A 57,671-nucleotide genomic window follows, 5' to 3' on the forward strand; every position below is an offset into this window, starting at 1 on the left:
GGTAATAATGGCGCTCTAATGTATTTTTATATAAATAATCCAAAGACATTAGAAAAATGGTCTCCAAACATAAAAGTATTAAGCTGCTCCCCTTTCTTTAAAAATATACCTACAAATAAAGGTTGGGATGGAAGTACGCGTATAATGATACAAATTGTAAACTTAATAAAGATGTTGAAGTTTGTTCATTTGCGGTTTGAGAAGTAACATATTAATACCTTATATAGTCAACTCCCCCACTTAGTATCTCTTAACGAGCTTAATAGAGTGGGGGCTTTTCTCAGTTCAAAGTTCCTTATAACTACCAACGAATTTGTCATAGAAAGGCTCAGCTAATTTTATTTGTAACATGTTCCGCAAACTTCATCGCTTCTAACTAAAATATCTTTGCATTATGGTACACACACATACACCACTACCCCTTACTTTTTATTGTACAAAAACTAGAAGGCTTCCCTCTCTTTTCATTCCTTACATAAAAATCAGCACTACATATTTCCATTCTAAAGGGATTTTTTGATTATAGGATGTGAAATCAAAAAAGATTAATATATGATAAAATAGATATGAAAACTTTACACTTTACTTTCAACAATAAGGAGGCCTGATCATGAAGGCGAATCTAGGAACAATAAAAGAACACTTAAACAGTGAGGAAGATATTCTTTCTACTCTCTACTGCGTAATACATTTTGGTTATATGAGCAGATCTGGTATTTTAGCTGCTACAAATAAAAAATTATTGTTCTGCTCTGATGCCATGTTTGGAAAAGGGCTAAAATGGGAATTCGAATACACTGAAATAGAAGATTTCAGTCATACGGATGGAGTTGTATTAGAGATGTCTGCGATCCCCTTTATCAAAAAAATAACTATGAACCATGGAGATGATTTTATTGTATTTGACAATTTTTCAAGCCCTCAAAACGTACAATCCTTTTTTGATTTGGTTCAATCCAAACAATAATCCTATCAATGCACATATTCTTATATATATATTATATTCCTTGGCACGGTATAGCTTATAGAAACGTAAAAAGAAGGTTGCATTTGCAACCCTCTTTTTGCATGCCACAGAGTATATTAATATTATTAAATTTTTATAATCGAATAACAGGAATCATTTTACACTACTTTTACAACTTTATTCTTTAAAACAAACTTTGCAAATAAGAAACGCACAAGTGGCCCCATAATAATTAATTGCAACGGATACGCCATCATAAAGTTTTTAATAAAAATTGAGAAATACATTGAAACGAATGAGTCACCATGTAGCCCATTATGTAAATACATCATAGCCATACCGAAAAATGACATAAAGAACACCATTCCAATTACCATTGCTGTCGCCATTGCAATAATAATATTTATTTTCTTCGATTTATCAAACGGTAACATGAATACAATTTTTTTCGCACAAGGTCCAACGATACACATTTCAATTAATAGTGCAATAATGAATCCGATTAATAGTTCTAATGCGATCTCCTTAATATGAATTGGCCCTCCTGATCCATTCATTAGTAAATTGTAAAACGTCATTACGATAACCATCCCAAGGCACATCATCATACCAAATTGGAGGTTTTCCTTTCTTGTTGTTGGCAAAATTCATCATCCTTTCTCTTTGAGTCTTTGTCATTATATCGATATTGGAAACCCCTTCGTAAGTGAACATTTTGTGAACAAATTTAAAACGCTTTCACATTTTCCCTTTACTTTCATCCCAAATTCTCAATTTTACTTATAAAGGTTTTATATATTTCAATGTTGAATTACTACATTGAAACATTACTACTAGGAGGAGAACCATGAATGAACAAGGATTTTTCGTATATCATATCGTAACAAGGAAGAAAATGAAGATCGGACAGATCATTCAATTTAATAAAAATCAAACAAATACCCTATTCCACTTCTTTTTTGAAAGAGAACATTTAAATTCTAGTGGTAAAGATTCTATGCAAATTTTAAAAGAGCATTATACAAATGAAGAATTACATATAAAGAATGAAAATGCTACAGTAGTTATGAATTACATGGATCAAACAATTAGAGCCATTAGAGAAACGATTGTGGAAATGATTAGACTGCAAGAATATCCTAATTATCCGTCAAGATTGTCTTGTTTATATGCTGCTAAAAGCTATGAAGATGCTTTAAAATGGAAAGCATTATTTGATTCTTACAATCGAGAAGTTTTGCAGATTGTTAAACTACGAGTAATCGGAAATTCTTTTGAAGGTGACGGGAATCTTTTACCGAAAGAAGATGCTATTCCTTTTTCTCAAAAAATGGAACAAGCTAGAGAATATTGGAAAGGAAATGTGAATAACGAACTCCCTGAGCTACTCATTAATGGCGAAATTGAAGTAGTCGAGATTATTGATGACTTTTCATAACTTCAAATTTAATTTCAAAAAGAGTATTGCACTTACTCTCAATACTCTTTTTGTGTAATTTAATGCTATTTGATTAGATTTGTATTTTACAGATTATTCATTTCATAACCATTTACAAAAAACGTTATTGTTTCTAATTCATCTTCATTTAATTCTCTATCTATGTCTCGTTTATACGCTTCCTTTATCTTCTCTTCATCGCCTTTATGTATTTCAGTATAAGTTCCTACTGTTTTTAGTAAACGCATTTCTTGTAAAAACTCCTCCCGATTTATAGCTGTCCCATGAGAAAGGATATAGGTTTCAGCATCAAATTTTTCTAATTCATCTATTAATGCAAACGTTCTTTTCGTCGTATAGTTCCACTTTGAAGAAAAGATATCTGCATATATACAGTCTCCTAAAAATAATATCTTTTCTTCTTTCACGTAAATAACAACTGAATCATGTGCATGATCTCCGCCCACATGTTTTAACACACATGTCACCCCACCAAGGTCTAATTCAATTTGATCCTGGAACGTTAAGGTTGGAAGAATAATTTTAATATTTCTCGCTTTTTCTTCAAACTCTTTTTTAATGCAATCCGCACAAAATACAATTTCAGTACCCTCTTTCACGCGTGCATCCAACGCTTCATCTGTCCATTCATAAGATACTATTGACTGCATTTCTTTTTTCGTTTCAGCGTGCGAAATAGTTAATGCATTCTGTAATACAGATAATCCAAAAATATGATCCCAATGCCAATGCGTTAGTGCTACAAAATCAGGATTCGATACATTTTTTTCTTTTAACATTTCTAAAAATAATTGTGCATGTTCCTCTGAATTCCCTCCATCGATCATTAAAGTTTTTTCTTTTCCAACGACCATTCCTAATATAGGTCTATCTGTTTCAGAAACTGGTGTCATATACCAAAATGAGTTTCCTATTTTTTTAATTTGTTGCATTACAAAACCCTCCATTTACTACTACTCTCTTCAATTTCCACCACTTTAAATTTCTGCAATCTAACATAATAACTATTTCACTTTATTCATATACTGTTCTTGTACATGCTGCATTAAATCTCTCATCTTCTTTTCAGCAGGATGTTCTTGATTCTCTGGTACCTCTCTGCCATTTGCTGAAAATTTTTGAGAACATGCTGTACGAGTTACTTCTAAGTTTGCAACTGGAAATTCCCACGAATTTTCGCTTCTACTTCCAGTTGAAGCAAAGTGTATACAGCTCGAATCAATTTTTGTACGCTGACCTTCTTTATTTACTGTGTAATATAAATCGTTTACCGTGCCATATTTCATATTTTTTGTAGATGTCAAAGCAGTCCCGTCGGCTGCAAAAGTGACAATACTAAACTCCTCTTCCTTCGGTAACAACTTAGCACCAGGTACGTTGTACACAACAATCAAATCCCCTTCGTACTCTTCAGGAATTAAGTATATAGTATCTGTAGTTTCTTTACCAAAACTAATACATCCGCTTAATAAAAACATAAATACGATTCCGAAACAAAATATACTTTTCTTTAAAACATAGTAAATTTTTCTATCCATTTAAATATGCATCCCAATCGTAGTCTTCAATTTTATAGAATCTACCTTCATCATTTCTTTCATATGCACATAATGGTGGTTCCTCAAGAAATTTCAAAATAGTATCATCTATATTCAATATGACTCCAATTGAAATAATTTGAAAGTTTTTAGGATCATTCACATAGTCATCACTTTCATAGCCACTTAAAATTGACCAACCAGAGTCGCCTTCTTCTCTCGAATCCTCCTTAAGCATAAAGTTAAATTCTCTTCTTTCAAGTACATCATTACTAACAATTACCTTCGTATCAAAATAAAAATCCCAATCTTTTGAAGATGGGTCGTTATATTCCGTATCACATATATTTTCAATTCCAAATGAAATTTTATCACCTATTTTTAAATCTAAGCGATATGGTTCATTGCTCAGTTCCCCTACAAACTTCTTCTCATTTCTTTCAATGATTTCAACCCACATTCTTTCACCATTAAATCCATCTTCTTCCTCATTTTTAGATACAAAAATTAGCTTTACCAAATCTCCAATCTTTAATTTCTCCAACACTTCTGAGCTAGGAAGATAGAATGTATAGGGCGCTTCTTTATTTATTTCATAAACATTATCTAAGTACCAAGACATCTTTTTCTCTCCTTAAAGGCTTTTTACACTCATACTTTTAAAATAATACTATTTTTTCTTCCGGCAAACTACTACCATAGAATAGCAATCTTCCCCTAACTCATTGCCTTCCCAATCATTATATATATGTAATAATTCAAAACCATTCGCTACTAATAATCTTTCTAACTCCTGCGGGTACGTATAGCGAAGATCTATCGTTGTTTTCAGTTCTTCTACTAGTACATCGTCCTCATAAAACCTTCTTGTTGTTATGTAATGCTGTATTTGCTGAATTGAATCGTATATCATTTCAGTATATAAATCACATTTTCTTCCCTTTTCATCACTAATAGTTGTCCAATATTCTTCTGCAGATGGCTGTATTAATTCTTCTTTTGAAGGGAAACGTGTATCGAATATGAATATACCATTCTCAGCTAATACGTGATGAATAGATGTTAATAACTGATCTTGATCTGTATTCGTAAGGAAATGCTGGAATCCATTCATTTGTATATGTAGTTTTTGTGCCCATGATAGTAAAAACGGAAAATCTGATAAACTTTTATTTTCTATATCATATCGTTTTGGATTTTCATATTCCGATAGACTCCACTTTGTTTGCAAAATTTACTCCCCATTTCATATTTCCACTTAAATTTAATATATAAATTATAACGAATTATTAGTTTTTTCTCTATAATCAAACATAATTACTTGGACTAATCTAACTTTCCTTTTCGTAAGCTAAAAATAAGGTGGAAGAATCGGAGTGTGATAATATGGAACGATTATGGATTCCTATGATAGTTACATTTTTTTCATTTGGTGGCTTATTATTAGGCGGTGCTGTTGGCATTGCTACGCGCCAGCTAATTGAAGAAAAAATGCATCGTTTATATGCATTATGTGGTGGAATTTTGCTTGGTCTTTTATCCCTTGAAATTATTCCTGAAACATTTGCAAGCTATGAAATAATTGGGCCTATACTTGGTATAGCTATTGGTATTTTAGTTATGAGCTTATTAGATAACTATTGTCACCATCCAACCATACATAAAAAAGATCAACAAGCATGGCAAACTTTCCTTTTTCTTTCTTTTGCTATATTTATTCATAATTTGCCGAGTGGCTTTGCTTTAGGTACTGCTTTTATTAATCATGCTGACTCTGCCATACCTTTTTTAATAGCGATCGTCGTTCACCATATTCCTGAAGGCTTAGCATTAATCATCCCCTTTCTCTTTACAAAACATAAATATATTTCATTTTTATTAACAACTTTATTACTTTCTCTTATTCTCGGTACCGGTACGGTTTTTGGTATTTTAATGGAAGGAAAAGCGCTTCATTTACAAGGACTCATTATGGGGAGTGCTATCGGTTCCCTTGGCTATGTTACAATTCATGAAATGCTTTGGAAGGCAAAGAAACAGCTTTCTTTCCTTACATTTTTAATGTGGGCAACTAGTGGATTTTTATTAATAACAGTATTTACACTATTTACTGGCCATCATTAAAGTTAAAAATATAATCATTTGTATATTTTTCCTGTTTCTCCAAAACATAATGTTATCTACCTACTATAAGGAGGAACAATTATGTTTGGGAAAACGGCCGGTGAAGCACTAGTTGATTTGTTAATTGACTGGGGAGTAGAACACATATACGGAATGCCTGGAGATTCTATCAACTCTATTATTGAAGCTTTAAGAAAAAAACAAGATAAAATCAAATTTATTCAAGTTCGCCACGAAGAGGCTGGCGCATTAGCAGCTGCTGCTTATGCGAAATTAACAGGGAAACTTGGTGTTTGTATGGCAATTGCAGGACCTGGAGCTATTCATTTATTAAATGGTTTATATGATGCGAAACTCGATAAGGCTCCTGTGCTAGCAATTTCAGGTCAAGTAGAAACTGATTTACTCGGAACGGATTTTTTCCAAGAAGTAAACTTGGAAAGAATGTTCGATGATGTCGCGGTTTATAATCAGCGCATTATGTCAGCAGAACAACTACCAGCTGTCGTGAATCAAGCAATTCGAATGGCTTATACGAAAAAAGGTGTATCTGTTCTTACGATTCCAGATGATGTTCCAAAATTTGAAGTAAAAAATGGTGCTCGTGTTACAAACACTTCTTTTACTTTACCTGAATTATTTCCGCAAAAAGAAGATTTAGATGCAGCGAAACTCGCAATAAATGAAGCGAAAAAGCCTGTGATTTTAGCTGGAAAAGGTACGAAACATGCGAGAGAATCTTTACTTGCATTGGCAGAACATATTGGTGCTCCAATCGTACTTACATTGCCAGCTAAAGGAATTATTCCTGATGAACACCCTCTTTGTATTGGTGGATTAGGATTAATTGGCACGAAACCTTCTTATGAAGCAATGAAACATGCAGATACTTTAATTATGGTTGGTACTTCCTATCCGTTCACTGGTTTCTTACCTGAAAAAGCAAAAACACTCCATATCGATACCGATCCAGCCCAAATCGGAAAACGGTATGTAACAGATATCGGCTTAGCTGGTGATGCTGATAAAACATTAAAATGGTTACTTGAAAATGTAGAAAAACATGAGGACCATTCCTTCTTAGAGCATCATCAAGAAATGATGAAAAAGTGGGAAGAAAAATTACACAATCAAGAAGACGATTCTTCTACTCCTATTAAGCCACAACGCGTTATGCATGCACTGCAACACGTAGCTCAAGATGACGCAATATTATCAGTCGATGTCGGAAATGTAACAGTATGGACAGCAAGGCACTTCCGTATGACAAATCAACAATTTATCATTTCTAGCTGGCTTGCAACTCTTGGCTGCGGTTTACCTGGTGCACTCGCTGGAAAAATTGCTTTCCCGGATAAACAAGTATTTGCGGTTTGTGGAGACGGTGGTTTTGGAATGACAATGAACGATTTCGTAACAGCTGTTAAATATAAACTACCAATCGTTGTCGTCGTTTTAAACAATAATAAAATCGCCATGATCAAATTCGAACAAGAAGTTATGGGGAATATCGAATTTGGTACAGACTTAACAAACCCTGATTTTGCAAAATACGCAGAGGCGTGCGGAGGTATTGGATACCGCGTTGAAAATTTAGATGAACTACTTCCTGCTTTCGAAAGTGCGGTAAAACAAAGTAGACCATGTATTATCGATGTAGTTGTAGATGCTAATGAAGCACCAATGCCAGCAAAAATCACATTTGGTCAAGCAGCTGGTTATACGAAGCATATGATAAAAGAATTATTTGAAGAAGGTAAGATTGATTTACCTCCACTATAAACAAAAAAGATAGCTGAAAACGATTTGTCTTCAGCTATCTTTTTTATTTTTGTATATCTCTATAGAAAGAAAAATCATTCACAGTAGATTGTACTTGTTTCTCTTCCTTTACTTCTTTATCCTTACTCCTAGGCAGATTATACATAAAATTGCAGCTACTAGTTGTAAACAAGTAATCCCACACCACTTAACCATTCTCATCAACATAACGATTTCCCCTTACCGTTCGATAGAATATTCAGAAACAAAAACTAAATATATCACATCTCTTCAGCTACAGCATGTACTCGCTTTTGCCCACTAGGTAGAATAGCTTGATATAAACATGTAACAAATAATAATAAACCAAATAAAATAATATACAATGTATCTGCACGAATCCATTTTGGGAATAACATTGCTATCGCACCGAGAGATAAAAGCTGGAATCCTGTCGTTAATGGACTAAGTAAGCTTTGTACACGCCCCATGAATGACTCTTCTACAATTTCATACATCCAGCCCATGATTGCAACATTAATAAACGGTAAAAAGAATGTCGCAAAAGCGATACATACGTAAAAAGACCATACGTGGTTTACAAAGTAACACATACCGAAAAAGACCCCTGAGCCCGCCATACCAAATACAATAATAGGTTTGGGTGCATATTTCTTACCTACACTTGTTGCTACTATACTTCCAATTAGTAATGAAATCCCTCCAACTGCACCGCCCACCATCGCTAAACTTTCATAAGTTGCTGGTGCCAATTTGTATTTTAATATGTAAGTAGTAGATACGCTTAAAATACCATTTAATAGTCCAAACACGATAAATCCTAAAAGTAATTTTTTTAAAGTTTCATTTCGATATATATACTTGATCCCTCCTTGAAACTCTGTTATTAACATCTTCAAATTAACTTCTTTCCATTTTGTTCTCCCATTTGGTAAACGAACTTTTTCTGGAATGGAGATCGTTTGAATTAAAATACCACTCATAATAAAAGTGAGCGTATTTACTAAAATGCTCCCGTAAATTCCAAAAGTCCAGTACACCATCGTTGCAATTCCTACACCAAACAAAGCATACAAACTATTTACCATTTGATTCACACCTGCTGCTGCACCGTATTGGTCTGATTCAACTACACCCTGTATCATCGACTGTTCTGATGGAGAGAAAAATTGTATACATGCATTTTCCAAAAATAAAAATATGAAGACAAGTATAATCATCCCGTAATAAAGCGAAATTAGAATTCCAATATTACAGAACGAACAGCATATGTTACTTACCGTACAAATACGCTGTCTATCAAAACGATCCACTACTGTCCCTACTAATAGAAAAAAGATTAATGCAGGTAATGCCATCATAATTTGTGTCATCGTTGCGTAAACTGGTTGTTTTCCATATTGATCTAGCAAATAAAACATTAAAGAAACTCCAGCAATCATAGAACCGAGTCGCTCTAAAATATTCGCTAGAAAAAAACGCGCATACACTTTGTTGCGAAATAACTGTAACATTTCTTTCATACTTCGTATCCTTTCTCTCGACAAAATAGTATTATTTTAGTCATTTCTCAGAAGTTATATTATATTTTCCGACTATTATCCAATCTTTTCCTTCTATATAGAGAACATTATAAAAAGACTCTTGTTTTTTTATAGAAGAGTCTTTTTTATTTAACTTCGCTTTTTTTAATTCTCTATAGTTCGGATACACTTTATTTATTTTACAAATGTATCGGACATCCACTCATAAAACTTTTCCTTCTCTTCAAATTGCGGATAATGCGCGGATTTTTCAAAAGTAATAAATTCTTTTTTCTCTGCTTCAATTGTATTAAAATATGTTTTTGCTGCATGAGATGAAGTGTTATAGTCATATTTCCCCATAAGGAAATAAAACGGTAGCTTCAGTTTCGTCACCTTAGTAGGCAATGGATTCTTTAAATCCTTTTCTAATAAGATTGTTTGAGATTTTGATAATCCAACGTTATAACGAATTACGTCAAACAAGTTATATTCATTACTGAGTAACATTCCGATGTTATCACCATCTGGGTTTTCAATGAGTCTTGATGTTCCACCATATTTCGCAACATAATTTCGCGGAGTGTATGTATCGCCATTTTTAATTTTTTCAGTCAATCCATTAAAATAGGAAACTTCATCTGTATTCCCAGCATTTTGTGCCTGTTCAATTACATAGTTTAAACTATCCATTTCACTTTCTACTGTATCACTCATCTGCCCTATCCCAACATACGCTTCGTATTTTTCAGGTGCTTTATTAGCAGCTTGCATTCCGATATATGTACCGTAAGAATGACCAATTAATATTACCTTTTCTTTTCCCATACGTTTTGAAATATATTCTGTCATAGCTAATAAATCCTCTACAAGAAGATCTGATGTAAGATTTGAATAGTCCTCAAAGAAATGATACGATTTCCCGCTTCCTCTTTGATCATAATTAACTACGGTGAATTTCTCTTCCAATAATTTTTGATACTTTTGAGCATATGGTATTTCTGAAGTACCTGGTCCACCATGTACAAAAATAATTACCGGATTGTTCTTATCTTTGCCGCGTATCATAATTTCATGACCACTTCCATTTATCTCTACTTGCTCTAATGTACTTATACTATTTTCCCTATTTATTTGCGAGGTCCATGTAGGAAATACTAGCGCTACCATTAGTGTTAGTGTAGTTATGACTCCAATAAATGTTATTAATTTTTTTATCTTCTTCATAAGACGCATCCTTTCTTATAAATTTGTAAAAATAACAATTTAATTCTATAAAACTACATTATTAATATCCTATACACTTCTTAACATTCCGCTATATAAACCCTTAATATTTTCTTAATTTTCAATACATTAATCGTAGAAAAACTTGATCACTGGTATTACAAATATAGAAAAAAAGCCCTTGTTTTCAAACAAGGACTCTTTTCATAAACTACTTAGCTACCTCTTCTTTCGGCATTACCATACCTTTATAAAGTTGAACAGTTATCCAGTAATAGATGAAATAAATGACTAAGAAAATCCCAATTGGCACCCACACTTTTACAAACGGGTCAACTAATATGAAGCTAAATAAGTTTAGCCCTACTAACACGTGGGAAATTCCAATAACCGCTGGGAAGATAAATAAATATGAAATTTCTTTATATATACTTTTTGTTAACATACTACGTCTCACACCAATTTTTCGTAACATTTCATAACGTCGTACGTCACGAGAAGCACCTGTTAATATTTTGAACATAAGGGAACTTGCCATCATTGCTAAAAATGCAATTCCGAGGAAAAATCCCATAAACATTGTTCCGCTCATGAAGCTGTTCATAAATTGATAAATTGTCATTTTCGTAAATAAGTCTACTTTTACACCTGTTGCTTTTTCAATTTGTTCTTTTTGTCTCTTATCTATATCAATCAACAACGGTTTATATTTTTTCATATCGTCTACTTTTGCTAATGTTACAGTGTGTTCTGTTCCTTGAATTCCTTTATAATGTGCTTCATCTGCAATTCTTACAGGTTTTCCGTTAAATTGATTATGTGTAATTTGTATTTCTCTTACAATTGCATCTTCCCAATCTCTCGGCATACGAGGAAATTTTGCTAATTCAGGAGACTCTAAAGCAGAATATACTGGTTCAGTTAAAGGTTCAGTCACACGTTTACGAACAGGCTCTTTTAAAGTTTTTGTATCAAAGTGGTCTGAAACAAGTGGTGGTTTCGCAGTTAAATCGTTACGTAAGTAATAAACCGCTTCTCCATCAACTTTATACTTGTACTGGCTTTCTTCAACAATTTCCATTTCTTTTAATGCAGCTGTATCTTGTTCATTTGGATCATGAATTACGACATCATATACACGTGAGAAGTCTGTCATAATACCTACATTTTTTTGGAATGCCATACCTGCAGTCATCGCACCTGCGCCCAATGCAATTAACATTGCTACAGTACCTAGTACTCTCGATAAGCTATTCACTCGGAAACGTAGCTGTGCATATGTAAAACTATTTAAGCCCGTTTCATTTCGTTTTTTATTCCCTTTAATTTTCATCACAAAAAATGGGAGCAATGAACTAAAGATAAAATATGTTCCAAGTGTTGTAACGATTGTTGCTATTATAAAACCGAGTTCAGCAAACGTTTTTATATTTATCATAAAATAGTATCCTGTACTTACTAGTAATACACCAAGTACAGTCATTATAATAATGCGAGTTTTACTTTTCTTCACTTCATCTAGTGTTTCATCTTCACGTATTAATTCTAGTTCTGTTTTTCGTAATAAACGGATACTATTCATTAAACCAGTAATAAAAAATAGTATTACGAAGAAAATAGCTGTAACTAAGATTGCTGGTGTATATACAGATGAATAACTACCTTTTGCTGAAATTTCCATACCATTCATTAAAAAATTTCCTGCTACACTTGCAAGTAACATCCCTACTAAAATTCCTATAATAATACTAACAATACCCATACCGAATGTTTCAATAAATAATAACTGTGCTACTTTTTTCTTTTTCGCTCCGAGCATCATGTACATACCGAGTTCTTTTCTTCTTAATGTGAGTAAGAAAGAATTGGCATATATAATATAAAATACAGTAATGAAAGATAATAGTATGGCACCTACCCAAAATACGAGTCTAATACTACTAATGAGACTATTATCTTTCGTAAATTCACTATTCATCGCCATCGTTTGGAACATGTAAAAAATACTAATGCTAATAACGAGACCGATAAGTAAAACCATATAATCTTTTAACATCTTTTTCATACTATGACGTGATAATTTGAATAACATAGTCTCGCCCCCTACTTAGACTCTGCAGCTGAGCCCATATGAGCAAGCACACCTAATATATCTTGATAGAAATCTTCTCGCGTTCCTTGACGCTTTAACTCTTTATATAGAAGACCATCTTGAATAAATAATATACGCTCACAATAACTTGCACTAAATGCATCGTGTGTTACCATCAAAATACTTACATTGTGATTTTCATGTAAATCTTGCATCGCTTCTAATAAGCTTTTTGCATTTTTACTATCAAGCGCTCCTGTCGGTTCATCTGCTAAAACGATTGCTGGATTATGTACTAAAGCTCGAGCTGCCGCTGTTCTTTGCTTTTGCCCACCAGAAACAGCAGTTGGATATTTTGTTAAAATTTCAGTAATTCCTAATTTCTTCGCCACCTCATTTACCTTTCCAGTAATCTCACTTGAAGGTACACCTTGCAGAGAAAGTGGTAAAGCAATATTTTCATAAATTGATAAGTTTTCTAGTAAGTTAAAATCTTGAAAGATGAACCCTAATTTTTGAGATCGAAAATCTGATAATGCATTCCCCTTCATAGAAGTAATATTTGTACCAGCTATTGTCACACTACCACCTGTCGCTTGATCCAATGTACTAATCACATTCAATAAAGTTGTTTTTCCAGATCCAGAAGGACCCATAATCCCGACAAATTCCCCTTCTTTAATATTTAATGACACACCCCTTAATGCTTTTGACTGATTCTCATTTCTTTTCCCATACGTTTTTTCTACACTTTCTACAGTAACTACATTTGTTGACATCTCTTTCACTCCATCCCTTTTGTATAAATTTAATTTCTCACACATTTCTTATCTTTTTCTCATGTAAATTCTTAATATTTTTTAATTATTCTAACTAAAAAGGTTATACAGATAACATGAACCTATTTCCTACTTCATATTCTCATCTTTCTACAACTCGTTCCTTCGATTTCGCTTACATTTACCTTACATTTTTGTAAGGTAAACAAGAAAACACACCAATTTTTAATGGTGTGTTTTCTTTACACTCAATATCCTCTATTCTTTATTTCCTCTTCAATACTTGAGACAAATACATCTAGCGCAACAACTTCTGACTTCTCTCCTCCATATTTACGTACATTCACAGCTCCGTTCTCCAGTTCCTTATCCCCAATAACAAGTACATAAGGAATTTTTTGCATTTGTGCTTCTCTAATTTTATATCCTAATTTTTCATCTCGTACATCTCGTTCGACACGAACACCAGCTTGTGCTAATTTATCCGCAACCTCATCTGCGTATTGTACATGGACTGCATTCGAAACTGGAATGACCTTCACTTGAACTGGCGCCACCCATGCCGGGAATGCACCTCCAAAGTGCTCAATTAATATTGCTAAGAAACGATCTAAAGATCCTAATACTGCCCTATGAATGACAACTGGTCTTTTCTTTTCATTCTTCTCATCTATATAATTTAAATCAAATTTCTCTGGCATTTGGAAATCAAGCTGGATTGTTCCGCACTGGTGACTTCTATTTAAAGCATCTTTAATATGGAAGTCAATTTTTGGTCCGTAAAATGCACCGTCACCTTCATTTAGTCTATATTTATAATTCAATGAATGTAATACATTTGCTAACGCCGATTCTGCTTGTTCCCACAACTTATCATCGCCCATTGAATCTTCTGGACGTGTAGAAAGCTCTACTTCATACTGGAATCCAAAAGTTTTATATACGTAATCAATTTGCGCCATTACGGATTTAATTTCATCTTCAATTTGTTCTGGAGTTACAAATAAATGAGCATCATCTTGGCAAAAAGTACGAACTCTTAATAGTCCATTTAATGCACCGCTAAATTCATGTCGATGCACTTGACCGAACTCACACATACGGATTGGCAATTCGCGATAAGAGTGTAATTTATTTTTGAACATTAACATATGACCAGGACAGTTCATTGGCTTTAATGCAAAGCTCTTATTATCTACTTCTGAGAAATACATGTTGTCCTTGTAATGTCCCCAGTGTCCTGATTTCTCCCACAACTCTTGGTTCATCATAAACGGAGTACGTACTTCTTGATACTTATACTCTTTTTGAATTTCTCTTAAAAATGCTTCTAACTCATTTCGGATAATTTGACCTTTCGGTAAATAAAACGGCATTCCCGGAGCCTCTTCAGAAAACATAAATAACTCAAGCTCACTACCTAATTTACGATGATTTCTTTTTGCTGCTTCTTCAACGAAATGTAAATACTCTTCTAATTCTTTTTGAGAAGCGAACGCAACACCATATATGCGCTGAAGCACTTGGTTATTACTATCACCTCGCCAATATGCACCGGAAACGTGAGTTAATTGAAATGCTTTCAAATAACCTGTAGATGGTAAATGTGGTCCTCTACATAAATCTACAAATTCACCTTGTTTATATAGTGTTACACTTTTCCCACTAGGAATTGCTTCTAAAAGTTCTAATTTCAAACGGTCATTCATTTCTTGAAACAGTTTAGCTGCTTCTTCTCGAGAAACCTCAACTCGTTCTATCTTTATATTTTCATTTATGATTTTTTTCATTTCTTTTTCGATTTTCCGTAAATCTTCTATGTTTACACTACTTGGAAGATCCATATCATAATAAAATCCATTTTCAATAACAGGCCCTACTCCAAGATTTATATCACCATACAATCTTTTTACAGCTTGCGCTAAAATATGTGCCGCGGAGTGTCTTGCAATTTCTACACCTTCATCTGAATCTATAGTAATGATTTCTACTTCCGCATTTTCTTCAATATTTCGGCGTAAATCATATAACCCATCATTTACTTTCCCCGCAACTGCTTTCTTTTTTAAACTATTGCTAATGGATCCCGCAATTTCTTCTAAAGTAATTCCTTTTACAAATTCTTTCACACTACCATCTGGAAATTTAATTTCAATCATTTGTTCTTTCATTTTTCATCTCTCCATTTCATAATAAAAAGCACACTCATCCCTAAAATAGGGACGAGCGTGCTTATACCCGTGGTTCCACCCAGATTCCCATCATAAAAAACATAATGGCTTCATTTACGGTAACGTCGTTTACACGGCACTAGATACTTCATTTCCCCAGTGCAGCTCTAAGGTGGTAAGTTATTTTTCTGCGTTAGGAAGTTCTCAGCTTTCCTTCCTTCTCTGTATAACCGGGGAAAATAACTCGTGTCCTTTTCTTCGCTTATTATGAAATTGAATGCAAAAAAGCATATTCATCCCTAAAAATTAGGGACGAATATGCTTATATTCGTGGTTCCACCCAGATTCCCATTACAAAAAACATAATGGCTTCTTTTGCGATAACGTCGCTTACACGGCACTAGATACTTCGTTTCCCCAGTGCAGCTCTAAGGTGGTAAGTTATTTTTCTGCGTTAGGAAGTTCTCAGCTTTCCTTCCTTCTCTGTATAACCGGGGAAAATAACTCGTGTCCTTTTCTTTGCTTTTTTTAAATACATCCATTAATTGTTATTTACTATATCTTATTCATTTTATTTTTGCAAGTGTTTGGAAAAGATTTTTTATTTAATAAAAAAAGAAACCAAAAAATGTTTTTGGTTTCTCCTTCTCAATTTTACCAATCTTGTGGTTCGTAATTTAAGTCTGCAAATAGACGTCGTTTCTCTTTCTTCGTTAAATCTCTCCACTGTCCAACAGGTAAATTATTCAATTCGATATTCATAATTCTCGTACGTTTTAACGTGTATACTTGATAACCTAAAGCTTCACACATACGACGAATTTGGCGATTCAACCCTTGTGTTAAAATAATTTTGAACTCATATTTTGATAACTGTGTGATCTCACAAGGAAGTGTTTTTGTACCTAGAATTTTAACACCCGCTGCCATTTTTTCTAAGAAATCAGGTGTAATTGGCTTATCTACTGAAACGATATATTCTTTCTCATGTTTGTTTTCAGCACGTAAAATTTCATTAACGATATCACCATCATTCGTTAACAAAATTAAACCATCTGAGTCTTTATCAAGACGTCCAATATGGCTAATTCGTAAAGGGTGATTCACTAAATCGATAATATTACCTTTTACTGATTTTTCACTTGTACATGTAATACCTACTGGTTTATTTAAAGCGATATATACGTGATCTCGAGCAATACGAAGTTGCTCTCCATTTACGCGTACATCATCACCTGGATTCACTTGGTCACCAATTTTTGCAACCTTACCGTTAATAATTACTCTTCTCTCATTAATTAATTTATCTGCTCCGCGTCGAGACGCTTTTCCAGCTTCACTAATAAATTTATTGATACGCAAATTAGGCACATCCTTTTCTAAAAAAATTTCAAGCTCACACTGCTTCTACCGTACAATACAAAAGGGTAAGCCTCCTATTATAACTTAAATATATTAACATGAAAGGGTATATAACGTCTTCTATTAATTTCTTGTTTATAAGAAATTATCTTTATTATACATTCATTTATGCACTTTTTCTGTGCTTAATATACAAGCCATTCTTCCTTACATATAGCTTGTTTACCTCTTATATCTTCTATATCTTCATGAATATTAGCTAGTTTATACAACTCAGGGAAAATCTCTTCTACATAATTTTGATGCGCCATTCCATCTTTCCAATAAGTTAACACTATGTAATGATTTTCATTTTTTAAAGACTTCCCAACAACGCCAGCTAACATTCCTTTTGCTTTTTCCATCCCTTTATTCCAAATTGTTTCTTGTTTATGTAAAAAATACTTTTCTTTTTCCACTTTAATATCACATATAGCAACTCTTACGAATGATCCCTCTGTAACAACGTCTTTCAGAGGCTTATCAGTTATATCATACAAAGTTTGAAATAATTCAATTTCACATGAAAGAAACGTATCCTCTTGATTACTATTTAAATAAATTGTATCGTGGGCACCATTCATAAATGATTGATATGCACTTTTATCTTCCCATAAAGTAAATACACACGCCTCATCTTCATTCCATCCACCAAATTGCCAATGAAATCCATCTAGATGCTGTATATCACGCCATTTTTCTTGTGCCATTGAAAATAACTCTTTTTTCTCTTCTTCTACTTTACAATAGATTGTTTTTAGTAACATTTTTAATTTCCCCTTTAGCATATAATTTATCTTCTTCTCACAATAATTAGTTCACATAATATTTTTATAATCACCCTCCGTGTATAGAAAAGATATAATTTAAATCATTTCTAACCTATTTTCTCTACTTTAAACAACATTATTGTTATATATTATAATTATAAGTTTTTAAATTTTGGAGGCGTTACATATTGCAAAAATTACTTTTTACTAAATGGACAGTTGTTATTTCTATTCTCATCATTTTCGGTACAATTTTCTACGTTACGAATGGTAAAAATAACACCGAAAAAGCCCTTGTAGAAACAGCGGATACAAAAACTTTCAAAACAAAATTACAGCCTAAAATTAATGAATTGACTACTAATTATAATGATATCATCGAAAAGGATTGGTTGCCTGCCTGGGAAGAGATTAACACGAACGGTGATTCAGTAGACAGAGATAAACTATTAGTTACAATGAATGCTGTTTCCAAACAATATGAAAACATTATGAATGAAATAGACATTTTGAAAATTAAAGAAAATATATCGGAAGTACAAATACAAGAACAACTTCTTTATTTCACAACTGAATTTAAGGCTGCTTCTAAATTTATGAAAAACGCGGCAGATTTAATTATAGATGGAGCCACTAACTCTACTCTAAACAGTGCAACAATTGAAAATACGAAACATGCTTTAGGGCTTGCGGATCAACATATTGTTATTGCTTTATCTACTTTAACTGAAGTTGAAGAGAAATTAGGACTTTCGAAAAAATAGAATTCTTTACTATTTTAAAATAAAAAATGATTGCATTTCACTAATTGTATATCTATAATATTTTTATTGATCTTATACACATTCAATGCGTATAGGTTATTAATTTTATAATTCGGATGAACCATTCAGGAGAAGGTCTATTGATCTACCGACGGGGCAAAAAGTTGTTAACCGACTTTGAAACTCTCAGGTCTTGTTTACAAGTAGAACTGCATGGGGACGAATCTCTGGAGAGACTCCCTCTCGCTTTATATAGCGTAGAGGAAAACGAGCACCGAAGGAGCAAATCCGCTACTATAGCGGATAATCTCTCAGGTAAAAGGACAGAGACAAGCGAAAGAAAATGCCGATTTGTATCGGTTTATTTTTCTATCCCTTGTTTCTCCAGAGACCATTTCATTTACTTGAAGTGGTTTTTATTTTTTCTAAAAAAGGAGAATAAAGATGGAGACAGTAAGTAAAGTATTAGAACAAATCAATCACTATGTGTGGGGATTACCAACGTTGTTGTTACTCGTTGGTACTGGTATCATTCTCACAGTGCGTTTAAAAGGTTTACAGTTTAGTAAACTATTATACGCTCACAAACTAGCTTTTAAAAAATCAGAAGATACATCTTCCTCCGGAGATATTAGCCACTTCCAAGCACTTATGACAGCTATGGCGGCAACGATCGGTATGGGAAATATAGCTGGTGTTGCAACTGCTGTGACGATTGGTGGGCCTGGTGCAATCTTTTGGATGTGGATTACTGCTTTATTCGGTATGGCAACAAAATATGCCGAAGCAATTCTTGCGGTGAAATACCGTGTTAGTAATGAAAATGGTGAATATTCAGGTGGGCCAATGTACTATTTAGAACGTGGTTTAGGTAAGAAATGGCTTGCAGTTTTATTTGCTATATTCGGTACAACTGCTTCTTTCGGTATCGGGAATATGGTGCAATCTAATTCAGTTGCAGAGGCAATGCGAATTAATTTCTCTTTCCCTCCTGCTTTAACTGGTATAGTAATGTCATTTTTAATCGCTATCGTTATTTTAGGCGGTGTAAAAAAAATCGGGAAAGTAACAGGATATGTTGTTCCTATTAAAGCTTTCTTTTATATCATTGCTGGTCTTATCATTATTTTCTATCACTACGATCAAATTCCTGAAGCATTTTCACTTATTTTTTCTGGTGCGTTTAATGGTACTGCAGCTGCTGGTGGTTTTATCGGTGCAACAGTTGCATCAGCTATTCAAATTGGAATGGCGCGCGGCGTATTTGCAAACGAAGCTGGTTTAGGGAGTGCCCCTATTGCCGCGGCGGCTGCAAAAACTGATTCCCCTGCAAAGCAAGCTTTAGTTTCAATGACTGGTACTTTTCTAGATACGTTTATTGTATGTACAATTACAGGACTAGTTTTAATTACTACAGGCGCATGGAAGTCTGGTAAAACTGGGGTTGAAGCTACAACACTTGCGTTCCAATCTGTATTCGGTACTGCTGGTAGTATGATTCTTGGTATCGCCATTATTTTATTCGCCTACTCTACTATTTTAGGCTGGTCGTATTACGGTGAGAAATGTGTAGCTTATTTATTTGGAGAAAATGCCGTTAAATATTATAAAGCAATCTTTATTGTCATGATTGCTATTGGTGCGAATTTAAAATTAGGCATCGTATGGACATTTGCGGATATTGCAAATGGACTTATGGCGATTCCAAACTTAATTGGTCTTATTGGGTTAAGTGGTATTGTTGTTGCTGAAACGAATCGCTTTTTACAAGCAGAGAAATTGAAAGAAAACCATAAAAAACAAGCAAGTTAATCTAAAAAAAGGAATGACTCATACATAATGAGCATTCCTTTTTTCGTTTTCTTACTCAGTAAATATCATTAAAAATATATTTATATAAATCTTTCTCTTTTTTATTCCACTAAAAGTTTTTCACATAAATGTCATAAATCGTATGGTCTAACTATATAGTTGAAAAGGAATGCGACATTAAAGTGTCGCTGAAAAACTCATCCAAGAAAAGGGAGGAAAAATCTTTTGAAAAACAAAATCATTGTTTTCCTATCTGTTTTATCATTTATTATTGGTGGTTTCTTCTTTAACACGAATACTTCAAGTGCTGAAACATCATCTACTGATTACGTTCCTAACCAATTAATCGTTAAGTTCAAACAAAATGCATCTTTAAGTAATGTGCAATCTTTTCATAAATCTGTCGGAGCTAATGTCTTATCTAAAGATGATAAGTTAGGTTTTGAAGTCGTACAATTTTCAAAAGGTACTGTAAAAGAAAAAATAAAAAGTTATAAAAATAATCCAGATGTAGAATATGCGGAGCCTAACTATTACGTTCATGCATTTTGGACTCCGAACGATCCTTATTTTAATAATCAATACGGATTACAAAAAATTCAAGCCCCGCAAGCTTGGGATAGTCAAAGAAGCGATTCTGGTGTAAAAGTGGCTATTATTGATACAGGAGTTCAAGGATCACATCCCGATTTAGCTTCTAAAGTTATTTACGGATATGATTATGTTGATAATGACAATATCTCTGATGATGGCAATGGACACGGTACACACTGTGCAGGAATTACTGGGGCACTTACGAATAATGGCGTCGGAATAGCTGGTGTTGCACCACAAGCATCGATTTATGCTGTTCGTGTATTAGACAGTCAAGGAAGTGGTACTCTTGACGCTGTTGCCCAAGGTATTAGAGAAGCTGCAGATTCAGGTGCAAAAGTAATTAGTTTAAGTTTAGGTGCTCCAAATGGTGGTACTGCATTACAACAAGCTGTACAATATGCTTGGAATAAAGGCTCTGTTATTGTTGCAGCTGCTGGGAATGCTGGAAACACAAAAGCTAATTACCCTGCTTATTACAACGAAGTTATTTCAGTCGCTTCTACAGATCAATCAGATAAAAAATCTTCATTCTCTACTTATGGTAGCTGGGTAGATGTTGCAGCTCCAGGATCAAATATATATTCTACTTATAAAGGAAGCACGTATCAATCATTAAGTGGTACATCTATGGCAACACCTCACGTTGCAGGAGTCGCTGCTCTTTTAGCAAATCAAGGATATAGCAATACACAAATTCGCCAAATTATTGAGTCAACTTCTGATAAAATTAGTGGTACAGGTACGTACTGGAAAAACGGTAGAGTCAATGCATATAAGGCTGTACAATATGCGAAGCAATTACAAGAAAATAAAGCTTCTTAAGAAATAAAGTAAAACTTTAATCAGTTGATCTACTAAAATAGAAGGAGAGACTTCCACAACTAAAGCCTCTCCCTCTCCTTCTTATAAACTATATTACTCTCCCTGCTTTTTAACCATATGTAAATACAGAACAAAATCCATCATTGTCGACGAATGACCAAGTTGACGGATCATCGCTGTTATATTTCCTCTATGATATGTACCATGATTTACAACATGTTGTACTAACTCTAAAATTGAAGTTTCTAATTTTCCTACATATGGATTCTCGATAACAAATACAGCATTCACATCTTGTATTGTACTTAAAAAGTCTTTATATTGATTTGCCATGTTTTCAAACATTTTTTCTAATTCATGTAACGATTTGTTTTCCATTTGTTTTCGTAATTCTTCTCGGCCTTGTATTGCTTCATTCATACTTTTACCATGCAATATGTGTAACCACACTTGATCTGTAATATAAATATGGGCAAACGTATCCTTGATTGATGGAAATGCACTCTGCATCTGTTCAGTAAAAATAGTATCATATTTTGGTAATTCTTTTAGTCGATTGAATAATCGTATATTAGCCCAAGCATGGTAATCCACTTGTTTTAACATGTACTCTTTCAATCGAAATCGCCTCCTTATTGTATGAAACGAATAGTTTGTTTCTTTATTTCTGATTCCCTATCAACTTTTGCAATCCCTTTTTCTTTCATTTCATATTTATTTACCGTTTTATATTTTACATACGTCTGAAATTCCGTTTGAAATGGAAACGGTGTAATCCGAATAGTTTCCTCATCTATCCATTCAGCTTGAATAGGTTTCTCTTCTTTACTATTAAACATTTCTGTTCCTTCAAAACCATCTTTAAACAAATCAATTTCATCTTTCTTTTCTACACCTGGTTTATTCATACAGACATATAAAGAAAGTTCATCGCAAAACTTTAATAATCTATAATGTTTATCGAACATCACAAATTGCTCTTTTGTTAGCGTTGTCAATATTCTTTTTTGTCGTTCCAATTCACCTGCATAAAATGTCATCATCTCTTCATCTTCCTCATTTAATGGAAATGATAAAAAATGCTTACTACAAAGTAATGCTCCGTATGGATTGGAATCTTCAATTTCATTCAAACCAATCGTATAAAAGACAAAGCGTAATGAACTTGGACAATCCATAAATGTATATGGGATATTTTTAGCATCATTCAAAATTGGTACTTTATCAAGTTCTATCCATCCTCTATCATGCTCATATATTGCATCAATTGTCTCTTTTAAATATGTATCATCTTCAAAAAAATCTTCTTTTATATGCTTTGCAATCTCTCCAGCTAAAAAACCATGATCATGTTGACGAATTAATATACTTTCTTTCTCATCCTTTTCACGAAAAATCATCCGTATACTCCCCCTCATCCTCATATTACAGCGTTTTCTATTCATCAATTCTTAATTAATCCCTAATTGTTAGCAGGGATTCAGTTTCTTGCAACGAAATTAACATAACTATATAGCATTCTTTCTAACAATATAAATAGCTTTATCTTTACTATCTATTATACTAAATCATTCATTCCAAAAAATTTTTTTATGAGGTGAAAACATGAACAAAACAGAATTAATTAAAAATGTCGCACAATCAGCTGATATTTCTCAAAAGGATGCTTCTGCAGCTGTACAATCTGTATTTGACACAATTGCTACTGCATTACAGTCTGGCGATAAAGTTCAATTAATCGGCTTTGGAACTTTTGAAGTGCGTGAAAGATCTGCTCGTACAGGACGTAATCCACAAACCGGCGAAGAAATTCAAATCGCTGCTGGTAAAGTTCCTGCATTTAAAGCAGGTAAAGAGTTAAAAGAAGCTGTGAAATAAACAAGAAACCAGCCATTTTATAGGCTGGTTTCTTGTTTTAATTTAGTAATTGCTTTATATTTTCTGCATGATACACCTCGCAAATATAAAATATGCATCTGCAGTTACTTACAATTTGATATTTTCTTGTTGGATACACATGCGCCGAAACAGAGCATCCATCGAACAATTCAATAATATTCCCAGAAGGCTGATATCCTTCATATAATACGTTCCTTCTTACTTCCATCTTCTCTATAAGTTTTTCAACTGGAATGTTTCCACTCTCTAGCTCCCTCTTTATTGTATTTGGTAAAAACGAGGTATCCGCAAAAATGAGATTTTCAGATAATACTTTTCCTTTATAACTAATATTGGATACACGGTAAAGAAATGTTCCGTTTTTATCAAAGAAACTCTTTGCTTCTTTCGGGATATACTGTCTATCCAGCACCTCTTGTTCTAGAACATCAAACTGAACTGTAGCATTCAATAACTTTTCTAAAGCATGAATAGATGATGTATCTCCAGAAAATAAAATATTTTTAATTGCTTGTACATGATAAGTGAATTCATTTGTTCTATTTTCCGCTACTAGCATGAGGAACACCTCTTCTATAAAATATTTTATTAAACTTATTTATAATTTAAAAGCGCTACTGCATCCAGCTGTATGATTTCGGTGACTTCTTTACTAAATATTGCAATTGAAGCCATATAATCTACACTTGGCCTTAAATCTCTCATCACTGTATTTTTTACTAACTCTTGTCTATCCTTAAAAACTAACAAGTTTGGAGAATCATTTGGAGCTGATATAGTAATATCCACTGGTGGAATCATTAGACCTTCACCTGTCGCCTTGAGCACAGCTTCCTTTCTAGTCCAATATGTTAAAAAACCTTCTATTTTTTGTTCATTAGGTAATTTCATAACTTGCGCTATTTCAATGTCGGTTAATACGCCTTCTGCCATTTTCATAACATCAACATTTGGATTCATTTGTTCAACATCAACGCCTACAGGTGCAGACTTTGTAAATGCAACAACAACCCACTCACCCGAATGCGAAACAGATAACTGCGGCATCCCCTCTGGTAATTGTGGTCTACCATGTTGTAGCTTACATACTGGGCACATTCGATTAATTGGAACTTGAATTGGCGACATAGAAAGCATTTTACCTAGAACTAATCTACTAATTACACAGCCTATTATAAAACGGGCACGATCTGCCGAATGATGATATGAATTTGCTTTTTCTCGTTCAACATCATTTAGTAAATTGTAATGCCATGATTGTAAATCCGAAATCCTTCCCCACCATATTTGACAATCATTCTCATTCAAAATTGGTATAGAATCTACAACTTTACTTTCTATCATGTAAACTCTCTCCTTCTAAATACCCAATGTAGATTTATTCCAAAATAATATTACCAAACTTATTCATTGACAATTTCTTTCTCTTTTTGTAATACAGGTAACGGTTTTTTCTTCTTTTTTGACATTACCTCTTTATCAGAAATACGTAAAGAAAATAGTAATGCTACGAGTAAAAATATTGCTGATCCAATTAATGCTGCTTGATATGGCAATAAATCTGAATGAGTATTATGTTGTACACTGCTATTTCCAAAACCGGCTAGTATACTAGCTAAAACAGCAACTCCTATCGCTGAACCTAATCGATTTTGCACATTAAATATAGTAGTTGCTCTCCCCATAGAAGGCGGCGTTATATTGTTAAATGCAGAAAATTGAACTGCTCCAACTGATTGGCCTAAGAAAATACCTATGCCAAACAATAATACCCGTATTTGCCAAGGGTTCGTATCGTGATTTACAAAACTTAATAAAATAAAGATAATCGCCGTACAAATTAACCCTATAGAAATTACCTTACGAGCTCCTAATTTCTTATATGACCATGGTACGATCTGTGACGATATCATTAATCCAATGGCCTCTGGGAATGTAGTAAGGCCTGATTCCAGTGCGGATACCCCTATTACATTTTGATACATAAGCGGAAAAACAAATAACATTCCTAGTAAACCAGCTGAAGAAAACAATGAAATAAGACTCATTTTTCTAAAGACTGGTTCTTTGAATAAGCGTAAATCTAGCATCGGTTGCTTTACTTTAAGTTCTACAATGATAAACAGTGTAATAAATACAATCCCAGCTATTCCAGTACTTATAACCTCTGTAGAAATCCAGCCTCTTGATGGTCCTTGACTGAGCGCATAGATTAGCATCGCAAACCCTGGTGCTGAAAAAACAAAACCGAGGTAATCAAAGCGACCAGCTGATTTTTCAATATGCTCTTTTAAAAATAGAAGACCGAATAGTAACGCCATAATTCCAAATGGTAAATTAATATAAAATGCCCAGCGCCAAGACATTTGATCTACAAAAAAGCCACCAATAATTGGTCCTACTGCCGGTGCGACAGCAATTGGCAACACAATAAACCGAGAAATTCTCGGCCTTTCCTCTGGTGAAAATGTTCGGAATAACATCGCCATCCCAACTGGTGTTAGAAGCCCCCCACCAGCACCTTGAATAATACGAAAAATATTCAATGAAGTAATATCGTTCGCTATCCCACATAACGCAGATGCGGTTGTAAATACGAAAAGAGCAGTTAGAAATACTCTTTTCGTACCGAATCGATCTCCTAGCCAACCAGAAATCGGAAGGAAAACAGCTAAGCTAACTAAATATCCAACATTAACTGTCCCCATAGCAGATGGTGGCACTTGCAGTTCCTTACTTATCGTTTGTAGTGCTACATTTACAATCGTTGCATCCATAGCAGCCATAAACATCGCTGTTATATATACGATACTTACCACTACTTTTGGATTTATTTTTTCTTTCATTATCGTTTTCCTACTATTATTTTTTCGTCAGCTTGATTATTTTTTGGATTCAAATCTTTCCAGTTATTCTCAACATATTGTAAGCAATCGTGCCTGCTAGCTTCTTCATGTACGACATTCCACCCAATAGGTACATCAAGAAAGACAGGCCAGAGAGAATACTGGCCCTCCTCATTTATTAATACTTTATATGTGTAATTATCATTTTCAAATGGATTCGTCATACTCTCCCTACCCCTTTCTTATTCTGCAAATATTTCGCTAATACTTGTCCAATTTCCGTAAGTGGCCCTGGTTGACATAAATCTTTATGTCTACAATCAATATCATGTTGCACAATTTGTCCGTCTAAATAATTTAACCACGTATTTGGAGAGATAGGATCAAACCAGTCCGGTATTACAGTAGATCTAAAGAATAAAATATCTCCGTTATAAACTTTCGGTACGTATCTCCCTAACAATCCTACCGAATTTACATATGTTTCTTTCAAATTTAAAATGGTCTCTTCTTCAAGACTTGCTAATGCACTTCCATCTTTACGAAGTATTTCAATCGCACTTTCCATCGTAAGTGGTTTGCCATCCATGTTGTCTGGATCATATCCACCTAGAGCCAGTAGTGCGATTAACGCTTCTTCTTCAGTAGGCGCTTCCGTATTCGGTAGGAAGTGACCAGGATAAGAATCTAGCATAACGAGTAATTCTACTTCTTCCCCTTCATTTTGTAGTTGCGCTGCCATTGCATGCACAACATTTCCTCCGAGCGACCAACCGAGTAAACGATATGGTCCGTGAGGCTGTACTTCACGAACGTGTTTTAAATAATCCGCTGCCATTTCCTCTAAACTTCTTGGAAGTTCTTCATTTTTAGCGATACCACGTGCTTGCACGCCGTAGATTGGATAATCTGTTCCTAAAGATTTCATAAGTCCTGCATAGCACCAACTTAATCCACCTGCTGGGTGTACACAAAATAGTGGCAATTGGTTTCCACTTGCTCGTAACGGAAGCAACACATCGAGTGCACTTTGTCCATTTCCCACTTCAAGTCTTTCAGCAAGGCCTGCAACAGTAGGTGCTGCAAATAAAGTTCCGATATTTAATTCGATCCCAAGCGCTTCTTTAATACGGCTCATAAGCTGCACTGCAAGGAGTGAATGACCACCTAAATCAAAGAATCCGTCATCAATTCCAATTTGAGGTACACTTAGCACTTCTGTAAACAAGTCACATAACAGTTCTTCTTGCGGTGTTCTTGGTCCACGACTAGAAGATGATGCGATAAATTCTGGAACTGGCAATGCCTTTCTATCTAATTTACCGTTTGGAGTTAAAGGCAACTCATTTACTACTACAAAAGCATATGGAACCATATAATCTGGTAGACTACCACTAGCAAACAGACGCATTTCATTCGTATCAATCGCTTCATTATTTGATGCGACGATATAAGAAACTAATCGTTTATCCCCTGGTTGATCTTCCCGTACAATAACTGCTACTTGCTCAACTGTAGGGTGTTTCATTATGACCGCTTCTATTTCTCCTAATTCAATTCGGAATCCGCGAATTTTTATTTGATGATCTGCACGTCCTATATAATCGAGCGTCCCATCATGACGCCAACGAGCTAAGTCTCCAGTACGATACATTCTTGTACCTGGCTTGCCAAATGGATCTGCAATAAAACGTTCTGCAGTTAAACCTGCCCTTCCTAAATATCCACGAGCAAGCCCTGCACCTGCAACATACATTTCTCCCACTACTCCAGGTGGCACTGGTTGTAAATAATGATCTAATACGTATACTTTAAGGTCAGGTATACTGCACCCAATTAAACTGTTTGCTCGTAAAGAAACGATTGTTTCGTCTAACTCAATATAACTAACATGTACTGTCGTCTCAGTAATACCGTACATATTAATAAGCTTCGGTGCGTCATGAGGATGTCGACTATACCAATCTTCTAATCGACTTAGCTCAAGTGCCTCACCTCCAAAAACAACATATCGTAAAGATAATTTTTGGCCAATCTCTTCATTTTCACGATCTGCTTGCATCAATTGATAGAACGCTGATGGAGTTTGGTTTAAAACAGTTACCTTTTCTTTAACAAGAAGTTGTAAAAATTCTTTCGGCGAGCGACTTACAGTATGTGGAACTACAACTAAACGCCCTCCGTATAATAAAGGTCCCCAAATTTCCCAAACCGAGAAATCAAAAGCATATGAATGGAACATCGTCCACACATCGTTTCCATCAAACTGGAACCAATGATCAGTTGCTCCTAAAAGTCTTACTACATTTTGATGAGGTATCATAACACCTTTCGGTCTACCTGTTGAACCTGATGTATAAATAACGTAAGCAATATGTGATGGAGTTAATGGCTTCACGCGCTCCATTTCATCAATATTGTCTTCACTATGTTTCTCAATTTCTTCTATTACTTTTACATTATCAACTAAAACTTTTAGTGCCTCATTACATTCAATTTCCACTTCTGAATTCGTTAAAACACATGATGGTTTCGCATCGTGTAGCATAAATGAAATACGGTCTGCTGGGTAATCTGGATCTAACGGAAGGTATCCAGCACCAGCTTTAAGAACAGCTAATAAACTTACAACCATGTTTAATGATCTTGGCACCGCTAAAGCAACGAGTTGATCAGGACCAATTCCTTTTGCTATTAGGAATCGAGCTATTTTATTTGCTTTTCTATTTAACTCTTCATAAGTTAATTTCTTATTTTCAAAGACGACAGCAATAGCATTTGGATTTATATGAACTTGCTTTTCAAATAATTGTAATAATGTCATTTCTGGTACAATTTGAAAACCACCATTCCACTTTTCTAACACTGCATTTTTCTCTGCTAAAGTTAATATTTCTAATCTGCCAATGGATTGATCCGGATTTATCGCCGCATCATCTAATAACAAAATGAATCGTTCTATTAGTTTTTGAACCGTTTCACGTTTATATAAATCGGTACTAAACTCTAGTAATCCATGTAAACCGTTCGGAGTACCATCAACCCCGTTACTCTCACTAATTTCAAATGTTAAATCAAACTTCGCAGAGCCAACACTTTGAATTTCAAGGCTCGCTTCTATATCCGGGACATCAAAGATTGCTTCTGGCGTATTTTGGAAAGCTAACATAACTTGAAATAGCGGATGACTATTTCGAGTACGCACCGGGTTTAACACTTCAACGAGTCGTTCAAATGGAACATCTTGATTTTCATAAGCTGCAAGATTTGCCTGCTTCACTCTATTTAATAATTCTTTAAAACTTGGATCTCCTGAAGTATTTGTACGTAACACTAACGTATTTACAAATAAACCGACTATGTCAGAGAGTGCATCATCGTTTCTTCCAGCAATCGGACTACCGATTGGTATATCAGTACCTGCACCTAATCTTGTAAATAGCGCACTTAGTCCTGCTTGCAATACCATAAACAAACTAACTCCGTTTTTCCGTGCGAGCTCTACTAACCTACTATGCATACCTGCATCTATATGAAAATGAATGGTTTCTCCTCTGTAACTCGTTTCCATTGGACGCTGATAATCTGTAGGTAACTCCAATTGATCTGGTAATCCCTTTAACTCTTTCTTCCAAAAATCTAATTGTGTTGAAATGAGACTTTCTTGTGTAGTTTCATCCCCTAACAATTGTTGTTGCCAAAGTGCATAATCTGCGTATTGAACCGGAAGTGTCTCTAGCTGTACTTTGTTACCTTGACATCGCGCTTTATAAGCCGCTGTAAAATCTCTCGTTAACGGTTGTAATGACCAGCCATCCCCTACAATATGATGCAATAGAATTAGTATTACATGTTCGTTTTCACTCACTGTAAAAAGTTGCAAACGAACTGCTGGTTCAACATCGAGGTTAAAGCTATATCTTACCGCTTCCGCAAGTGCACTTTCTAATTCACCTTTACATGTTTTTGTTTTAATCATTTCTAGATTTAAATTTTCCATATGTAAAATTTCCTGGTAGGAACTACCTAATACGTTAGGGAAAATTGTTCTAAGTGTTTCATGTTTCTCGACTACATCATAAAAGGCACCTTGTAATGCTTCCTCGTTCAACTTTCCAGACAAACGTATAACTAACGGAATATTATAAGTAGGGCTTGGACCTTCTAAACAATTCAAGAACCATAATCTACGTTGTGCAAATGAAAGTGGAACTTCATTTGGTCTTCTTACTTTCTTAATCGCTGGTCTTGCAGTTTTCGCTTGATCCAATTGTTTCGCTAATTCAGCAACAGTTGGCGATTCAAATAGTTTTCCAATTCCTAATTCGACACTTAACATTTCACGAATTCTTGCCATTAAACGCGATGCAAGAAGCGAATGTCCACCCATTTCAAAGAAATTATCATCAATGCTAATGCGAGAAACACTAAGTACTTCTGCAAATAAATGACATAATATTTCTTCTTTCGGATTTCTAGCAACCCTCTCATTGTTCATTCCATTAAAATCAGGAGCAGGTAATTTCTTTCTGTCAACCTTACCATTTGGCGTTAATGGTAATTCTTCTAGCAATACAAATGCTGATGGCACCATATAATTCGCTAAACTTTCTGAAACATAAGAACGAATTTCTGCAAGGTTAATCATTTCCTTATCTTTGGCAACAATATACGCAATGATTCGTTTATCATTTGGACGATCTTCTCGTACCATAACCACTGCTTCCTTAACATTTTCATGTCGTTGTATTACCATTTCGATTTCAGCTAATTCAATTCGGAAACCACGAATTTTAATTTGATGATCTGCGCGGTTCATGTACTCTAAAACACCATCACTGCGCCATTTTACTAGATCACCTGTACGGTACATGCGCTGCCCTGGTTTTCCATAAGGATTTGCAACAAACCGTTCAGCTGTTAACTCTGGTTTTCCTAAATATCCGCTTGCAAGTCCTTCCCCTGCAATATATAATTCACCAATAACTCCAGGTGGAACTGGTTGTAACCCTGCATCCAATACATACACTTCTGTATTGCAAATTGGCTTTCCGATAGGAGGTATCCCCTTTTCACTTTCATCAATGTTCATGAAGGTAGACCAAATCGTCGTTTCAGTTGGTCCATATAAATTAGTTATTGAGCAGCCTAATTCTCTTAATTTATTTGCTAAATGCCCTGGAAGAGCTTCACCACCAACAAGTATATTTAGCCCTTGTAACTTCTCTGGATAATCAGTTACTAACGCCTGCCAAAGCGTCGGTGTAGCCTGCATAATGGTCACTCTTTCTTCATGTAAAAGTGTCGTTAATGCAGAAGGCTCTTGTATGTCTTCCTTTTGCGCAATTGTTAAACTCGCACCACTAATAAGAGGTAAATAAATTTCTAGAGCAGAAATATCAAACGCAAATGTTGTAACTGCTAATAAATGATCATGTTCATGTAACGAAAACTTTTGTTGCATAGCCATTAAAAAGTTACTTAAACCTCTCATAGGAACAATTACACCTTTTGGGTTTCCTGTTGAGCCTGAAGTATATATTGTATAGGCTGAGTTTAAAAGTGATACATCATTCTTACATGCTATATTCATACGAGAAGATGTATGTAATGCTAGTTTCGTTTCTTCATCATCTAATACAATTTTTTTTATATCATTTTTTATAACTAACTTAGATGAAACAGATGAATGTGTTATGATACAAACTGGTTTTGCATCATTTACTATATAATTTATTCGCTCAGCTGGATATTCTGGATTTATTGGTAAATACGCTGCACCAGCCTTTAAAACTGCTAGCATACTAACCACTATTTCCGTTGATCTTGGAAATACTAAAGCTACAAACTGATTTGGTCGTATTCCTTCTTCTACTAAATAATGTGCTAGTTCATTCGCTCGTTCATTTAGCTCTTTATACGTAAAGTTTACACCGTCACAAGTAATCGCTAGTTTATTTGGAGTTTTTTGCACTTGTTTTTCAAATGATATAGGTAGACTGATTAACTCATCGTCTTCCTTCGTTTCATTCCATTCCAATAAAACTTTATGATTTTCTTCAGGAAGAGTAATATTTATCTTTCCAATCGACTCGTCTTTTTGATAAGCATTTATCATTAATTCTAATAATTGCATAAATCTTTCTTTATGCAATGCTAGCTCCGCACCATTATATACTTCCGGATTCGCATCAAAATGAATCATTAGCTCATTTTGATCAAAACGTTTATATACATTTATCGATAAATCATCCACAGGTCCTGCTGATAAGTTATGCGTAATACCACGATTCCCACCAAAGTTAAGCCCGTAATCAAAAGGCATAACATTCACTAACGGTCCAAATAATCTTTGATTTTCACCTAATAACTTTAAGTCTCTTCTTAATTCCTCATGACGGTATTTATGATGGCGACGTACATCTTGGATTTCTTTAGAAACTTGCTGTAATAATTCTACGAGAGTTATATTTGGAGTTACAGTAAGACGAAGTGGTACTAAATTCATTACCATACTAGGTGTATGAATAGATGCAGAACCTAGACGCCCCATCATCGGTAAACCTAAAACAATATCATTTTCACCTGTTAATTTATGCATATAAATACTTGTGACAGCGACAATGAATTCCGGCCAACTTGTTAACGAAATATTGATATCTTCTAGTAAAGTTTTTGTACTAGAACTAGATAAACAAGCTGTTTCGCGTAAAAATCCATTTGATGTTCTCGGTGCTCGTTCTGCCAAACTTACAACTTCTGGTTCATCCGCAAATTTTTCTAACCAAAAAGCACGATCTTCCTGAAATTGTTTAGACTCACGATACTCCATATCTTCTTGCACAACTTTTGCAAGAGAACCAAATGTCTTTTCATTCTTGTTTGTTTCTTCTATAAGTGATGTATACTCATTCGCTACCTTTTGGCTAAGAAGTGAAAATCCATAGCCATCCATCACAATGTGATGGATGCGCTGATACCAAAAGAAACGATTATTTTCAACTTGAATAAGTGCTTCAATAAATAAAGTATCTTTTTTCAAATCGACTGGCATAGATAAATCATTTTTCATCCATGCTTTAGCAGCCTCTTCAGGATTTTCTTCTTTACGAACGTCAATAAAATGCATATGAAACTGTGATTCTTCAATAACTTGCCATGGGCCAATTTCATCTTCTTCGAAACGAACATGAAGTGCCTCAGCTTCCATTACAACTTTACGTACTGCTAATTCGAAAATTTCTTGATTCATATTTCCGTTTATTTCTACATATTCCCCAGTATTATAAATCGGATTAAGTGGATCTAATTGTTGCGCAAACCACATGCCAGACTGCGCAGATGATAACGAATGACGAATCTTTTGACTGTTAGGCATTCTTTACTACCCCTTTATTATGTAGTCTATTTGTTACAGCACCTGTGCTGTTTGTGAAGATAGTAAACTGTACCAACCCGCAACAGTTGGACGTTCTGCTAAATCTGCAAAAGTGATTTCTTTCCCTTCACGACGCCACTTCTCTACTAAACTCATAATTCTGACCGAATCAAGCCCTCTATTTAATAAGTCCTCATCAATATCAATACTCTCTACTGGCTCACGAAGTAATTGTGCAACTAATTCATGCACTTCCTGTATAGTGATCCCTTCACTCTCATCACCTTTGACACTTTGTAAATCGTTTAACAATAGGCTTGTTGATGTCGTTACTGCACATCTATTAGATGCATACTCCAATGCTTGTTTATGATGTTCTAGTGAAAAATCAGCAACTGCATCTGCTACAAAGAACGGCTGAATACCATCCATAAATGCTTCACAAGCTGTTAAAAGGCAGCCAATATGCGCATAAATACCGCAAATAATGAGTTGATCTCTTCCTTGTTCATGTAAAATTTCTAATAGATTTGTCTTTTTAAATGCACTATATCTCCATTTTGTTAAGAATATATCATCCTCATCAGGAGTAAGTTCATCAATAATTTTCTTTTTATCTGGTCCAGCAGGAATACCGTCACCCCAAAAGTCTTGTAATAAACCTCGTTGTTCTAACGTTTGCCCACCAGGTTGCGCTGTATAAACAACTGGTATACCAAGTTCCTTACATTTTTCTCTTATCATTTTAATATTTGAAATAAGTTCTACTTTCGGTGATTCTTTATCGCTATATGCATCAAGAAAATATTCTTGCATGTCATGAATTAAAAGTACTGCACGTTTCGGATCTGGTGTCCAATTCACTTTATTTTTTGGTAGTTCTGATTCAATTGGCATTTTATATACTGAAATAGATGGGATAGCCATCTAATCACTTCCTTCCTGTTTTTATTATTATTTTACTGTAATAAGTTTTTCAGCAATGACTTTACGTAATTCTTTTTTGCTTATCTTTCCAACGCCTGTTTGCGGGAATGATTCAATAAATTCAATTCGATCTGGAATCTTATAAGCTGCTATACCGCGTTCTCTTAAAAACATTTTTAATTCACTTACTGCCGGAGCTTGTCCGCGAGCTATAACAAATGCACAAGTACGTTCTCCTAAATAATCGTCAGGCATAGATACAATCGCTACATCATGTACTGCATCATGTGCTAATAGATGATTTTCAACTTCTTCCGCGGCAACTTTCTCACCGCCACGATTAATTTGATCTTTATCTCTTCCTTCTACAATGATGTAACCTTGTTCATTTACTTTCACAAGATCTCCTGTGCGATAAAATCCATCCTTTGTAAACGATCGTGCATTATGCTCTTCTGCTTTATAATAACCACGAATTGTATATGGCCCTCTTGTTAATAAACTACCTACTTCGCCAGGTTTTACATCGTTGTCATTTTCATCAACAACTCGTACTTCATCGAGTGCAGACATTGGTCTACCTTGTGTATGAATAATAATTTCTTCAGGATCATCTAATCTTGTATAGTTCACTAATCCTTCCGCCATACCGAATACTTGCTGTAATGTACATCCAAATGTAGGGCGTATACGTTTTGCAACTTCAGCACTAAATTTCGCGCCACCTACTTGAATCACCTCTAGACTCGATAAATCGTTATTACGTGAAGATGCAGCATCAAGCCATATCATTGCTAATGGCGGTACGAGAGCAGTAATCGTAACTTTTTCTTTTTCAATAAGTGCAAACGCCTCATCTGGACTACCTCCAGTTGCCAGCACTACTTTTCCACCCGCATAGAAAGTTCCAAATGTTCCAGGAGAGCTCATCGGGTAATTATGTGCTACTGGAAGAACGGCCATATAGACACTCTTTGCACTTAAATTACAAATTTCAGCGCTAACACGTAAACTATAAATATAATCATCATGCGTTCGAGGAATTAATTTAGAAAGTCCTGTTGTCCCCCCTGATAATTGGAGAAACGCAACATCACTTGGCTGAACTTCTGGTAATGGAACGGGATCTATATATAAATCACTTATGTTCACAAATTCTTCTTCTTCTCCCACTACAATTACATGTTGTAAAGTTGGCACTTTCTCTTTCACTTCTCTTGCTAGTTTTCGATAATCAAAACCGAGAGTTTTATCTGAAATAACGTAAACACTCGCCTCACCAAACTCACAAAAATAACTAATTTCACTGCTTCGATGTGAAGGTAATGCAAAAACAGGAAGTGCCCCAATTCGAAATAGCGCAAAACATACTTCGAAAAACTCAATAATGTTAGGTAGCTGGATTACAACTCGATCCTCTTGCTTTATTCCTAAATTCAGTAGCCCTGAAGCTAATCGATCTACTTTTTTATCAAGCTCACTATACGTAATATGCGTATTACCACTTACAACTGCAATTTGATCGCCATATTTTTCAGCTCGCTCTCTTAACATCACGCCAAATGTTTCCCCAAGCCAACAGCCTTCCTCTCGATAACGATCAGCAAATTCTTTTGGCCATTTTGTATAACCTGTTAGCATTCTTTCTGCCCCCTACTTTTCATTAAGTGAACTATCATTTAATCCTAAAGCTTTCAACATTGTTTGGAACTTAGCTGATGTTTCTGCTAATTCATCTTCTGGTTTTGACTCAGCAACAACGCCCGCTCCTGCATATAAACGGAGTGTATTTTCTTGTACTTCAGCACAACGAATTGTAACAATCCATTCACCGTCTCCATTTAAATCACTCCACCCTAGCATTCCTGTAAAGAATTCACGGTCAAATGGCTCAATTTTTTGAATCGCCTCTCTCGCTTCTTCCATCGGTGTGCCGCAAACTGCTGGCGTCGGATGAAGAGCAATTGCTAATTCCAAAGAAGTAGTATTCGGATCCTTTAATTCACCTTTCACTTCAGTAGATAAATGCCACATCGCTTCACTATGAATAACGGATGGCTTTTCCGGAACATGTAATGTATGACAGTACGGACGAAGCGCTGCAGCAACTGCTTCTACTACTACCGCATGTTCATGTAAATCTTTTGGAGAAGAAAGTAATTCCTCTGCTCTTCTCTTATCTTCAACTGAATCCTCACTACGTGGCCTTGAACCAGCTAACGGATTAGAAATAACTTGCATACCATTACGTGAGACGAGTAATTCAGGGCTCGCTCCAATTAACGTCTTACTATTCTCATTTTCATCTTTCGATAAATTCACAGCAAATGTATATCCGTGCTTATTATGCGCTGCTAATTCTCGAAGAAGTTTTTGCTTATCAATCTTTTCGGAAGAATTAACATCTAACGATCTGGATAGAACGATTTTTTTTAAATCCCCGCCCTTTATTTTTGCAATTCCTTGCTTCACACCATTCATATACACTTCAGGCGCTGGTACAGGCGTCATTTCGAATGTTAAGTTCTCATTTATTTCAAGCTGATTTGTTGTATCCAATTGTAATCGCTCAGAAGTCCTACTATATTCTGGTACGATAAGTTGGACTTCTTTTCTATGATCAAATGGCAAAGCACCGACAACGATAGGATTCGGATTTCCGGCTTGTTTTGCATTACATAATACTGCTTGTACAAGCTCTGGGAAACTTTCAATTTCATGATGCTTTACTGTAGTAAACTCTCCTTCTGCTAATATCGTTCGAGTTGGTGAAGCGAAAAAGAATGAAGATTCAGTCTTATAATCTTCTAGTAATTTTTCTGACAGTTCCTTTACAGCCGTAAATTCCTTCATTGTATAGTAACCCCCTGAATTTTTTATTAAACGCCTAATGTAGCTCCGCCATCAACACATAAATTATGCATTGTAATATGACTAGCTTTATCTGAAGCTAAAAACAATACTGCTTCAGCAATTTCTGAAGGCTGTGCAATTTTTTGTAACGGTATACCGAGTCTATATGTACTTTGAGAACCAGCAATTATATTTTTTTCTCCATTCTCATCAGCCCATAGTAGCCTTTGCATTTCAGTTTCAGTAGAACCTGGAGAAACTACGTTACAGCGAATGTTGTACGCTGCAAGTTCTAATCCTAAACATTTCATAAACATCGTCGTAGCAGCTTTTGATGCAGCATATGCAGCCATCTCCATTCTCGGCGTATTTGCTGCATTTGAACCAACTGTAACAATTGCCCCTGACTTTCTTTGCATCATATGTTTACTTACTGCTCGGGACATATAGAAAACTCCTGTAGAATTTACAGAAAACGTTTTATTCCAATCTTCATCACTTAACGAGTGAATCGCTCCCATACGTAAAACCCCTGCAACATTTACTAATATATCTATTGGCGCTATTTCATTTTCAATATCATTTACCATCTGTTCAACTGCGGTACTATCACTCACATCTAAGCAAAACGTTTTCAAATGTATTTCATTTAAGAGTTCGTTTAATCCCTCTTCATTTTGATCAACCGCAATAACTGTAGCTCCTCTTTCTAAAAACATTTTGGCAACAACACTACCTATACCTTGAGCTGCACCTGTTACTAAAACAGTTTTCCCATCAAATTCCCCTAAGTTCATTTCCTCTATCCTTTCATTTAAAAATCAATCTAATTAAACAAAAAATGATAATGATTATCATTATCGATGTAAAAAATAATACACTTACTAAACTAATTGGTCAAGTGTACTTTTCATTAAAATATTATTCATTGATAATGTTTTTCATTTAACGTTCTTACACCGAAATGATAATCTTTCTCAATAAACTTGTCAACCTATTTTTATTTTTCAGACAAAAACTTTAGTTCTTTTCAATACAATTACATCTAAAAGTATTAATAAATACTTACATTAATACTTTAATTCTTACTCCTCTTTGTAAAAATTGAAGATGATAAACTGGAGATCCCTTCAGTTACAAAGCCTTAACAAAAAATCGAGCATTTATTTTCTCAATATTTTTCTGAAAATATATCTTGCAAACATCAATGCATATTTTCTTTATTATTTAAGATTTAATACATATTTCGAATATGATGTATCGATTTATTATATTCCAATATAATCCAAATGGACATTTCACTCACTTTTATATCAAAAAAAAATAAAAAATAATTTAACCTTGTTAAAATAACTCAAAAAAAGCACCCTATTTAACAGGATGCTTTTTCGTAACTATAGTGTTATAGAAGATTTATATACTTATGCTACACTGCGATACTCTTCTTCTTGTTCTTTTTTCTGTTTAGGTGCTTGAATTAAAATTGCGATAATGAATGACACGACACATAATACACCGATCACCATAAAGGTTGGTTTGAATCCACCTAGAAGTGCACCGATAAAGGAACCTGCAAGCGCTCCAAATCCAAATCCTTGATACACAATTCCGTAATTCTTACTATGGTTTTTCATACCGAAGAAATCACCAACAATAGCTGGGAAAATAGTAATATTTCCACCAAAGCAAAACGCTACACTTGCTACACATACGAAGTAGATACCGTAATTCAAATCTACGAAACTTAGAACTAATACCGAACTCGCCATAACCACAAAAGTACCCGTAACGATTTTTAAGCGGCCGATTTTATCTGATAACGGTCCTAGAATAATACGACCTAATGTGTTAAATATTGCAACCATAGCCACCGCATTAGCTGCTGTCGCTGCGCTAAGCCCTACAAGTTGAACACCAATGTCTTTTACCATACCAATTAAGTATAAGCCACTCATACATGATGTAAATAACATGATGAATAATAAGTATACTTGTTTTGTGCCTAACATTTCTTTCATTGTATATTCATGAGTGTTTGTTTCCTGAACTGCACCTTGATCAGCAGCTTGATGGATTAAAGAAGCTCCAAGGACAATCATAGCTGTAACAATTAAACCCCAATATATAAACGCTTGCGATACACCAACTGAATCGATTAACTTTGCATTTATATATTTGAAAATTAAGCTACCTGTACCATATGCAGCTACAGATATACCAGAGATTAAACCTTTACGTTCAGGGAACCACTTAATTAAATTAGATAGTGAAGTAATATAAGCTGTACCATCTGCGTAACCTACAACAACTCCTGCTAGTACATAAAGCAATATTAACGAAGAAACTTGTGAACTAAGTACTAATCCTAGTCCTAATGCTAGTCCAGCTATCATAATAAGTTTACGAAGTCCCCATTTTTCTTGTAATTTACTTGCAAATAAAGTTGAAAATGCTAAGGAAAGACTAGTAATTGAGAAAGTTATCGCAACCGCGTTAAGACTCCAACCGTATTTACTAACTAAAGGCTGATTGAATAAACTCCATGTATATATCGTTCCAAGTCCCATTTGAACTATGACTGTACCAAGGACAACAAGCCATGGATTAACAGCTGATTTTTTCATACCTTTCCGCCTCCTCTTTCTATTTCAATGCTTTTCGCTAAGTCTTGTTTTTTTATATTCATTTTGGTCACCTCTTTTGATTTAACACCTTCATTGTATAAGATGTTTTCAGTTATGTAAGCACTTACAAGACAGAGCGTCAAAAACATGGAATCAGTTACAGAAAACGAAGGATGAAATACAAAAAACTACTTATTAAATACGTAACAGTTATTTAAATTGGTTTGTATAAGTTTGATTCACATTTGTTTTTGAACCCTTTCTAAAAAATGAAACAATAAAACCGTCTCTTTAATGTTCATAAAAGAGACGGTTTTATTAGGTCAATTCATAATCCTGACTTTCTTTATACGTTTATCATTGTTTCTTCAAATGTAACAATCGGCTCTACAAATTCCATTATAATGAAAGCATTTTTAATACGTTTTGTTAAAACTTCTTTTCATTCTGCACACATAGACAACAAATATTTTTTTGATAAATAAAACTAAATATTCACTAATATACTTATACGTGGTTTAATATATATAATAAAAAATATTTCTGTCTTTAATGAGGAGGTACTATGAAAGCAAACGTAGGGGATACTATACTTTTTCAACGAAACAATTTAAAGATTACAGGATCTGTACTAAAACTTTATACTGAATCGGTCTTAGTTGAAATTACAAATGTAAGCGGTGGTACTTTTGAATTTGAACGAACAATTGTAAATCATAAAAACTATAAAATATTAAATACGAATACATAAAGTGAAACTTTAATCAGTGGGGGGTTTTGTTCATCCCCCACTGATTATTAGTTGAACCAATCGGACGTTTACGGACAGCCCGACTCCCATCTAACTTCTTTGCTCCAACTGAATTTTGAGATGGGAGTTTTACTGTCCGTTAACACGGGATAAAACAACACAAAATAGCCCCTGCTCATCAGCAGCGGCTATTTTATATGAAAATACTTCATTAGTTTATATATCCTAAAACACTTACAATCTTACTCGCTTTTAAATTATTAATATGATAATAAATTTCTAAACCTCTTCTCTCAGCTCGTAACACTTTACCTTTCATTTTTGATAAATGTTGCGAAACAGTCGATTGTGGAATATTTAGTAATTCTGTTAGTTGTGTTACGTTACAAGTTTTTCTCGTGCTTAATTCATTTACAATTTGTAATCGGATTGGGTGCGCCATAATTTTTAAAATATCTACATCTTCTTCTGAAACTAAACTTTTTCTCATTTCACTCGTATATGTTGTCATAAGACATTCCCCTTTTATATGAATTCCTTTTATTTAGATCTATTTCCAAAATATTTAAAACTCCGACGAGAAACCTTTATATAAAAATAATAGAATTTTAAATTTTTAAAAACAGAACGAAATACAATTCACTTTATTTATTTGGTACATATACATAATACAATGTTAATATGTGCTCTATGTGAAGTTCGCATAAATTTGTAATGAAGATTTTTCAAACAATTCACATGTAACTATTCACTTCCTCCTAACACTATCCAGTGATTTTAACATATTTTAGGCATTTGTATATACTATCTACAAAATAAATGTTGTTAAGGGGGATTTCAAATGCCAACAATGTTACAAGAAGAAGTTGAAGAAGCGCGCGAAACATATGTCAGTCGTATCATCTTGGTCGGTGGATCGGCTTTATTTTTAGTAGGTGGTGTTATATCTGCAATTTCGGCTTTTAAAACTTATAACCGTTTGGAAAATACGCCGCCGTCTACAGATAACTCATAGATGAATTATCTAATTTTGAATAACAAATAAATGCCTCCTCAATACAGAGGAGGCATTTATTTTATCAAAAGTTCTATACTAAAGAATCACAAATAATATGAATTACAATTGAACTTACTTCACCACAAACCTTGTCTGACTACACCCATCCTTCTGCTTCGTTACTTCTAATACAGCTGGCATTGCGTTTTTCAGCTCTTGAACGTGTGAGATTACACCAATAAATCGGCCTGATTTTTGTAAGTCAATTAAGGCGTCAACTGCTTTCGTTAATGATTCTTCATCTAATGAACCGAATCCTTCGTCGATAAACATCGTTTCGATTGAAATACCGCCTTCATACGCTTGAATCACGTCTGCCATGCCGAGCGCTAAGCAAAGTGAGGCATTGAACTTCTCGCCGCCAGATAATGTTTTTACATCGCGTGTTTGGCCAGTATATGCGTCGTATACATCTAACCCTAATCCACTTTGACGATTTCTCTTTTCAACTCGTTCACTTCGTTTTAAATAAAATTGTCCATTTGATAATTTACGTAATCGTTCGTTTGCAATTTGAACAATTTGTTCTAAATACTCAATTAAGATGTAACGTTCAAATGATATACGGCTTTCGTTATCACCTTTCATTACTTCATATAAGTCAACAAGTTCTTGGAAAGCTTTTTCTTCCTCATGAATTTGCTCATCGATACGTCTAATATTTTCATGTAAATCAGAAATATATGTTACCGCATTTTGCGCACGTTGACGTTTTTCTTTAATGATATCAAGGTTAATTTCTAATTCTTTAATGTGTTCACCTAACGCCGTAATATCCATATACTCTTTATCTTTTAATTCAGCATGTAACTCTTCAATTTGTTTTGCAAGTACTTCAAGAGATGAATAATAGCTTTGAATTTCTTTTTGTAACATATCCATCTCGGCATCACTTAATTTCGCTTCTTTATACGTAATTTGATTTGTAAATCCACTCTGTTCAAGCTCTTTCATAAAGCGCGTGAAAGTCTCTTCTTTCTTCAATTTTGCACTTTCAAATTGATTAGAAGCACCTTCCTGTTCTGCTTGAATACGTATATTTTCATTTTGCCAATGTTGATACGCCTCCTGCACTTTCTTCCATTCGTCCTCCATTAATTTGAGCTCATGCATAGCTTGGTCAAACTGAACTTTCCAAGCTTGGACTGTTTGTAAGTTTTCAGGAATGTTTTTCTTATCATGTTCATATGACGTACGAAGCTGCATACAATCCATTTCTATACGGTGCTGTTCTGTTTCTACCTCATGTTTTTGTTTCTGAAGTGCATCTACTTTTTCTTCTATGCTTTTTATTTTCACAGCTGTTTGCTTACGCGTTTCTTCACTTGCTTTTAACGTATTCACTTCAGTTGCTAATTGTTTTCCTTTTTGAACAAGCGCACCATATGTTTCAACTAATTCTTCCGATTGGTAGCCTCGCTTCTTAACTTCTTCTATTACTTGCTCATATTGAAAATGATAGAAATTCCATTTCTCCTCTACTTGCACATGTAATTTTTCGGCAATATTCTTCTTGTCTCTTAAATCATTTAACTCTTTTTCATTAATGGCATCACTTTGCTCTGAAGCTTTTTTCGGATGGTTCGTGCTGCCACATACTGGACAAGATTCACCATCATGTAGATGAAGAGCCAATATACCAGCTTGTTCACTTAACCAGCGACGTTCCATATTCTCATATGCACGAACTGTCTCTTGCATCTTAGTAAATGCAGTTTCTTTTTCTTGCTCGAATTTTTGTTTTTCTTGCCATACATCATATGCTTGCTTTAAAACTTTTGCATCTTCTCGCATATTCGTTAGTTCTTCTACTTTATCTACATATCGTTCAAGCGCTCGCTCTAATTGCTGTAATTCACCAGACATTAGCTGTTTTTGATTTGTATGCTCTTCTAATTGTCGATCTAAGTTTTGCATACTTTCTTTTAATTTTCCTAGTTGAATTTCTGCATTTTGTAAATTCAACTGTTTCTCAGCTAATGATGCAATAATCGGTTGTAACTCTTCTAATCTTTGAACAAGTTTTTTTGCATTTTCTCTCTCAGGTTCTTTATTCTTTATTGCTTCATATTTCTCCTGAGCAAGTTCAAAATTATTCATTATATTTTCTTTTTTAGCGATAATTTGTTTTAACAAACTTTCAGCTTTCTGCTCATTTTCCATCGCTTCTTCGTGCCATTGTTCAAATGGTAATAAGCGCTTCGCTTGTTCCGCACGCTTAAAAGATATTTCTTTCATTTCAATTACTGAACGGTTTTCTTGTAAAGTATTATATTTCTCATTCTTTTGTTGTAAATCTATAAATTTCTCATTTACAGACTTCGCTGCATGAAAACGTGTTTCAGCATCCTTTAATTGCTTCGTTTGAACATCTTGTTCTACTTGTAATTGCTCAACCTCTGCCTTATACACAGCTGTTTCTTGTTCTAATGCTTCTACTACTTGATGTGTATTTACATGCTCTTGTTCCACTAAAGTCTCTAATAATGCTCCATCTCGAATTGGTAATTTAAAAACATTACGGAAATATAGCTCTCGCTCTTTCTGTTTTTCTTGTAAGACGTCTTTCCATTGTTTTCGTTTTTGGTCAAGTAACTCACGCATTAACTTATAACGATCTGTTTTAAAAATACGACGCAAAATTTCTTCTTTGTTTTCTGTCTCAGATGTTAATAGTTTTCGGAATTCCCCTTGCGGTAACATAACAATTTGGCTGAATTGATGTTTACTTAAACCAATTAAATCTTCTACTTTTTTATTTACATCCGTCACATGGAAACGATCAACAGCCGGAATCTTCTCTTCATCAATTACTTCATATAATTCTACTGCATGTCCCGTAATCGTCTTGTTCCCTTGTTTTTTATGTCCCAGTTGTCGTTTTATTTCATAACGTTTCCCTTTTAACTGAAAGGTTAATTCTACGCTTGTATACACATTATCATCAGCAAATTGACTGCGGAGCATGCTCGTATCACTTCGTTCTTCTCCGCTTGCCTCACCATATAAAACATAACAAATTGCATCAAAAATCGTTGTCTTTCCAGCGCCCGTGTTTCCAGAAATGGCGAAAATACGATGCTCTCCCAAATCGTCAAAATCAATTACTTCTTTCTGTTTATATGGGCCAAATGCCGTCATAATAAGCTGAATCGGTCTCATCCTCGTTCACCTTCCCGTTCTTGCACTGTTTGTAATACTTCTACAAATAGACGTTCTTTCTCTTCTGATAAATCTAAGCCTTTCATTTCTTTATAAAAAGCCTTTAATAATGATAAATCATCCATTTTATGTCTTGAAACAGTTACTTCATTTGACTCCGTGAACTCTCGTCTTTGAATGGCTCTTTCAACATGCATTGCATTTGGATAAACAGAGCGTATTTTTTCCATTGGCTGCAAGACAGGATTTTCATCTAATAATTTTACAAACACGTAATCTTCACTTACTGGATGTTGTAACAATTCATCTATTTTCGCTTCTACTGTTCGCATTTTACGGCGTGGATTAAGTAACCTTTTTTCAATTGTTGCTTCACCTTGCTCGTTCAGTTCCACAATATAATATCCTTTTTTATGTTTTTCTTCAGAAATAGAATAGGCAAGTGGCGAACCGGAATATCGAATCGTCTCATTACGTACGAAATGCGCTTGATGTAAATGTCCAAGCGCTGTGTAATGAAATTTATCAAAATAATGACTATTCACGTATTCAGCACCACCAATTGAAAGTGGTCGTTCAGCATCACTTGTATTCTCTTCCGCTTCTCCAGCAGAAGTTACAAATGCATGACCAACAAACACATGTCTAGCTTTTTTATCCATCGCTTCAGATAGCTCATTCATAAAAATACGCATCGCATCATCATGAGAACGTACGTCTTCGTTTTTCAATACATGTCTAACTATACTTGGATCCGCATAAGGAATGAGATGGAAGTGAACCTCCCCATATTCATCATTTAATATAATCGGCTCATATGGAAATTGAAATTGCCCCACAATAAATAATCCTTGTTTCTTCATTAAACTACTTCCAAAATGAATACGATCTGGACTATCATGGTTCCCAGCAACTGCAATAACTGGTGTTTGTAAATCAATCACTATTTTTTGCAGCACATCATTTAATAAGTCTACTGCTTCTGTAGGTGGAATTGCTCGGTCATATAAATCCCCTGCAATAATTACGGCATCTGGTTTTTCTTCTTCAACAGCTTGTACAAACTGATCTAGTACAATCTTTTGATCTTCAGTCATATACACGCCATGAACAAGCTTTCCTAAATGCCAATCGGCTGTATGAAATAACTTCATGGTTTCCTGCTCCTTTTAATTTACTGAATTTAGTGATACAAGTTGATAGTTTATTGTAGTTTTTCCGTTCTCCCATTCTAACTTTTGTATCATTGCACTACCGATTCTTTCTTCATTTGATTTATATAAAGGTAATATTTCTTGAACTGTAAATAAGTGATAACCATCCAATTTTAATTGAAATATGTTTTCTTCTATATGTAATCTTACTTCTTTTTCATTTGAAATAATTTTTGTGTGCATCTCAAATTTCATGATAGATACAACCCCTTTTTCTAATCTCTACACTATTAATAGTATATTGGCTATGCAAGATTGACAAGTAAATACACGGTAAAGTACATACTTTTCTATTGCGATATGTTTTTTTATTTTCATATATAATACGGTATGTGAAATTTTACTCTTTCCGAAAATAAAAATGTCTCATATGACATCTTTATTTTTGGATAAAGTCTTTCATTACATAATATAAAACTGTAATGAAAACAATCGCTACAAAAAATGAAAATACTGCAACAATGTACCCATCTTTATTTAATAAAATGCAAAAAGAAATAGATATGATAAAAATCGGAAATACAAGTCGTACTTTATCCTTCACTTCCTCTGTCGTATCTGTATGATGAAAATACTGCGTTATCCCTATCATTAAAGAAGACAAAATAATCACCGACAATAGTAAAGGTACTGGCATTCCGATTTCTCCTTTCTCTATTTCTAATGAAAAGCAATTTTTCTTTCATTATAATCACTTCAAATACTCTTTTCGAAGTGATTATGTACAATTTACACATATATAATAGCGTGTTTATCATGGTAACTTCAAATAATTACAATTACAGTAATGTTGTAATATTCATTTTCAACCTCCAAAATCCTGCAAATATAACTCGTCAAAATATGCAGTGAACAAATTAACATATACCGCCAACTTTAGACAAAATTTATAAAGGACATTTCAGTACGTATAAAGAATTAAGAATAAGAAGATATGTAAGGGAGGATGAATTATGACTGAACACGTTTTATTTTCTGTTAGCGAAAACGGCGTTGCATCAATTACTTTAAACCGCCCAAAAGCACTTAATTCTTTATCTTATGACATGTTGCAACCAATTGGGCAAAAACTGAAAGAGTGGGAAAATGATGAGCGAATTGCGCTTATCGTATTAAAAGGAGCTGGCACAAAAGGTTTTTGTGCAGGTGGCGATATTAAAACTCTTTATGAAGCACGTTCAAATGAAGCTGCATTGCAGCATGCGGAACGTTTCTTTGAAGAAGAGTATGAAATTGATACATATATTTATCAATATAAAAAACCGATTATCGCTTGTTTAGATGGAATTGTAATGGGTGGTGGTGTCGGTCTTACAAATGGTGCGAAATACCGAATTGTAACTGAGCGTACGAAATGGGCAATGCCAGAGATGAATATTGGCTTCTTCCCAGATGTCGGTGCTGCTTATTTCTTGAATAAAGCTCCAGGGTATGCTGGCCGCTATGTCGCTTTAACAGCATCTATTTTAAAAGCTTCTGACGTATTATTTATAAACGCTGCTGATTATTTTATGGCATCTGATTCATTACCAAATTTCCTTACTGAACTGGAAAGTGTAAATTGGCATAAAGAAGATGATGTACATACTCATTTAAAAGAAGTCATTCGTACATTTGCAACTGCTCCAACATTAGAAAGCGAGCTTGCTCCTTCATTAGAAGAAATTAATTCACATTTTGCATTCGATACAATTGAAGAAATTATTCATTCATTAGAGAAAGATCAAAGTTCCTTTGCTTTAAAAGCGAAAGAAACGTTATTATCAAAATCTCCTATTTCACTAAAAGTAACATTAAAACAGTTTATTGATGGACAAGATAAGTCCGTTGAAGAATGTTTCGCTACTGACCTTGTACTTGCTAAAAACTTCATGAGACATGAAGATTTCTTTGAAGGAGTACGATCTGTTGTCGTTGATAAAGACCAAAATCCAAATTATAAATATAAGCAGTTAAGTGATGTTTCAGAAGAAGATGTAAACAGGTTCTTTAACTTACTTAATGCGTAAAGTGAAAATTTAATAAGTAGGGTTTATCTCCCTCTTATTATTAGTAGAAGCAATCGCCCTTTCATACGGGATAAAATTGAGGCTATATAGTCGTATAATTACACGCCTATATAGCCTTTTTCCTATTTAATAAATTTTAATAAAATTTAATTTTATTAAATCGAATTATGTGCTACACTATTTTTAATTAAATATTCTAAAAATAAAAGAAGGAGGAGCGACTATGATTGAAAATTATTTTCTTTTCATCATTATGTCTATTTGTCTTATTATTTTACCTGGTCCTGATACTGCAATGGCTACGAAAAACACATTAGTTGCTGGTAAGGTAGGCGGGGTGAAAACAGTGTTCGGTACATGTATTGCACTATTGATTCATACTTTAGCAGCAGTAATCGGACTTTCCGCACTTATTGTAAAGTCAGCTCTTTTATTTTCTATTTTCAAGTACGTTGGAGCTCTATATTTAATTTATATTGGTATTAAAGCCCTTTTAGCAGTAAGAAATAAAGAAGGCGTCAATACGAACGATATATCTTTGAATAACGCAAACGAGCATACTTCTTGCTTTCGCCAAGGGTTTCTTACAAATTTATTAAACCCTAAAATCGCAGTCTTCTTTTTAACATTTTTACCGCAATTTTTAAATCCAAATCATAATACGTTTATCCAACTTCTTATAATGGGCCTTACTTACCTAGTTTTAACAGTTATTTGGTTCGCTTTTTATATATTTTTAATTGATAAAATTAGTGCTTTTATGAAAAAACCGAAGACACAACGTTATATTCAAGGGTTAACGGGAATTGTCTTAATTGGTTTTGGTATTAAACTAGCTTTTGAAAAAAGCAATTAACAAGAAGAAAACCACCACTATTCATAGTGGTGGTTTTCTTTTAACAACTGATTTGGCTGTCTACTTTATATTAAAACCAGCGCTCAGTTACAACTTTTTTACGTGTATAGAATTGAACGCCATCTGTACCATTTGTACCTAAATCACCAAAGAATGAAGCTTTATTTCCTGCGAATGCGAAGAATGCCATTGGTGCTGGAACGTTTACGTTTACACCGATCATACCCGCATCGATGTGATCACGGAACGTTTGTGCATGTTTACCGTTTGACGTATAAATAACTGCACCATTTGCAAATTTAGATTGATTTGTTAGTTTAATACCTTCTTCTAAATCTTTAACTCGTACAATGCTTAATACTGGAGCAAAAATCTCATCTTGCCAAATTTTCATTTCTTGATTTACACCGTCAAAGATTGTCGCACCTACAAAGTAACCGTCTCCAACTTCTTCCTTAATTTTACGGCCATCTACTAATAAAGTAGCTCCATCTGCTACACCGCTGTTAATATAGCCTAATACGCGTTCTTTATGAGACTCACGAATTAATGGTCCAACATAATTATCTTCGTGGAAACCGTCACCTACTTTTAACTTCTTCGTCTCTGCTACTAGTACGTTGATGAACTCATCTGCAATTTCATCAACTACTGCTACTACTGAACATGCCATGCAGCGCTCTCCACTACTTGCAAATGCAGATCCAATTACACCTTGTACCGTTTTCTCAAGATTGCAATCTGGCATAACAATCGCATGGTTTTTCGCACCAGCTAACGCTTGTACACGTTTCCCATGTTTCGTACCTGTTTCATATACGTAACGAGCTACCGGCTCAGAACCAACGAACGAAACAGCTTGAATATCTTTATTTTCTAAAATGCTATTTACAACATCTTTTCCACCTTGTACTAAATTTAATACTCCTTTTGGAAAACCAGCTTCATAGAATAACTCTACAAGTCGCTCTGCTAAAAGCGGCGTTCTTTCAGATGTTTTTAATACGAATGTATTACCACAAGCAATTGCAAGCGGGAACATCCATAATGGAATCATCATCGGGAAGTTAAACGGCGTAATTCCAGCAACAACTCCAATTGGGTAGCGCCAAATTGATCCATCAATGCCGCTAGCAATATTCGGAAGTGCTTGTCCCATCATTAAATTTGGAGTAGATGTTGCAAGTTCTACTGCCTCAATACCACGTTGTACTTCACCAGTTGCATCCGTTAATGTTTTACCATTTTCAAGCGTAATGATTTTTGCAAGTTCTTCTTTGTTTTCTTGTAAAAGCTGTAAATATTTATACAATTGTCTTGAACGATTCGGAACTGGTACTTTAGACCACGTTTCGTATGCTGCTTTTGCCGCTTCAACAGCTTTTTCAACATCTTCTTTCGGAGATAGCGGAACGTAAGCGATAATTTTTCCAGTCGCTGGATTTGGAACTGCTTCTACTTCTGTACCAGTAGATTCTACCCACTCACCATTAATATGATTTTTTACTCGTTTAATTTCAGTTGTAATCATTGTATTCTCTCCTTTGTATAATTTATTTTTGATTAGAAATTAATTGCTCGCTAACTTTCTTATATAAGGCAGCCATATCGTTTTCTCCATATCCAGCTTGACTCGCTTCGTCATATACGTTTAATAACATTTCGCTTACTGGTAAATGGAGTTCGCTTTCCTTAGCTAAGTCAACTGCAAACCCTAAATCTTTCTTTAATAAATTCACAGTAAATCCTGGCTCGTAGTTTTCGGGTGCTATAAAACTTTTATAATTACGTTCATAAATTCTACTTTGACCGTAACTTACATTTAAAATATCAAACATTTTATCTAAATCCATATTGTTCTTTTTCGCTAATGTTAAAGCTTCACTCACACCAGCTGTATAAAAACCAATTAATAGGTTATTAATTAATTTAACTGTTGTCCCACTATCAATTTGCTCACTAACATGGAAAATGTTCGCACCTAGTACACCCATGATAGATTCCGTTTTCTCATATACCTCTTTTGATCCACCAACCATAAATGTTAATGTACGGTTTTCAGCTCCAATCACCCCACCACTAACAGGTGCTGCTAAAAAGTCTACTTTCTTTTCCTTTGCAGCTTCCTCTAACTGTTTGTTTAACTGTGGAGATACAGTACTTGTATCAATTAAAACTACATTCGAGTGACTATTTTCAAATAATCCTTCTTCGCCAAAATATACCGCTTCAACAGCGCGAGGTGAAGGTAAACTTGTAAAAATTACATCGCATGTTTCTGCTAGTTTTGAAATTGATAAGCCGATAATTCCGCCTTCTTTTTCAAAAGAAGCTTCAGCATTTTTATTTAAATCCACACCATATACTGTGTAACTTGATTTAACTAAATTTTTAGACATCGGAAGACCCATGTTACCTAAACCGATAAAACCAATCTTTTTCATATCGCTTTCCTCCTATTTACACAATATACTTTCCGCGATTTATAATAGCTTTCGCAATTTCTCTCTTTTTTGTAAATACGTTCGTGTATAAAGGCACTAGTAATTGACGAATTTCAGTTAAAATCACGTGTCTATCTTGTTCTTCTGTAATAGCTGCGGAAAGTATAGAAATCGCAGCTTCTTCTACTTTGCGATAGCCTTCTTCACAAATAACGTCAGTTATCATTTGTTTCGTACCCTCTTTTTCTGCACCATTTTTACTAATTGCTTTACTCGTACGTAAAAATGCTGATTCCATGACGTACACGTCCGTTAACATATTTGATAATACACGTGAATATTCTTGCTCTTGATCAATTTTTAAACCTGGAGTTTTAGAGAGCGTTTTCAAAGATTGTTTCAACAATTTTTTCGCTAATAAAATGTAACGATGGTTTCTTTCGACATTTTCTACATCAATCTCTATTTCAGTATCTTCAATTTGTTCCATTTGTTTCATTTGTTTCATTAACATTTTGGCAACTGTTAATCTATTAATTTCGTTCGTCCCTTCAAAAATACGACTAATTCTAGCATCACGGTATAATCGTTCTACTTCATACTCTTGCATATAACCGTAACCACCATGAATTTGTACAGCTTCATCTACGATATGACCAAGTGTTTCAGAAGCATTTACTTTATTCAGTGCACATTCAATAGCAAATTGAGACATTTGCTTCATAAGATCCTCATCACTCTCATGAATTGCTTCATCAATTACACCTGCTGTACGATAAGCTGCACTTTCTGCTCCATATGTAGCAATGATCATATTTGCAATTTTCTCTTGAATCATCGTAAAGTCTACTAATTCCGTTTGGAACTGTTTGCGTTCTTTTCCGTATTGAACGGACAATCCAATTGCTTGCTTTGCTGTTCCAATATTTCCAAAGGCAAGTTTTAATCTAGCGAAGTTAAGAATATTAAGAGCTACGTGATGCCCTTTCCCAACTTCCCCTAAAACATTTTCAGCAGGTATGACAACATCTTCTAAAATAAGAGTCGCTGTTGAAGATCCTTTAATCCCCATTTTCTTTTCTTCTAGTCCAATGGATACGCCTTCACATGTTCTTTCGACAATAAACGCTGTCATTCCTTTATTTGTCTTCGCAAAAACAACGTATACATCTGCCATATGAGCATTTGTAATCCACTGCTTCTCACCATTTAACTTCCAAGCAGTTCCATCTTCATTTAATACTGCGCTCGTTTTTGCGCTTAAAGCATCAGAACCAGCATTTGGCTCAGTTAAAGCATAAGCCCCAACCCATTCTCCTGATGCAATTTTCGGCAAATATTTTTCTTTTTGTTCTTTCGTTCCGTAATATATGTAAGGCAATGTACCTACACCAGCGTGTATATTAAATGAAACGCTAAATGCACCAGCGTATCCCATTTTTTCTGCTACAAGCCCTGAAACTGCCTTTCCTAATTCGAATCCACCATATTCTTCTGGGACTTCGATACTTAATAATCCAAGTTCTCCAGCTTTCTCAAACAATTGACGAGAAACTTTATAGTTATGTTGTTCAATATTCTCCATTTGTGGAACAATTTCTTGTTTAACGAATTGTTCTGTCGTTTTTGCGATTAAATCTTCATCTCCTGAAAAATCTTCTGGCGTAAAGAAAGCATGATTCACATCTTTATTAAGTGAAAAAAATTCATCCCACGGTAACTTCGTTTTCTCCATCTGAATCCCCCTATCATTTCGGCCTTACTTGCTACTACATATGCTCGTCTACGATGAGTGGAATATCTTATTTTTGAAAACAGAAGGCGATGAATTTTCACATCAAGCAGTTTATTTTGCCAAAGATGTACTCTCATCGCCTTAGTTGTTTTATCCCGCTTTAATGGGCAGTAAGACCCCCGCCTCCAAATTCAGCGAAAGCAAAGAAGTTAGGCGGGGGATCAACTGCCCATAAAAGTCCGATTGGTTCAACTAATAATCAGTGAGGGATGAAGAAAACCCCCACTGATTAAAGTTTCACTTTATCTATTGATCTTCTGATAATACTGTTTTTGCAATTCCAGTATCTAATTCTTCAAAGTCATGATATGAAATTGTTTCATATAACTCACTTCTCGTTTGCATATTTGAAAGTGCATCTTTTTGAGAACCAGTTTCCTTAATTAAAGTAAACACATGCTCATACGCTTTCGCTGCAACACGAAGTGAAGTTACAGGGTAAATAACCATTTGGAAGCCCATATTCGCAAATTCCTCTGCACTATAATACGGCGTTTTCCCAAACTCAGTCATGTTGGCAAGTAAAGGTGCATTTACTTTACTATTAAATAGACGGAACTCTTCTTCTGATTGAAGCGCTTCTGGGAATATTGCATCTGCACCTGCTTTTACATAGGCGTTTGCTCTTTCAATTGCTTCATCCAAGCCCTCTACACCGCGAGCATCTGTGCGCGCTACAATGTATAAGCTCGGTGCAACTTCTTTAATCGCTTTAATCTTTTGAACTAATTCTTCTGTCGTAACGAGTTTTTTACCATTTAAATGTCCACATTTTTTTGGTAATTGTTGATCTTCAATTTGAACAGCTGCTACTTTCGCTTCCACCATTTCTACTGCTGTTCTCGCTACATTTAGGACACCACCGAATCCAGTATCAATATCAACAAGAACTGGTAAGTCTGTAGCTCTTACTAGATCCCTCGCTCGCTCTGCTACTTCAGTAGAAGTCACGATTCCTAAATCAGGTAGCCCTTTACTTGCAGTATAAGCTGCTCCTGATAAATAAAGAGCTGAAAAACCTGTATTTTTCGCAACAAGAGCTGCCATTGCGTCATGAGCACCTGGAATTTGCAAAATTTCATTTGCTTCTACTAAAGCTCGGAAGCGATTCGCAAGCTCCTCTTGTGTTGACTGTTTATTCACAACCCAAGCCATTCTAAATTCCCCCTATTATTAAATTAAGAATAGATCTACAAATTCATTTACATTCATATTTTCTAGTTTCTCTTCATTTAAACAAGCTTCATGAATTTGTTCTTGTTGCTTACTAGAATAATGACCTGCCATATTTGCAGTGAATTTTTGAACAACTTTTGGAATTGCTTCGTCTCTACGGAAACGGTGACCAAGTGGATATTCACATTCCACATTTTCTGTTACAGTTCCATCTTTGAAATGAACTTGAACAGCGTTGGCGATTGAGCGCTTGTTCGGGTCAAGGTAATCTAAACTGTACTGTTTATTTTCAACAACAACCATCTTATTACGTAATTCATCTACACGTGGATCATTTGCTACTGCATCCTCATAATCATCCGCAACGATATCTCCTTTTAATAAACCAATTGCCGTAATGTATTGTAAGCAGTGATCACGATCAGCCGGGTTATTTAATGGACCTTCTTTATCAATAATACGAATTGCTGATTCATGAGTTGTAATTGTAATACGGTCAATTTCATCTAATCTTTCTTTAATTTCTGGATGTAATTTCACAGCACATTCTGCAGCTGTTTGTGCATGGAATTCTGCAGGATATGAAACTTTAAATAATACATTTTCCATTACATATGACTCTAGTGGTCTTGCTAATTTTAATTCTTGTTTATTAAATAATACATCTTGGAATCCCCAGCCCGGTGCAGATAATGCTGTCGGATAACCCATTTCACCTTTTAAGGCAGTCATTGCAAGATGAACACCGCGACTCGTTGCATCACCTGCTGCCCATGATTTACGTGAGCCTGTATTTGGAGCATGACGATATGTACGAAGACTAGAATTATCAATCCATGCATGTGATAATGCATTAAAGATTTCTTCACGTGTTCCGCCAAGCATTTTTGCAACTACTGCAGTTGTTGCTACTTTTACATATAATACGTGGTCAAGACCAACTCTGTTTAAGCTGTTTTCTAAAGCAAGTACACCTTGAATTTCATGTGCTTTAATCATCATTTCTAATACTTCACGTACTTTTAACGGTTCTTTTCCTTCTGAAATACGAACACGGCTAATATAATCTGCCACAGCTAAAATTCCGCCTAGGTTATCAGATGGATGTCCCCACTCTGCTGCAAGCCAAGTATCGTTATAGTCTAACCAACGGATCATACAGCCGATATTAAATGCACCTTTCACAGGATCAAGTACATATGACGTACCTGGTACACGTGTACCATTTGGCACGATTGTTCCTGGTACAACTGGTCCTAATAATTTCGTACATTCTGGATATTGTAATGCTAAAATTCCGCATCCAAGTGTATCAAGTAATACGTAACGAGCAGTACTAAATGCTTCTGCACTTGTTACCTCTTTATTTAATACATAATCGGTAATCTCTTCTAATAATGCATCTTTTTGTTTAATTTCATTTGTTTTAATCATGCTATCCTTCCCTTTCTGTCGAAAATTCGTTATTATTAAGGATGGGTGTCGGTCAAACACCCATCTGGCGGGCGGCGCTAACAACTCCCCAGTTGTTCTTATTTACTAAGCACATGTCGCTCGCCAATATAATTTACACGTGGACGGAACAAACGATTGTTCGCATGTTGCTCAATAACGTGTGCACAAAGCCCTACTGTTCTAGAGCTAAAGAAGATTGGTGTGTACAGTTGAATTGGAATACCAAGCATCCAATATACTGGAGCTGCGTAATAATCAAGGTTTGGATAAATTCCTTTTTCCTTCTCCATAATCTTTTCTCCAGCTTCACACATCTCATACAGTGTATAATCACCCTTCACATCACATAACTGCTTTAAAGCTTCCTTCATCATCAATGCTCTTGGATCCATCTTCTTCATGTATACACGATGTCCAAAGCCCATAATTTTTTCTTTGTTATATAGTTTCTTCTGTAATAACTCTTCAAACTTTTCAACATTACCAGCTTCTAAAAGCATGTACATAACCGCTTCGTTCGCACCGCCATGTAAGCTACCTTTTAAAGATGCAACCGCACCTGTTAAAGCACCATATAAGTCGGATTGCGTAGACGCAATAACGCGCGCTGTAAATGTAGAGTTTGGCATTTCATGTTCACTATATAAAACAAGGGAACGATCAAAAATCTTCTCCTCAAGTTCAGTTGGTTTTTTACCTGTTAACATATAGAAGAAATTCGCGCTATATGATAATTCCTTAAGTGGTTCGATTGGCTCTTCATTATTTAAAATATGATAGCTATTCGCTACAATGTTTGGTACTTTACTCAATAATTTGTATCCGCGGCTTTTGTTTACTTCTAACGAGCGATTTTCAATATCATTATCGTAACCAGCTAATGCGGACACACCTGTACGCAATCCATCCATAGGGTGTGTTTCTTTCGGTAATGCCTTTAATACGTTAAATACACCTTCTGGTACCGCGTATTCTTCTTTTAATTTCTTTTCAAGTCTTGCTTTTTCATCCTCATTTGGTAGATGTTCTTCCAATAAAAGGTGCACAATGTCTAAATACTCTTTTGTTTTTGAGAGTTCGATTAAATCATACCCTTGAATTACAATTTCACCTTTTACTGTGTCAAGAAACGAGATCTTCGTCTCCGCTGCCACTATACCATCTAATCCCGGGGAAAATTTTTCTTCAGCTTTCATCATTATTTCCTCCAATCCTAATAGATCTTCGTGCACATAACTGTAAGCCTTTACAATATTGCGAAACTACATTTCTATTTCAATGTATCAGAGTTTTTAGAAGATTTCAATTTATTTTATAATGATAAGTTTCCTATACTTTTACCGATGTAACAATACAGTTTTTCAACAATAATTTTCATATTTTATAAAGAAAGGACA

48 protein-coding genes, 2 pseudogenes, 1 riboswitch and 2 other annotated features (1 of these 53 only partly in view) are annotated in these 57,671 nt (G+C 34.7%); of the genes and pseudogenes, 13 read left to right on the forward strand and 37 right to left on the reverse strand.

What is annotated here, in order from left to right:
- Nucleotides 1–207 carry the final stretch of a class I SAM-dependent methyltransferase gene (locus tag LMD38_RS14820; protein ID WP_061182508.1) on the forward strand. It extends 615 nt beyond the left edge of the window, so only the last 207 of its 822 coding nucleotides appear in the window; the start codon falls outside the window, past its left edge; it ends in the stop codon at nucleotides 205–207.
- 403 nt (nucleotides 208–610) lie between these two features.
- Nucleotides 611–967, forward strand: coding sequence for a PH domain-containing protein (locus LMD38_RS14825; protein WP_000646616.1), 357 nt, complete (start codon nucleotides 611–613; stop codon nucleotides 965–967).
- 158 nt (nucleotides 968–1,125) lie between these two features.
- On the opposite strand, the gene LMD38_RS14830 is transcribed toward LMD38_RS14825, so the two are convergent.
- The gene (locus LMD38_RS14830; RefSeq protein WP_001143418.1) at nucleotides 1,126–1,611 is read right to left on the reverse strand and encodes a DUF2798 domain-containing protein; all 486 of its coding nucleotides are present in this window, start codon (nucleotides 1,609–1,611) and stop codon (nucleotides 1,126–1,128) included.
- Nucleotides 1,612–1,814: 203 nt separating this feature from the next.
- On the opposite strand from LMD38_RS14830, the gene LMD38_RS14835 reads away from it, so the two are divergent.
- Nucleotides 1,815–2,405 (forward strand): DUF2441 domain-containing protein, encoded by a 591-nt coding sequence (locus LMD38_RS14835; RefSeq protein WP_001005237.1) that lies wholly within the window; start codon nucleotides 1,815–1,817, stop codon nucleotides 2,403–2,405.
- A gap of 86 nt (nucleotides 2,406–2,491) precedes the next feature.
- Here LMD38_RS14835 and LMD38_RS14840 read toward each other — a convergent pair whose 3' ends face one another.
- The 4 genes from LMD38_RS14840 to LMD38_RS14855 form a co-directional block, all read right to left on the reverse strand.
- The gene (locus tag LMD38_RS14840) at nucleotides 2,492–3,358 is read right to left on the reverse strand and encodes an MBL fold metallo-hydrolase (protein ID WP_061182507.1); all 867 of its coding nucleotides are present in this window, start codon (nucleotides 3,356–3,358) and stop codon (nucleotides 2,492–2,494) included.
- 72 nt (nucleotides 3,359–3,430) lie between these two features.
- Nucleotides 3,431–3,964, reverse strand: coding sequence for a DUF6843 domain-containing protein (locus LMD38_RS14845; protein WP_041184529.1), 534 nt, complete (start codon nucleotides 3,962–3,964; stop codon nucleotides 3,431–3,433).
- Nucleotides 3,957–4,586, reverse strand: a complete 630-nt coding sequence (locus LMD38_RS14850; protein WP_000119251.1) for an immunity protein Imm33 domain-containing protein — start codon at nucleotides 4,584–4,586, stop codon at nucleotides 3,957–3,959. The genes LMD38_RS14845 and LMD38_RS14850 overlap by 8 nt, the downstream gene beginning before the upstream one ends.
- A gap of 48 nt (nucleotides 4,587–4,634) precedes the next feature.
- Nucleotides 4,635–5,195 carry a hypothetical protein gene (locus tag LMD38_RS14855; RefSeq protein WP_061182506.1) on the reverse strand — a complete coding sequence of 187 codons (561 nt, stop codon included), beginning with the start codon at nucleotides 5,193–5,195 and terminating at the stop codon, nucleotides 4,635–4,637.
- Between the two features lie 155 nt (nucleotides 5,196–5,350).
- Here LMD38_RS14855 and LMD38_RS14860 point away from each other — a divergent pair, with 155 nt between their 5' ends.
- A complete protein-coding gene (locus LMD38_RS14860) occupies nucleotides 5,351–6,088 on the forward strand; it encodes a ZIP family metal transporter (protein WP_061182505.1) in 738 nt (245 codons plus the stop codon).
- A gap of 81 nt (nucleotides 6,089–6,169) precedes the next feature.
- Nucleotides 6,170–7,870, forward strand: a complete 1,701-nt coding sequence (locus tag LMD38_RS14865; protein ID WP_000467237.1) for a pyruvate oxidase — start codon at nucleotides 6,170–6,172, stop codon at nucleotides 7,868–7,870.
- A gap of 43 nt (nucleotides 7,871–7,913) precedes the next feature.
- On the opposite strand, the pseudogene LMD38_RS28840 reads toward LMD38_RS14865, so the two are convergent.
- From LMD38_RS28840 to LMD38_RS14905, 9 genes and pseudogenes are all read right to left on the reverse strand, one after another.
- Nucleotides 7,914–8,006 (reverse strand): annotated as a pseudogene (locus LMD38_RS28840) (ABC transporter permease subunit); the annotation flags it as partial.
- Nucleotides 7,997–8,077, reverse strand: a pseudogene (locus LMD38_RS14870) (ABC transporter permease); the annotation flags it as partial. The pseudogenes LMD38_RS28840 and LMD38_RS14870, both read right to left, overlap by 10 nt.
- Before the next feature lie 53 nt (nucleotides 8,078–8,130).
- Nucleotides 8,131–9,393, reverse strand: a complete 1,263-nt coding sequence (locus tag LMD38_RS14875) for an MFS transporter (protein ID WP_016717451.1) — start codon at nucleotides 9,391–9,393, stop codon at nucleotides 8,131–8,133.
- A gap of 195 nt (nucleotides 9,394–9,588) precedes the next feature.
- Nucleotides 9,589–10,620 (reverse strand): alpha/beta hydrolase, encoded by a 1,032-nt coding sequence (locus LMD38_RS14880; RefSeq protein ID WP_016717450.1) that lies wholly within the window; start codon nucleotides 10,618–10,620, stop codon nucleotides 9,589–9,591.
- A gap of 211 nt (nucleotides 10,621–10,831) precedes the next feature.
- Nucleotides 10,832–12,712 carry an FtsX-like permease family protein gene (locus LMD38_RS14885; protein WP_061182863.1) on the reverse strand — a complete coding sequence of 627 codons (1,881 nt, stop codon included), beginning with the start codon at nucleotides 12,710–12,712 and terminating at the stop codon, nucleotides 10,832–10,834.
- An 11-nt stretch (nucleotides 12,713–12,723) separates the two neighbouring features.
- Nucleotides 12,724–13,491 (reverse strand): ABC transporter ATP-binding protein, encoded by a 768-nt coding sequence (locus tag LMD38_RS14890; RefSeq protein WP_000106418.1) that lies wholly within the window; start codon nucleotides 13,489–13,491, stop codon nucleotides 12,724–12,726.
- Between the two features lie 248 nt (nucleotides 13,492–13,739).
- Entirely contained in the window at nucleotides 13,740–15,662 is a 1,923-nt protein-coding gene (gene thrS, locus LMD38_RS14895; RefSeq protein WP_061182862.1) for a threonine--tRNA ligase, read from the reverse strand.
- 44 nt (nucleotides 15,663–15,706) lie between these two features.
- Nucleotides 15,707–15,930 (reverse strand) — a binding site (T-box leader).
- A gap of 37 nt (nucleotides 15,931–15,967) precedes the next feature.
- Nucleotides 15,968–16,191: a binding site (T-box leader), on the reverse strand.
- 125 nt (nucleotides 16,192–16,316) lie between these two features.
- Nucleotides 16,317–17,024, reverse strand: a complete 708-nt coding sequence (gene rluF / locus LMD38_RS14900; protein ID WP_001222167.1) for a 23S rRNA pseudouridine(2604) synthase RluF — start codon at nucleotides 17,022–17,024, stop codon at nucleotides 16,317–16,319.
- A gap of 185 nt (nucleotides 17,025–17,209) precedes the next feature.
- Nucleotides 17,210–17,830 carry a YdbC family protein gene (locus LMD38_RS14905; protein ID WP_062822462.1) on the reverse strand — a complete coding sequence of 207 codons (621 nt, stop codon included), beginning with the start codon at nucleotides 17,828–17,830 and terminating at the stop codon, nucleotides 17,210–17,212.
- Nucleotides 17,831–18,021: 191 nt separating this feature from the next.
- On the opposite strand from LMD38_RS14905, the gene LMD38_RS14910 reads away from it, so the two are divergent.
- The 3 genes from LMD38_RS14910 to LMD38_RS14920 all read left to right on the forward strand — a co-directional run bounded on the left by LMD38_RS14910 (nucleotide 18,022) and on the right by LMD38_RS14920 (nucleotide 21,828).
- Complete coding sequence (locus LMD38_RS14910) at nucleotides 18,022–18,597, forward strand: hypothetical protein (protein WP_061182860.1); 576 nt, start codon at nucleotides 18,022–18,024, stop codon at nucleotides 18,595–18,597.
- A 217-nt stretch (nucleotides 18,598–18,814) separates the two neighbouring features.
- A riboswitch (glycine riboswitch) is annotated at nucleotides 18,815–18,934 on the forward strand.
- 107 nt (nucleotides 18,935–19,041) lie between these two features.
- Complete coding sequence (locus LMD38_RS14915; RefSeq protein WP_061182859.1) at nucleotides 19,042–20,409, forward strand: alanine/glycine:cation symporter family protein; 1,368 nt, start codon at nucleotides 19,042–19,044, stop codon at nucleotides 20,407–20,409.
- Nucleotides 20,410–20,634: 225 nt separating this feature from the next.
- Nucleotides 20,635–21,828, forward strand: coding sequence for a S8 family peptidase (locus LMD38_RS14920; protein WP_016717443.1), 1,194 nt, complete (start codon nucleotides 20,635–20,637; stop codon nucleotides 21,826–21,828).
- A 93-nt stretch (nucleotides 21,829–21,921) separates the two neighbouring features.
- On the opposite strand, the gene LMD38_RS14925 is transcribed toward LMD38_RS14920, so the two are convergent.
- Entirely contained in the window at nucleotides 21,922–22,446 is a 525-nt protein-coding gene (locus LMD38_RS14925; RefSeq protein ID WP_016717442.1) for a DinB family protein, read from the reverse strand.
- A 14-nt stretch (nucleotides 22,447–22,460) separates the two neighbouring features.
- Complete coding sequence (locus LMD38_RS14930; protein ID WP_016717441.1) at nucleotides 22,461–23,228, reverse strand: DUF3891 family protein; 768 nt, start codon at nucleotides 23,226–23,228, stop codon at nucleotides 22,461–22,463.
- A 205-nt stretch (nucleotides 23,229–23,433) separates the two neighbouring features.
- On the opposite strand from LMD38_RS14930, the gene LMD38_RS14935 reads away from it, so the two are divergent.
- A complete protein-coding gene (locus LMD38_RS14935) occupies nucleotides 23,434–23,706 on the forward strand; it encodes an HU family DNA-binding protein (protein ID WP_001043907.1) in 273 nt (90 codons plus the stop codon).
- Nucleotides 23,707–23,743: 37 nt separating this feature from the next.
- Here LMD38_RS14935 and LMD38_RS14940 read toward each other — a convergent pair whose 3' ends face one another.
- The 10 genes from LMD38_RS14940 to LMD38_RS14985 all read right to left on the reverse strand — a co-directional run bounded on the left by LMD38_RS14940 (nucleotide 23,744) and on the right by LMD38_RS14985 (nucleotide 40,355).
- The gene (locus LMD38_RS14940; RefSeq protein WP_062822463.1) at nucleotides 23,744–24,286 is read right to left on the reverse strand and encodes a hypothetical protein; all 543 of its coding nucleotides are present in this window, start codon (nucleotides 24,284–24,286) and stop codon (nucleotides 23,744–23,746) included.
- 35 nt (nucleotides 24,287–24,321) lie between these two features.
- Nucleotides 24,322–25,071, reverse strand: a complete 750-nt coding sequence (sfp, locus tag LMD38_RS14945) for a 4'-phosphopantetheinyl transferase Sfp (protein ID WP_227585644.1) — start codon at nucleotides 25,069–25,071, stop codon at nucleotides 24,322–24,324.
- A 59-nt stretch (nucleotides 25,072–25,130) separates the two neighbouring features.
- Nucleotides 25,131–26,573, reverse strand: a complete 1,443-nt coding sequence (locus LMD38_RS14950; RefSeq protein WP_016717438.1) for an MDR family MFS transporter — start codon at nucleotides 26,571–26,573, stop codon at nucleotides 25,131–25,133.
- Nucleotides 26,573–26,797, reverse strand: a complete 225-nt coding sequence (locus tag LMD38_RS14955; RefSeq protein ID WP_016717437.1) for an MbtH family protein — start codon at nucleotides 26,795–26,797, stop codon at nucleotides 26,573–26,575. The genes LMD38_RS14950 and LMD38_RS14955 overlap by 1 nt, the downstream gene beginning before the upstream one ends.
- Nucleotides 26,794–33,951, reverse strand: coding sequence for an amino acid adenylation domain-containing protein (locus LMD38_RS14960; protein WP_062822465.1), 7,158 nt, complete (start codon nucleotides 33,949–33,951; stop codon nucleotides 26,794–26,796). Before LMD38_RS14960 ends, LMD38_RS14955 begins: the two co-directional genes overlap by 4 nt.
- A gap of 33 nt (nucleotides 33,952–33,984) precedes the next feature.
- Nucleotides 33,985–34,878: an isochorismatase gene (locus tag LMD38_RS14965; protein ID WP_016717435.1), complete on the reverse strand. Its 894-nt coding sequence runs from the start codon at nucleotides 34,876–34,878 to the stop codon at nucleotides 33,985–33,987.
- Nucleotides 34,879–34,905: 27 nt separating this feature from the next.
- A complete protein-coding gene (locus LMD38_RS14970) occupies nucleotides 34,906–36,519 on the reverse strand; it encodes a (2,3-dihydroxybenzoyl)adenylate synthase (protein WP_061182857.1) in 1,614 nt (537 codons plus the stop codon).
- A 12-nt stretch (nucleotides 36,520–36,531) separates the two neighbouring features.
- Entirely contained in the window at nucleotides 36,532–37,731 is a 1,200-nt protein-coding gene (gene dhbC, locus LMD38_RS14975) for an isochorismate synthase DhbC (RefSeq protein WP_016717434.1), read from the reverse strand.
- A gap of 26 nt (nucleotides 37,732–37,757) precedes the next feature.
- Nucleotides 37,758–38,528 (reverse strand): 2,3-dihydro-2,3-dihydroxybenzoate dehydrogenase, encoded by a 771-nt coding sequence (gene dhbA, locus LMD38_RS14980; RefSeq protein WP_001048422.1) that lies wholly within the window; start codon nucleotides 38,526–38,528, stop codon nucleotides 37,758–37,760.
- 624 nt (nucleotides 38,529–39,152) lie between these two features.
- On the reverse strand, nucleotides 39,153–40,355 hold the full coding sequence (locus tag LMD38_RS14985; protein ID WP_016717433.1) for an L-lactate MFS transporter: 1,203 nt from the start codon (nucleotides 40,353–40,355) through the stop codon (nucleotides 39,153–39,155).
- Between the two features lie 565 nt (nucleotides 40,356–40,920).
- Between LMD38_RS14985 and LMD38_RS14990 the strand changes: the two genes are divergently transcribed.
- Nucleotides 40,921–41,106: a YkvS family protein gene (locus LMD38_RS14990; RefSeq protein ID WP_000646794.1), complete on the forward strand. Its 186-nt coding sequence runs from the start codon at nucleotides 40,921–40,923 to the stop codon at nucleotides 41,104–41,106.
- Nucleotides 41,107–41,317: 211 nt separating this feature from the next.
- On the opposite strand, the gene LMD38_RS14995 is transcribed toward LMD38_RS14990, so the two are convergent.
- Nucleotides 41,318–41,617 (reverse strand): ArsR/SmtB family transcription factor, encoded by a 300-nt coding sequence (locus LMD38_RS14995; RefSeq protein WP_000214798.1) that lies wholly within the window; start codon nucleotides 41,615–41,617, stop codon nucleotides 41,318–41,320.
- A gap of 330 nt (nucleotides 41,618–41,947) precedes the next feature.
- Between LMD38_RS14995 and LMD38_RS15000 the strand changes: the two genes are divergently transcribed.
- Nucleotides 41,948–42,121, forward strand: a complete 174-nt coding sequence (locus tag LMD38_RS15000) for a hypothetical protein (protein ID WP_001142748.1) — start codon at nucleotides 41,948–41,950, stop codon at nucleotides 42,119–42,121.
- 114 nt (nucleotides 42,122–42,235) lie between these two features.
- Here LMD38_RS15000 and LMD38_RS15005 read toward each other — a convergent pair whose 3' ends face one another.
- The 4 genes from LMD38_RS15005 to LMD38_RS15020 all read right to left on the reverse strand — a co-directional run bounded on the left by LMD38_RS15005 (nucleotide 42,236) and on the right by LMD38_RS15020 (nucleotide 47,176).
- Complete coding sequence (locus LMD38_RS15005) at nucleotides 42,236–45,325, reverse strand: AAA family ATPase (protein WP_062822467.1); 3,090 nt, start codon at nucleotides 45,323–45,325, stop codon at nucleotides 42,236–42,238.
- On the reverse strand, nucleotides 45,322–46,479 hold the full coding sequence (locus LMD38_RS15010) for an exonuclease SbcCD subunit D (protein WP_061182469.1): 1,158 nt from the start codon (nucleotides 46,477–46,479) through the stop codon (nucleotides 45,322–45,324). The genes LMD38_RS15005 and LMD38_RS15010 overlap by 4 nt, the downstream gene beginning before the upstream one ends.
- A gap of 15 nt (nucleotides 46,480–46,494) precedes the next feature.
- Complete coding sequence (locus tag LMD38_RS15015; protein WP_000667348.1) at nucleotides 46,495–46,734, reverse strand: DUF2584 domain-containing protein; 240 nt, start codon at nucleotides 46,732–46,734, stop codon at nucleotides 46,495–46,497.
- Nucleotides 46,735–46,918: 184 nt separating this feature from the next.
- Nucleotides 46,919–47,176 carry a hypothetical protein gene (locus LMD38_RS15020; RefSeq protein ID WP_001145040.1) on the reverse strand — a complete coding sequence of 86 codons (258 nt, stop codon included), beginning with the start codon at nucleotides 47,174–47,176 and terminating at the stop codon, nucleotides 46,919–46,921.
- A 316-nt stretch (nucleotides 47,177–47,492) separates the two neighbouring features.
- Here LMD38_RS15020 and LMD38_RS15025 point away from each other — a divergent pair, with 316 nt between their 5' ends.
- Entirely contained in the window at nucleotides 47,493–48,548 is a 1,056-nt protein-coding gene (locus tag LMD38_RS15025) for an enoyl-CoA hydratase/isomerase family protein (protein WP_000134913.1), read from the forward strand.
- Nucleotides 48,549–48,771: 223 nt separating this feature from the next.
- The gene (locus LMD38_RS15030; RefSeq protein ID WP_016717428.1) at nucleotides 48,772–49,404 is read left to right on the forward strand and encodes a LysE family translocator; all 633 of its coding nucleotides are present in this window, start codon (nucleotides 48,772–48,774) and stop codon (nucleotides 49,402–49,404) included.
- A 70-nt stretch (nucleotides 49,405–49,474) separates the two neighbouring features.
- On the opposite strand, the gene LMD38_RS15035 is transcribed toward LMD38_RS15030, so the two are convergent.
- The 6 genes from LMD38_RS15035 to mmgD all read right to left on the reverse strand — a co-directional run bounded on the left by LMD38_RS15035 (nucleotide 49,475) and on the right by mmgD (nucleotide 57,473).
- Nucleotides 49,475–50,935, reverse strand: coding sequence for a CoA-acylating methylmalonate-semialdehyde dehydrogenase (locus tag LMD38_RS15035; RefSeq protein WP_016717427.1), 1,461 nt, complete (start codon nucleotides 50,933–50,935; stop codon nucleotides 49,475–49,477).
- A gap of 22 nt (nucleotides 50,936–50,957) precedes the next feature.
- On the reverse strand, nucleotides 50,958–51,848 hold the full coding sequence (locus LMD38_RS15040) for an NAD(P)-dependent oxidoreductase (RefSeq protein ID WP_000719434.1): 891 nt from the start codon (nucleotides 51,846–51,848) through the stop codon (nucleotides 50,958–50,960).
- A gap of 16 nt (nucleotides 51,849–51,864) precedes the next feature.
- Entirely contained in the window at nucleotides 51,865–53,583 is a 1,719-nt protein-coding gene (locus LMD38_RS15045) for an acyl-CoA dehydrogenase family protein (protein WP_016717426.1), read from the reverse strand.
- Nucleotides 53,584–53,889: 306 nt separating this feature from the next.
- On the reverse strand, nucleotides 53,890–54,798 hold the full coding sequence (prpB, locus tag LMD38_RS15050) for a methylisocitrate lyase (RefSeq protein ID WP_000312648.1): 909 nt from the start codon (nucleotides 54,796–54,798) through the stop codon (nucleotides 53,890–53,892).
- A gap of 18 nt (nucleotides 54,799–54,816) precedes the next feature.
- Entirely contained in the window at nucleotides 54,817–56,253 is a 1,437-nt protein-coding gene (prpD, locus tag LMD38_RS15055; protein WP_000598132.1) for a 2-methylcitrate dehydratase, read from the reverse strand.
- 98 nt (nucleotides 56,254–56,351) lie between these two features.
- On the reverse strand, nucleotides 56,352–57,473 hold the full coding sequence (gene mmgD, locus LMD38_RS15060; RefSeq protein ID WP_016717425.1) for a citrate synthase: 1,122 nt from the start codon (nucleotides 57,471–57,473) through the stop codon (nucleotides 56,352–56,354).
- Nucleotides 57,474–57,671: the final 198 nt, after the last annotated feature.

This window comes from Bacillus pacificus (assembly GCF_020861345.1).
Taxonomy (GTDB): domain Bacteria; phylum Bacillota; class Bacilli; order Bacillales; family Bacillaceae_G; genus Bacillus_A; species Bacillus_A pacificus.

What these genes read in the sequence shown, in the direction of transcription:
- LMD38_RS14825 (WP_000646616.1), top strand. Translation starts at nt 611, where the DNA reads ATGAAGGCGAATCTAGGAACAATAAAAGAACACTTAAACAGTGAGGAA.
- LMD38_RS14835 (WP_001005237.1), top strand. Translation starts at nt 1,815, where the DNA reads ATGAATGAACAAGGATTTTTCGTATATCATATCGTAACAAGGAAGAAA.
- LMD38_RS14840 (WP_061182507.1), bottom strand. Translation starts at nt 3,358, where the DNA reads ATGCAACAAATTAAAAAAATAGGAAACTCATTTTGGTATATGACACCA.
- LMD38_RS14845 (WP_041184529.1), bottom strand. Translation starts at nt 3,964, where the DNA reads ATGGATAGAAAAATTTACTATGTTTTAAAGAAAAGTATATTTTGTTTC.
- LMD38_RS14850 (WP_000119251.1), bottom strand. Translation starts at nt 4,586, where the DNA reads ATGTCTTGGTACTTAGATAATGTTTATGAAATAAATAAAGAAGCGCCC.
- LMD38_RS14860 (WP_061182505.1), top strand. Translation starts at nt 5,351, where the DNA reads ATGGAACGATTATGGATTCCTATGATAGTTACATTTTTTTCATTTGGT.
- LMD38_RS14865 (WP_000467237.1), top strand. Translation starts at nt 6,170, where the DNA reads ATGTTTGGGAAAACGGCCGGTGAAGCACTAGTTGATTTGTTAATTGAC.
- LMD38_RS14875 (WP_016717451.1), bottom strand. Translation starts at nt 9,393, where the DNA reads ATGAAAGAAATGTTACAGTTATTTCGCAACAAAGTGTATGCGCGTTTT.
- LMD38_RS14880 (WP_016717450.1), bottom strand. Translation starts at nt 10,620, where the DNA reads ATGAAGAAGATAAAAAAATTAATAACATTTATTGGAGTCATAACTACA.
- LMD38_RS14885 (WP_061182863.1), bottom strand. Translation starts at nt 12,712, where the DNA reads ATGTTATTCAAATTATCACGTCATAGTATGAAAAAGATGTTAAAAGAT.
- LMD38_RS14890 (WP_000106418.1), bottom strand. Translation starts at nt 13,491, where the DNA reads ATGTCAACAAATGTAGTTACTGTAGAAAGTGTAGAAAAAACGTATGGG.
- thrS (WP_061182862.1), bottom strand. Translation starts at nt 15,662, where the DNA reads ATGAAAGAACAAATGATTGAAATTAAATTTCCAGATGGTAGTGTGAAA.
- LMD38_RS14905 (WP_062822462.1), bottom strand. Translation starts at nt 17,830, where the DNA reads ATGTTACTAAAAACAATCTATTGTAAAGTAGAAGAAGAGAAAAAAGAG.
- LMD38_RS14915 (WP_061182859.1), top strand. Translation starts at nt 19,042, where the DNA reads ATGGAGACAGTAAGTAAAGTATTAGAACAAATCAATCACTATGTGTGG.
- LMD38_RS14930 (WP_016717441.1), bottom strand. Translation starts at nt 23,228, where the DNA reads ATGATTTTTCGTGAAAAGGATGAGAAAGAAAGTATATTAATTCGTCAA.
- LMD38_RS14935 (WP_001043907.1), top strand. Translation starts at nt 23,434, where the DNA reads ATGAACAAAACAGAATTAATTAAAAATGTCGCACAATCAGCTGATATT.
- LMD38_RS14940 (WP_062822463.1), bottom strand. Translation starts at nt 24,286, where the DNA reads ATGCTAGTAGCGGAAAATAGAACAAATGAATTCACTTATCATGTACAA.
- sfp (WP_227585644.1), bottom strand. Translation starts at nt 25,071, where the DNA reads ATGATAGAAAGTAAAGTTGTAGATTCTATACCAATTTTGAATGAGAAT.
- LMD38_RS14950 (WP_016717438.1), bottom strand. Translation starts at nt 26,573, where the DNA reads ATGAAAGAAAAAATAAATCCAAAAGTAGTGGTAAGTATCGTATATATA.
- LMD38_RS14955 (WP_016717437.1), bottom strand. Translation starts at nt 26,797, where the DNA reads ATGACGAATCCATTTGAAAATGATAATTACACATATAAAGTATTAATA.
- LMD38_RS14960 (WP_062822465.1), bottom strand. Translation starts at nt 33,951, where the DNA reads ATGCCTAACAGTCAAAAGATTCGTCATTCGTTATCATCTGCGCAGTCT.
- LMD38_RS14965 (WP_016717435.1), bottom strand. Translation starts at nt 34,878, where the DNA reads ATGGCTATCCCATCTATTTCAGTATATAAAATGCCAATTGAATCAGAA.
- LMD38_RS14970 (WP_061182857.1), bottom strand. Translation starts at nt 36,519, where the DNA reads ATGCTAACAGGTTATACAAAATGGCCAAAAGAATTTGCTGATCGTTAT.
- dhbC (WP_016717434.1), bottom strand. Translation starts at nt 37,731, where the DNA reads ATGAAGGAATTTACGGCTGTAAAGGAACTGTCAGAAAAATTACTAGAA.
- dhbA (WP_001048422.1), bottom strand. Translation starts at nt 38,528, where the DNA reads ATGAACTTAGGGGAATTTGATGGGAAAACTGTTTTAGTAACAGGTGCA.
- LMD38_RS14985 (WP_016717433.1), bottom strand. Translation starts at nt 40,355, where the DNA reads ATGAAAAAATCAGCTGTTAATCCATGGCTTGTTGTCCTTGGTACAGTC.
- LMD38_RS14990 (WP_000646794.1), top strand. Translation starts at nt 40,921, where the DNA reads ATGAAAGCAAACGTAGGGGATACTATACTTTTTCAACGAAACAATTTA.
- LMD38_RS14995 (WP_000214798.1), bottom strand. Translation starts at nt 41,617, where the DNA reads ATGACAACATATACGAGTGAAATGAGAAAAAGTTTAGTTTCAGAAGAA.
- LMD38_RS15000 (WP_001142748.1), top strand. Translation starts at nt 41,948, where the DNA reads ATGCCAACAATGTTACAAGAAGAAGTTGAAGAAGCGCGCGAAACATAT.
- LMD38_RS15005 (WP_062822467.1), bottom strand. Translation starts at nt 45,325, where the DNA reads ATGAGACCGATTCAGCTTATTATGACGGCATTTGGCCCATATAAACAG.
- LMD38_RS15010 (WP_061182469.1), bottom strand. Translation starts at nt 46,479, where the DNA reads ATGAAGTTATTTCATACAGCCGATTGGCATTTAGGAAAGCTTGTTCAT.
- LMD38_RS15015 (WP_000667348.1), bottom strand. Translation starts at nt 46,734, where the DNA reads ATGAAATTTGAGATGCACACAAAAATTATTTCAAATGAAAAAGAAGTA.
- LMD38_RS15020 (WP_001145040.1), bottom strand. Translation starts at nt 47,176, where the DNA reads ATGCCAGTACCTTTACTATTGTCGGTGATTATTTTGTCTTCTTTAATG.
- LMD38_RS15025 (WP_000134913.1), top strand. Translation starts at nt 47,493, where the DNA reads ATGACTGAACACGTTTTATTTTCTGTTAGCGAAAACGGCGTTGCATCA.
- LMD38_RS15030 (WP_016717428.1), top strand. Translation starts at nt 48,772, where the DNA reads ATGATTGAAAATTATTTTCTTTTCATCATTATGTCTATTTGTCTTATT.
- LMD38_RS15035 (WP_016717427.1), bottom strand. Translation starts at nt 50,935, where the DNA reads ATGATTACAACTGAAATTAAACGAGTAAAAAATCATATTAATGGTGAG.
- LMD38_RS15040 (WP_000719434.1), bottom strand. Translation starts at nt 51,848, where the DNA reads ATGAAAAAGATTGGTTTTATCGGTTTAGGTAACATGGGTCTTCCGATG.
- LMD38_RS15045 (WP_016717426.1), bottom strand. Translation starts at nt 53,583, where the DNA reads ATGGAGAAAACGAAGTTACCGTGGGATGAATTTTTTTCACTTAATAAA.
- prpB (WP_000312648.1), bottom strand. Translation starts at nt 54,798, where the DNA reads ATGGCTTGGGTTGTGAATAAACAGTCAACACAAGAGGAGCTTGCGAAT.
- prpD (WP_000598132.1), bottom strand. Translation starts at nt 56,253, where the DNA reads ATGATTAAAACAAATGAAATTAAACAAAAAGATGCATTATTAGAAGAG.
- mmgD (WP_016717425.1), bottom strand. Translation starts at nt 57,473, where the DNA reads ATGATGAAAGCTGAAGAAAAATTTTCCCCGGGATTAGATGGTATAGTG.